This is a genomic window from Sphingobium sp. CECT 9361, from assembly GCF_918741285.1.
Lineage (GTDB): Bacteria > Pseudomonadota > Alphaproteobacteria > Sphingomonadales > Sphingomonadaceae > Sphingobium.
Window position 1 is genome coordinate 1 of sequence record NZ_CAKKNC010000002.1, and the last position, 57,671, is coordinate 57,671.

The window sequence follows — 57,671 nt, forward strand, 5'->3', positions numbered from 1 at the left end:
ACGACAGACCATCGAACATCGGCGCTTGCAACACCGCAAGCTCGCCGCATAAAACCCAACCCCAGACGAGGTCCGCCCTCCGCTAATCTAAGCCGCGATCTGTGCCGAATGTTCTGACGACGGACATTCGTCGAGCACTATAACCACCAGCGCTACCACGAGAGCCTGGACAATGTGACACCCGCCGATGCCTACTTCGGCAGGGCTGCCGCCATCATCAAACGAAGAGAAAGGATCAAGCGAAAGACACTCGAACATCGGCGCTTGCAACACTGCAAGCTCGCCGCCTAAACATCAATCCGAGACGAGGCCCACACTCCGCTGATCTACGCCGCGAGTTGTGCCAAATGTTCTGACGACGGACACCGTGATCGCCGCGCTCGCCATCTTCCCTCTGACCCGCTGCGTGTGAACCCGGCGCCCTTGCACCGTTTGGGCGGGATAAGCGTCCCGCCAGCCGCCAGGGCGGCACGAGCACGAAGTTCTTACCGGCACCGGTGCATCACATGCCGAACCCGCCGCTGTGTCACCGCAACAATCCGGTCCGGTGAGCGCTCGATGATGGTCATGCGGCGTTCAAGCCGGGGCTGGCGCTGCGTTCTCGAAGCCGGAACGGCCAGCGAATAGAAGATGCTTCCGTCCTGCTCACGCCACCCGCCGGTCCCGCGCGGCGTTCTCTCGGGGAGCATCACCTCCGAATACGAACCGTCGGGGCTGAAGACCCAGGCTGGTCCGGACTTGCAGGCTTGGCGGCCGTCGAACGACCAAGTTCCGACAAGGCTCGCCTCCGCCTGGGCGATCGCTGCTTGCGAGACGCTCGTCGTGGAAGCACCGGCGGCAAATGCCATCAGAGCAATCGCGCGGAGCCAATGGGCGCTCCGCAGCGGCATATCACTGCCCACCCTCTGCTTCGCGGCTAACAAGGCGGTTGCCGATTGCCCCCGTTGAACCTCCCGGGTTCTCCGCATGTTTGCTGGTGTGCCGGCGATGACCACCATGCATGAAAAGATGCATCAGCGGACAAGCGAGCAGGAGGAGGTAGGGGAGCGTCGCAAGTGGGGAGGTGCGGTGCTCGTACACCAGATATAGTGCCACAATGACGAGAATGCCGGAGATAACCGAAGTCAGGGGGTGCGCTCGGAGCCGTTGTGCCAAGCTCTGTATGGAATTACTCATATCGACGCTCCATTTCCGTCAAACATCTTGACACCTCGACTGCCGGGCGAGACTGGTTCAGCTCAATCGAGACGCGAGCCATTCTCAGAACCACATCCGGACTCCCGCGACGACGGAGACGAGGCTGGTGTCTTCACCTTCCGCGCGCGCCAGTCGTTTCGTGCTCCCGTAGCTCTGTGTCCACGAGACACCCACATAGGGAGCGAACTCGCGCTTGACTTCGTAACGCAGCCTGAGACCGAGTTCGGTCTTGTTCAGCCCGGAACCGACGCCGAACGACCGATCCTTCTGAACTGCGGCGTCGAACTCGAAGCGCGGTTGCAGGATGAGCCGCTGGGTCAACTGCTGATCATAGGTGGCGGTCGCCCGCATGGAGACCTTACCATCTTGGCTGATGAACAGCGTCGATTCGAGCGAGTAGCGGTAAGGAGCGAGGCCCTGCACGCCGATCGCGGCATAGGTTCGCGATTGATTGGGGCCTGGCCCCGAGCGGTGCGCAAAACGGACGCCGGCCTGAAAGTCGAAGAAGGGCGAGATCAATCGGCCGTAGAGAAGCTGCCCCTCCTGCTCGCCTCCGCCTGGCCCCGATACGTCTTGCAGCCCTTCGGTCTTGACCCAAAGCCGGTTTACGTCGCCGCCGTACCAGCCGTAAATATCCCATCGGATTGCTCCCGCGGCGCGACTTTCGCGATACTCAAGCAATTCTGTCACCAAGTAGCTGTAGTTCGCGCTGTCGGCGGTCGGCTCCGGCCATCCCGAACGCTCCGCAAGGTTGGGCAGCGTTGCTGTCTCCTGGCCTGTCGGGGCAGGTGCAGCAACCGGTTCGGCTTGCGAAGTTTTGCCGGGAGCCGGCATCGGCATAGCCATCGGTTCGCCAGCTCCCTGCACGCCCGTCTCCTGTGCTTGAAGACCGGTCGGCAGCACGAACAGGACGGGCAACAATGAAGGTGTGAAGCGCAACGGCTTTCTCCGGTCAGGCGGGGGAGGAGACTTCGACGACGCGGAACATGCCCATCTCCATGTGGAGCAACAGGTGGCAGTGCATCGCCCATTGCCCAGGTGCGTCGGCGGTCACAGCCACCGTCAGGCGCTCGGCGGGTTTGACGCTGACCGTATGCTTGCGCGGCTGGTTCGCTCCGCCGCCGTTCTCGAGCTCCATCCACATGCCGTGAAGGTGGATCGGATGTTCCATCATGGTGTCGTTGACGAACACCATGCGCAGCCGTTCGCCATATCTGAACGCGATCGGGGTGCGCGCTTCGGAGTATTTCTTGCCGTCGAAGGACCAGCTGTAGCGGTCCATGTTGCCCGTGATGTGCAGTTCGATCTCGCGCTCGGGCGCACGCAGATCGGTTTGCGGGATCACGCTGCGAAGATCGGCGTAGACCAGGACGCGCGAATTCTCGGTGTCGAACCCCGAGCCCGGTTCGCCGAGACGGTTCTTCGCGACCATGGCGATCGAGGAATTGCCGACCCCGTGTGTGTCGGGGCCGTGAGCGAAGCGCTGATCTTTGGCCGCGGCGCCTTCGCCGCTCATGCCCGGCATCGCACCCATGGCGCCCATCGCGCCGCCGGTCGTCGGCATGTCGGCCATGCCCGATTGGTGCGCCGTCTTCAGTTTTTCGGCGGCGTCCGCGCGAACCCGCTCGGCCGCGCCCATGTTCTGCATCTGGTGACCGCTCATGTCCATGACTGGCGGTGACGAGGGAGCGACGGCGCCCGGCATCCCGGACATGCTCCCCATCCCGGCCTTGCCCGCGCCCATGTCCATGCCGCCCATGTCCATGCCGCCCATGTCCATGCCCATGTCGGCCATCGTCCGGATCGGCCGCGGCCGACGCGGCGGGATCGGGGCGGTCATGCCCGCGCGCGGGGCGAGGGTGCCGCGCGCGAACCCGCTCCGGTCCATCGTCTCCGCCATCAGCGTGTAGGCGCGGTCCTCAGGCACGACGATCACGTCGAACGTTTCGCCGGGCGCGATCCGGAACTCATCGACCTCAACCGGCTGGACGTTCAGCCCGTCCGCCTGCACCACGGTCATCTTGAGCCCGGGGATGCGGATGTCGAAATAGGTCATTGCGCCAGCCGCGATGAAGCGCAGGCGCACGCGCTCGCCCGGCCGGAACAGCCCGGTCCAATTGGCGTCACTCGTCAGTCCGTTGATGAGGTAAGTGTAGGTGTATCCGGTGACGTCGGCGAAGTCGGTCGGGTCCATGCGCATCTTGGACCAGCTGAGCCGTTCCGTGAGCGTCGCCGACCAGCCGTTCGCGCCGACATCGCGGACGAGATCGGCCAGCGTGCGCTTCTGATAATTGTAATATCCGGACTGCTTCTTGAGATTGGCGATAATTTTTTCTGGGGCCTCGAAGCTCCAGTCGGACATCAACACGACATAGTCCCGGTCGAAGGCGACGGGATCGGGACCGGCCGGATCGATGACGAAGGGCGCGTAAACGCCGAGCAGCTCCTGCCCGCCCGAATGGCTGTGGCACCAGTAGGTGCCGCTCTGAAGCAGCGGAAAGCGGTAGGTGAACGTCTCGCCGGGCGCGATGCCGGCGAAGCTCACGCCGGGAACCCCGTCCATGCCCGGGGGCAGGAGGATCCCGTGCCAGTGGATCGAGGCGATCTCCTTCAAGCGGTTCGTAACCCGTATGACGGCCTCCTCGCCCTCGCGGAAACGCAGGAGCGGCCCCGGCACGGTTCCGTTGATCGCCATCGCCTTGCCGGGACGTCCGTCGACCATCAGTCGGTAGTCGTCGATCTCCAGATCGTAGCTGCGCACGCCTGCCGCGGCGGGGTTCGAAACCGCCAATGCCTGGCTGTCCTGTGTCCAGGCATAGGCCGGCGCTCCGCGCGCAAGCACCGCGGCGAGACCAAGCAGGCCGCCATTCGTCAGCACTCTTCGCCGGTCGATTACCTCAGAGGGGCTGATCATCCTTGGCCTTTCTCATTTCGGCAGAGCGGCTGCCGCTATGCAGCGCGCGCCGGACATCGAATCGCTTGCAGCAGCGGATGGCTTGGTCCGGAGGCCTACGGCCACTGGAAATTCGCCAATTGTGAAACCGCCCATCACTGACCTCAATCGCTCTATCGCGCTTGGATCATAGTCCAGGGTCAAGGTCGTTCTTTTGACCCTGATCAAAAAGGAGAAGGCTCGTGGCGGCGGCTAGGGCGAGAGCCTTTGAACTCAACCGTCTTGTGGGCCGTTGGTGCACGGGTCCGATCGGCAGTGTTCAGCGACCGTGCTCCGCAAACCGCGACTCGCCATCAGCATTTCCGTCACGAACGCCGCGAGTGCGCCGATGGTGAACACAATTGCCAAACCAAAAAGTATGAACAACGCCGAGACGACCGTGTTATTGCGCAAAGCGCCGAGAAAGAGCACAAGCGTTGCGCTGCTGGTCGCTCCTCCGGCGAGAGCGCCGAGCACGACGGCCGCATCAAGCACCAGCGATCGCCTCCGCTGATAGGCTAGCTGGACCGAAAGGAGTAAGCCGTCCGCTGCATTGGCTCTCTCGAGCGCTAGCGCAAGCTGATCCACCCGGTCGGCCACACGGGCGAGGCGAGTCGAGAACACGTTGAGGAGCGCCGCGATACCTGAGAGCAGGAATATAGGTGTCAACGCGACCTGAATTATATGCGTGACGCTGTCCAGCGATGAAGGATGGCCAATGTCAATGTCTAGCATAATGAGACCGGTTTAACTGCGGATTTGCCAGATAGCCATGGTAACGCCGGGACTTGCTGAGGTCAGTGTTACTTTGACCATGCCAACGCCCTTGATGTTATTGAACGAGTCGGTCCGGTGGCACGCAAAGAACTGATCCACCCGCGGCTCTCTGACCCGTAATCGACTTATCCATCATTTCAAAGTGCACCATATAGTGGCTCGGCGGTGCCTTGTGGTACTGAGAACAAGTGGTTGACCGAGGACTTGGGTGTAAAACCCGACAATCTTTCACGTTGAGCGCGCGAAAACCGCCGACAGGCCAAGCAGGCCGGCGCCCGCCATATCTCGCGCCGGCCGATGCGATCGAGAGCCGTGTCATAACGATCAGCTGCCCGCGAAATCGAGGACGACGCGCGCGGCCACATCGCCACGTTGCAGCCGGCCCAGAACCTCGTTGATCGCCGACAGCGGCTGCAGTTCGATATTCGCCTTGACCTTGCCCTCGGCGGCAAATGCGAGGGCTTCGGCCATGTCCTGGCGTGTGCCGACGAACGATCCGCGAATGGTGATGCAGTCAACGACTACATCGAAGAGCGAGACCGGAAACTCGCCGGGCGGCAGCCCGACCAGCACGCAGGTTCCGCGCTTGCGGGTCATGGCGACTCCCTGCTTGAACGCGGGGAGGGAGGGCGCCGTGATCAGGACGCCGTGAGCACCGCCGCCCGTCGCTTTCTTCAAGGCTTCCGCCGGGTCACTCGCCTTGGCGTTGATCGCGAGATCGGCACCGAGGCGCTTGGCATGTTCGAGCTTTGTGTCGTCGATGTCGATCGCCGCGACGGACAGTCCCATGGCCTTGGCATACTGGATGGCCAGATGGCCGAGGCCTCCGGCGCCCGAAACGGCGATCCATTCGCCGGGCTTGGCTCCGGTTTCCTTGATGCCCTTGTAGGTGGTGATGCCGGCACAGACGAGCGGGGCAGCCTCGGCCGCCGCGAGGCCGTCGGGGATGTGGGCGACGTAATTGGGGTCGGCCAGAACGTATTCGGCGAAACCGCCGTTCTTCGTGTAGCCGCCGAACTGCGCCTGGGCGCAAACCGTTTCCCAGGCCTTCAGGCAATATTCGCAATGACCGCATGCCGAGTGTAGCCAGGGCACCCCGACCCAGTCGCCTTCCTTGACGATCGTAACGCCGGCTCCGACCGCGACGACCGGACCGATGGCCTCGTGACCCGGAATGAACGGGAGCGTTGGCTTCACCGGCCAATCGCCGTTCGCGGCATGAAGATCGGTGTGGCACACGCCGCACGCTTCGGTTTTCACGACGATCTGACCTGGGCCGGGCGTGGGCATGTCCCATTCGCGAAGGACCAACGGCTGGCCGAACGTTTCGACCACTGCGGCCTGCATTGTAGAAGCCATGGCTGTTTTCCTTTTTAAGTCAGTCGAAGGCGCGCTGTTGACGCCGCGCTGGTTCGAAATCCGCGCCTTGCGATCTAGGCTGGCGCGTCGATCGCCTCGACGCGAACCAGTTTCTTGTTGACGAATTCCTGGATGCCCATGTTCGAAAGCTCGCGGCCGTAGCCTGAGTCCTTGACCCCACCGAACGGCAGGTCGGGCGTCGTCCAAGTTGGGTGATTGACGAACATCGTGCCCGTATCGATGCGGCTCGCGACGCGTTTGCCGCGCGCGACGTCGCCGGTGAAGACCGAGCCGCCAAGCCCGAAAGCCGAGTCGTTGGCGAGCGCCACCGCTTCGTCTTCATCCTTGACCCGGAAGAAGAGCGCGACCGGCCCGAAGAACTCCTCCCGGAATGCGGCGCTATCGGGCGCGATATCGGCCAGGATCGTGGGCTGCATGAAGGAGCCCGGACGGTCGATCCTCTTGCCGCCCATCACGACCGTGGCGCAGTCGCCGACCGCCCGATCGACCTGGTCCAGGAGGTTCACCAGGGCGCCTTCGGTGGACAACGGACCGAGCGTTGTCGCCTCGTCCATCGGGTCCCCGGGTTCCAGCTTCGCGAGCGCGGTGCGGAACTTGTCGAGGAACCGATCGGCCAACTCCTCGACGACGATGTAGCGCTTGCCCGCCACGCAGCACTGGCCCGTATTGTTCATCTTGGCCCAGACCGCCCACTCGACGGTCTTTTCCAGATCGGCGTCATCAAGGACGATGAAGGCATCGCTGCCGCCAAGCTCCATCGTCGATTTCTTCAGGTTCTGCCCCGCCCGCGCAGCGACGGATTTTCCGGCTTCGACGCTGCCCGTCAGCGCCACGCCCTTGATCCGCGGGTCGTCGATGACGCGGTTCACCTGGTCGTGGGAGATCAGCAGGTTGGTGTAGGCGCCCTTTGGTGCCCCGGCCTCCAGCCACAGCTCTTCGAACGCGATGGCGCATTGCGGAACGTTCCCGGCGTGCTTCACCATCACGACGTTGCCCGCCATCAGGTTGGGCGCTGCGAAGCGCGCGAGCTGATAATAGGGAAAGTTCCATGGTTGAACTCCGAAGAGTACGCCGAGGGGGGTGCTTTCGATCTCCGCTTCGCCTGAACTCGGATGGAGGCGTTCGGGCGCGAGGAAGCGTTCGGCGTTCTGCGCGTAGTAATCGATGATGTCCGCGCTGAGCGCCACTTCGCCCCGCGCTTCGGCGATGCGCTTGCCCATTTCGAGCGTTACCGGCCGCGCGAACTCGTCGGCGCGGGCCCGCATGATGGCGGCGGCTTTCGCGGCGATGGCCGCCCGCTGCGCGAACGTCGTCTGCCGCCAGCTCTCGAAGCACGCGGCGGCCGTCGCAATCTTTGTCTCAAGGCTCTCCTCGGTAAGATCGTCGAAGCTTTGCAGGAGTTTGCCGTCGTAGGGGTTGATGCTCTGGTAGGTCATCGTCTCGTCTCCATCCGGATCGCGCCTGGGGGGTCTGCTCGCCAACCCCACGCAAAATATCGTTCGATTTCGGCTCTTCTCATTTTGACAGAGCGGCTGTCGCTGCGCAGCGCGTGTCGAACATCGTGACGCTTACAAGAGCGGATGAATCGGTCCGGAGGCTAACGGCCTCTGCAAATACGCCAGTTGTGAAATCACCCATCACTGACCTCCAATCGCTCTATCGCGCCTGGATCATAGTCCAGGGTCAAGGCCGTTCTTTTGACCTTAGTCAAAAGCGACAACGACAAAAAAGGACTGGGTTGCCCGTTTCCCATCCAGCTCGTGCGCGCGTCGGTGCTGTGGACGAATGCGACCAAGCCGCGATGATCACCTTGGGCTTGCGTGCCGGCCGCATGGGCGAAGGTGTCGCATTGCGTCGAGGATCCGGTCCAGCGTCAGCGCTGTGCGGCGGCCACATTGCATTCGGTGAGAAAGTGTCGAGCTTTGGCCTTTCGCGGTGAAACTTCAGTTCCCCGTTACTAGCGTTTCAGTGCATATCGACCCGACCTACCCCTTTGATGTTGTTGAACGAATCGGTCTGGTGACAGGCGAAGCACTGGTTGACGGTTGCGTTTCGTTGGCCGGTGATCGACCTGTCCATCATCTCGAAATGCATCATCAGATGGCTCGGCGGCGGCTTGTGGCACTGCGCGCATTCCTTCGATTTCGGGCTTGGGTGAAGGAAGCCGACGATTTTCCACGTGTCGGTGGCATGGCAAGTCGCACATTTTGGCCCGAAGAATTCCTGGTGCTTGTCCTTGAAGACGTGGCACCCCTTGCAATCGAGCGCGACGGGCTTGCCCGCTTGGCGGATCGCGAGCTTCTCGAGAACGGCGTGGTCCATCTTGATGGGGCGTTTGTCGCGCCCTTGGTGCTCCACATGACAACCACTGCAGGTCGTCACATTGGCGTGGAACACCGTCGAGGGCTTCGACAGCAGTTCCTTGGCCGGCACGTGGCAGGCAACGCACTTGTCGACAGTGACGCCCTCGTTGGGCGTATGACAGCTCGCACATTTATCTCCGAGGAATGCGTGAGCCTTGGACAACGGCCCAGGACGGACGGCCGCACTCCAGCCCGGTATCGCGTCGCTGCCGGAGCGATAGATCGAGATCGGCACGGCGATCGCCGCGAGGATCGCCGCTGCCACCAGGATCAGCAGGGATGCGGCCGAAAATTTCATCCAAGCCACCTCAACCCGTAATAGATCCCGCTCCAGATGTGCAGCACCAGCAACGCATACATCACGATCGAGGCGGCGATGTGCAGGACGACCCAGCGTGCCAGCGTGCGCTTGAGCGTCTCGCGTGCGGTGATCGCGAATTCGAGATCCGACATCGCTCCGAGCAGTTGCCCGAGCGGGACACCGTTAGGGTCGACCACGGCCTGATCCTTGAGCCCCGCCGCGGCCAGCGCGAGACTGTCGTAGCGAGTGCGCAAGACACCGAGCTCCTTCTGCTGGTCGCGCAAGTCCTGGCCGATGTGAGCGAGGTAGTATCGACCAACGAACCCGCTTGCCACGACCGTGAGCATGGACAGGGTCAGTGCAATTCCGAGCGGGCTCTGGAACTTGTGTCCCGAGTGAATGATGCCGAGCAGCGCCCCGACTGCGCCAGCATAGACGTGAAAGGTCAGAACAGCGCCGATCGAGACATGCTCTTTCGTGCGCTCCTTTACCCACGGCAGCCGCTTCACGGCCGAATAGGACAGCAGCAGCAGGAAGAGCACTGCCGCGGCGATGCCGAACAATGAGCCTGTCAGGCTGCCGGGAAAGCGAGGCGCGACGTGCACCAGGAACGCGGGCACGATCAGGACGAGAGCGCTGAGCATGCCGCCAACGGTGACCTTCTCGCTTTCGGTCACGTCAGGCGTCCACGACCAGGTTGCTCGCAGATTTTGCTTGGCATGCGAGGATCATGCCGCCCGCCTTCTCGTCGGCCGAGAGCGCGTCCTCAACCTCCATCGTCACCGTACCTTCGCTAAGCGGCACCTTGCAGCGCCCGCAGATCCCGACCCGGCATTCGAAGTCGATCACAACGCCGATCGCTTCGGCAGCCTCGAGCACGGATTGGTCCGGCGCCAGGTTTCCTGACTTCCCGGACTTGGAAAAGTTGACGGTCGCCTGAGCCGAAGGTGGCGCCGCACCGCCGCCAGCCGCATCCGCCGGCGGAGCCGGGGGCTCGTCGTCGGGCTCCTTATCGGGAACGGGACCGCCTTTGGGCGGCGCGAAGTCCTCGGTCTTGACCTGATCCGACGGGACGTGGAGTTCCTCCAGCGCCGCTTTGACCGCGTCCATCATCGGCGGCGGGCCGCAAAGATGAATGCGGCGTTTCACGATATCGTCGACACAGCCGGCGATGAAGTCCGCCGTGATGAAGCCGACCGGGCCCTTCCAGTCGGTGCCTTCCGCGGACGAGACGATCGACAGGATGGTGACGTTCGGGTGCCGACTGGCGAGATACGCGCATTCCTCGCGGAAAATCAGGTCAGCGGGAGTACGAACACCGTAGATAAGGTGGATTTCATACGGGTACGATCGATCAGTAAGGTAGCGCAAAACACTCATCATCGGCGTGATGCCCACACCCCCGGCGATCAGGACGATGCCGTCGGCTTCCTTGCCGGTGAAGAAGAAATTTCCGGCCGGCGCGGTGATCTCGAGCAGATCGCCAGTCTGTGCATGATCGTGGAGGTGGCGGGACTCTAGGCCATGCTCCTCGCGCTTTACGGTAAGCTCGATATAGTCGTGCTGGGTGGGCGAAGAAGAGATCGTGTAGGAGCGCCGCACTTTTTGACCGTCAATCTCGGAGGTGATCGACGCATATTGTCCCGGCAGGAACGTAAAGGGGATCGACTCTAGATTGGGTTCCATCAGCCGGAAAGTCTTGACCGTCGGCGTCTCGTCGAAGATCGCCTTGATCCGCAGGACGCCCTTCCAGGGCCGTTTGACCGGGGCGGCCGCAGCAACCGGAGCGCCCGCGACGGGCCCCGGCGGCTTCGGTGTGGCCGCCGCCGCAGGCGCGGTGCCGGGCGGCTGACCCCCGGGAGTCAGCCGCTGCGCCAGGGCGCCGATACGCTGTAGCCGCGCCCGGCGTAGCAGGAATGCCGCAACGAGCGCGGCTGCAAGCAGCAGCATGGCGGCGACGTGAAGCCAGGACAGGTCACGAAAGCCGCCGTCCATGATCATGTCGCTTTCCGGTGTCACGCTCATCTCGCGCTTGAACCAGGCGAGCGCGATGCGTGGCGGCGGCTGATTTTGGTTCAGGCCTTGCAACGCACTGTTGCCGCTTTCCGCGAGCGACACCCCATCGCGCACCAGGCCGATGGCTGCCTGCGCAGCCACCGGGTCGTTCGACGATTGGGCGCGATGGAGTTCGACCTGCCCGGCCGTGACGGCCGCCGCGCCCGATCCGAGGCGCGCGATCGCTTCGGTCCTGATGGCTGCGCGCGTCTTGTCCGTCAGCGCTGGGAAGTTCATCATGGCCGGGTAGAACGGCTTGCCGCCTACGATCCCGCAGCAGCCTGCTTCGGCTCCAGCTGCTTCCCCGCCACCTGGGGATGGCGACATCATCCCCTTCATCATGCCCGTCATTCCGCCCGCGGGGGGAGGGGCGGGTGCGCCCTGCGGGGCTGCCACCTTTGTGTCGGCTGCCGGCATTGCGTTCGCCGGTGCGGCAGCGGCGCCCGGATGATGCGAAGCGTGCTCGGAGGGCGACGCCTGCGCCAGCGCCGCTGAGGATCCGAAGAGCGCCATTGGCGCCGCGAATCCCAGCCGAACGATTTTCATCGTCGTCCACGTACGGCGCGAGATGATCTGGGCAGGACCGTACTTCACATCAGGATTCCTTACTTGTCATCCTTCATCGGCATCGGTTGGGCCGCGGCCGGCATCGGCGCCGGCTTGGCAATCGACAGCTTGGACTGCCGGCGGAGCGGCGCTGGTGCCGCTCCCTCAGGCACGAGTTGCGGCCTCTTTGTGCTGAAATTTCCGCAGTTGATGGGTGACTTATCGAGTTATTCGTCATGCGACAAGTGTCGCGAGCAGTGCCGCCGGCGCAGGGCCGGGGGGGGGGGCGCTGCGCCGACGACATCGAGATCAGGGGCGCGAGCACTGGAGCCTGAACCCACGCCACCCGTTCCAGGCAAGCATCGACGATCGTTGTCGCGCCGCTCACCGTCCAAAGAGCCATTGTTGAACCACCATTGCCAAATTCCCCGCGGGCGAGAGTTTCACGCTACATGTCGTCTTTCATCGGCATGGGCTCGTCGTCTTCCATCGGCATGGCCTTATCCTTCGGCATGGCCTTATCCTTGCCGGTATCCGGCTTGGCCGTGGAGTTGCCCATCGGCATCTTATCATCCATCATGCCGCCGGCCCCCATCTGATCGTCCGCCATTCCGCCCTGGCCTGCACCCATCTGGTTGCCTTGCTGAGTGGACATCCGATTGTGCATCTCGGCCGCCACTCCCTGCTCGTGGTGCTCTTCCCTGCTTTCGTCTTCCGGCAGCGCGACGTTCTCGTCACCAGCCGTGATATTGGCCGGTGCGTCTTTTGAACCGTCGCACGCTGTCACGCTCAAGAGCGCTAACATGGCGGCTGTGGAGGCGAAAACCGGTCGGCGGATACTCCTTCTTAGGTTCTTCATAGTCTTACTCCTTTCAACGGTTGAAACTCTGTACTGTCTCCGCAGCGTAATTCCTGGCAGCGGAGAGATGCTGTCACCCTCGTCGCTCGCCAAGTCGCTACAAGTAAAGCAGTCGGTTGCCCGACGCAGAGACTCTATGGCGACTCGACGAGCGACTCAGGTCGCGCGACTATTGTGCGAGGATCTGCTGGCACCGTGCGTGGCTGAGATTCATCGGGTTCATGCCCATGCCCTTCATCTCGTTGTGGTCGTGCGTCGTGTTGGTGCCCATGGTTTGTTCCATGCGCTCGCAACTAGCCCGCTGTTCGGGAGTTGCGTCCCTCATCGTCGCGCACCCCGCAAGCGGAACCAGGGAGAGCGACGCGGTTGCTGCCATAAGAAGTTTCATGATGTTACCTTTCTCTGTTCGGTTGTATGCCCCGCAGTCCCTCTCCCGAGCTCAAATGGCCCGTTCTTCTGTCCGATCGATTTGCGGGTAGAGACCGCCGGCAGTTAGTCGCAGCGCGCGGATCGCCAGCTCCGCTGCCTCCGCGCGGGTCACATTGGGGTAGGGGGCCAAATCTCATGCCGTCGCCCCGCTGGCGCCGAAAGCAGGGGCGCTTGTGTTCGCGAGGTGCGCAAGAATCGGACAGTCAGAAACCGGAGCATCCACCGGGCACTCGGCGGCGAGCCCCTCGAGTGCATCCTTGATGCGATTGAGATCGATGATCCGGGAAGTGGACTCCGCGATCTTCCTCTCCGTAATGTCCAGAACGTCCGCGGCGCGAGCGGTGTCCGAAGCCTGCAACGTGAGAAGCAGACCGATTTCGGCGAGCGTAAAGCCAAGCTGTTGCGCCTTGCGGATGAAGCGCACTCGCTCGAGGTCGCTCTCCGCGTACAAGCGGTAACCCGCCGACGAGCGTGCGGGGTGCGGCAGGAGACCGTTGCGCTCATAATAGCGAATGGTGTCGGGCCGGACGCCAACTGCCTTCGCGAAAGCGCCAATGGTCAAGCCAGCCATGAATTACCTCCGCCACCCCTATCGCGCTTGGATCATAGTCCAGGGTCAAGGCCGTTCTTTTGACCGAGGTCAAAAATCCAAGGTCCGAGATCGGGATAGAAAAAAGGGCCAAGGGGGCGTCGTACCTCGACCATCGAGGCGGTTGGTGGTTCCGACTGCACGTCAAGCTCGTCGTTGATGCCCGGCAGCCCGACGGTGCTAAAGGCGTCGCCGCGAGCGGCGATCACGACGGCGGTAGCTCGGGCCCTGCCTCGCGCGCCGCCCGGTCGATTTTTCTGGTCGTCAGCGGCCATGCTGTGGTTGCTGCCTGCGATTGGTTCACCCGATCATTCGGCTCGATCGCGTCACGTCTTTGACGCAGATCAAAGCCTGCCAGTGCAGGTCGGACGAAAAGCAAGTGGGTCGGGCACAAGCTGTTCACGTCGAGGAGATTGAGCTTGACCGATCATGCAGACAATAGTCCGGCGATAAGCGGTCTCTCGGACACGCAGGCGATGCTGATCGACCGTTATTGGCGCGCGGCGAATTATCTCTCTGTCGGGCAGATTTACCTGCTCGACAACCCGCTCCTTCGAGCGCCGCTGACGCCCGAACACGTCAAGCCGCGGTTGCTCGGCCATTGGGGGACGACGCCGGGGCTGAACTTCATCTACGCCCATCTCAACCGCATCATCCGCGCCCGCGATACCGATCTCCTCTACGTTTGTGGGCCGGGTCATGGCGGGCCGGGAATGGTCGCCAACACCTGGCTCGAAGGTACCTACAGCGAGATCTATCCGGCGATCAGCGACGACGAGGAGGGCATGCGTCAGCTCTTCCGTCAATTCTCCTTCCCCGGCGGCATCCCGAGCCACGCCGCGCCAGAAACCCCGGGCTCCATCCACGAGGGTGGGGAGCTCGGCTATGCGCTCGTCCACGCCTATGGCGCGGCATTCGACAATCCCGGTTTGGTGGTCGCCTGCGTGATCGGCGACGGTGAGGCCGAGACCGGCCCGCTCGCCGCTTCCTGGCACAGCAACAAGTTCCTCGATCCTGTGCATGACGGCGTGGTGCTGCCGATTCTGCACCTTAACGGCTACAAAATCGCAGGTCCCACCATTCTGGGGCGGTCGGACGACACGGTACTGCGCCAGCTCCTCGAGGGCTATGGTCACGAGCCCTTCTTCGTTGAGGGCAGCGATCCGATGGACATGCACCGGCAGATGGCGGCGACGTTGGACCGCGTCTTCGACCGGATCGCGGAAATTCAGCACGCCGCCCGCGCCGGGGAGGCTCCTGGCACGATCGGTTGGCCCATGATCGTGTTGCGCAGTCCGAAGGGCTGGACTGGTCCCAAGGACGTCGACGGCAAGAGGGTCGAAGGCTTCTGGCGGGCGCATCAAGTGCCGATCGCCGAGGCGCGGGAGAATGCCGCCCACCGCCGGCTGCTCGAGGAATGGATGCAAAGCTATCGTCCCGAGGAGCTGTTTGATGCGGCCGGCCGGCTTTTGCCCGAGCTACGCGCGCTGGCTCCCGCCGGTGACAAGCGGATGGGATCCACACCTTATGCCAATGGCGGCCGGCTGCGTCGCGCACTCAGGCGCCCCGACTGGCGCGACCATGCGGTGGCGGTCCCGAGATCCGGCGGCGCGATCGGCGAGGCGACGCGGGAACTGGGCAAGTATCTCGCCGACGTGCTCCGACTGAATGCGGACGCCCGCAACTTCCGTGTCATGGGACCAGACGAGACCGCGTCGAACCGCCTGGACGCGGTGTTCGAGGTGACCGACCGCGCCTGGATGCAGCGGATCGAGCCTTATGACGAGCACCTTGCCCGCGGCGGGCGGGTCATGGAAATACTGTCCGAGCATCTCTGCCAGGGCTGGCTTGAAGGCTATCTGCTGACCGGACGGCACGGACTGTTCAACTGCTACGAGGCGTTCGTCCACATCGTCGACTCGATGTTCAACCAGCATGCCAAATGGCTGAAGGTCTCGCGCGGACTGGACTGGCGTCGGCCGATCGCCTCGTTCAACTATCTGCTGACCAGTCATGTCTGGCGGCAGGACCACAACGGCTTCAGCCATCAGGATCCGGGTTTCATCGATCTGGTTGTCAATAAAAAGGCCGATGTGGTCAGGGTATATCTGCCACCGGATGCCAACTGCCTGCTGCGCGTGGCTGACCACTGCCTGGGCACCCACGACCGGATCAACGTGATCGTGGCCGGCAAGCAACCGGCACCTCAATGGCTGACCGCCGACGAGGCGGAGACGCATTGCGCTGCGGGGGTGGGCATATGGGACTGGGCGGGCACCGATCGCGACGGCAGGGAGCCGGATGTCGTCATGGCTTGCGCCGGCGACGTGCCGACGCTCGAGACGCTTGCGGCCGTCGACCTCCTTCGTCAGCACATTCCCGAACTGAAGATCCGGGTGGTGAACGTCGTCGACTTGATGACGCTTCAGCCAAGAAGCGAACATCCACACGGCCTCAGTGACAACGACTTCGACAGCCTGTTCACTCGAAACAAGCCGATCGTCTTTGCCTTCCATGGCTATCCGTACCTCATTCACCGGCTGACCTACCGGCGAGCCAACCACGCCAATCTTCATGTCCGCGGCTTCAAGGAGGAGGGGACGACCACAACACCGTTCGACATGGTCGTGCGCAACGATCTTGATCGGTTCCATCTGGCAATGGATGTGATCGACCGTGTGCCGGGCCTTGCCGACACCACCGCGCACGCCAAGCAAGCGTTTCGCGACCGGCTGATCGAGCACAAACAATATATAACGGCCTATGGTGAGGACATGCCCGGGATTCGCGAGTGGAGTTGGCCTTACCGGGCTGCGTCCGACGCAGGCGATTGAACCGCCCGTCGAAGTGTGCTGCGTAGCGTCGGCTGCTCAAGGCTCAAGGCGAGACTGCTCGAGCAGCGGACTACCCGAGATGTCGCTCGTGAGGTTGCGGTGATCGTGGGGGCCGCAGGGTTCTTCCTGATTTGCCTGATATGGTTCGACACACCGCCTGCCATACTCAAGAACAATGTCGAGCGCGTGGTAGGCGCTAGCGTTTGGCAGCGCGCCATCCGCTCGCGGGCGCTTCATCCCCACCTAAACCCGAGCTCCGGAACGTCAGCCTTTGACCTGAGTCAACGGCTAAGGGACGGGATTCCTCTACATTCGCAAGGGAAGCACGCGGTGTCCGCCGGAGAACAAAATGGCAAACGACAGAAGAGCGCACTTAGTTGGTGGAGGCATCGGCTCCCTGGCGGCAGCAGCCTTCATGATCCGCGATGGCGGCATGCGGGGCAAGAACATCACTGTCTATGAGACCCTGCCGGTCCTGGGCGGGAGTCTGGATGGCGCCGGCAACCCGGCGGAGGGCTATTCGATGCGGGGAGGGCGGATGCTGACAACGGACAATTATGAATGTACCTGGGGCTTGTTCAAGACGATCCCCTCGCTCGAACAGCCTGGCAGGACTGTGTTTGAGGAGACGGTCGCGTTCAACGAGCGTGTGAAATCGCATTCCAAAGCGCGCCTCGTGGACCGCAACTGCGCCATCCTCGACGTCACCGCGATGGGTTTTTCAATGAAGGATCGCGTCGAGTTGCTGAAGCTCGCCGGGGCAAGCGAGGAAACGCTGGGCTCAAGTCGAATTACCGAGTGGCTGTCGCCAACGTTCTTCGAGACCAAGTTCTGGTATATGTGGGCGACGACTTTTGCTTTTCAGCCTTGGCATAGCGCGGTCGAATTTAAACGCTACCTGCATCGCTTCATGAAAGAATTCTCACGCATCGAAACGCTCGCGGGCGTGAAGCGCACGATCTACAACCAGTACGACTCATTGGTTCGGCCACTGGCGAGCTGGCTGAGGGAGAGGGGTGTTCATTTCGTCAACGACTGTCGGGTAACAGACTTTGGTCTGTCGACAATGAACGGAAAGATAGCAGTCACGAGCATCGAGATAAGCGACGCTGGTGGAAACGGATCCGTCAACGTCGGCGATGACGACCTTGTCTTTTTTCAGAACGGCTCGATGACGGACGCGTCTAGCCTTGGATCGATGACACGAGCACCCGAACGTCTGACGAAGGATGACAGCGCCGGGTGGGCTCTGTGGGAGAAGTTAGCCGAGGGGCGGCCCGAGTTTGGCAATCCTGCCGTGTTTAATTCCTCGATCCCTGAGTCCTACTGGCTGTCGTTCACTGTCACCCAGCAGAATACCGCCTTCTTCGATCATATGCAGGCTTTTACGGGCAACGAGGCAGGCACGGGCGGCCTCGTTACGTTCAAGGACTCCAATTGGTTCATGTCGGTAGTGCTGGCACATCAACCGCATTTCCCCGACCAGCCTGCCGGGACCCGCGTTTTCTGGGGCTATGCGTTGCACCCCGACCGGGTGGGCGACTTTGTAGCGAAGCCAATGTCGGAGTGCACCGGTCAGGAGATATTGATCGAGCTTTCTGGTCACCTCAACCTCGACCTGACGGTATTCGAAACGGCGAACTGCATTCCTTGCCGAATGCCCTATATCACCAGCATGTTCATGCCGCGTGCGAGCGAAGACCGTCCGCTGCCGGTCCCAAAGAACTCGAAGAACCTCGCCTTCGTCAGTCAATTCGTCGAAATACCCGAAGATGTAGTCTTCACCGTCGAATACTCTGTGAGGGTCGCGCAAATGGCGGTTTATCAACTGCTTGGGATCGATGCGGTGATTCCATCAATAATACATCACGATAAGTCGGCGATGGTAAACCTCAACGCGGTGATCAAGGCATTTCGGTAGTACGCCGTCAGCCCGATCAGGCGCCTGTATCCTGAGACTATAGACGAAGTTCGGCACCTGGCTGTGCCGCTCGTTGTTGCTCGGGCGCCAGAGTGGCTCCGTCACCGCGGCTGAACCGCGAGGAGGGTGGATGTCACACGTCGGGCTCCCATAGTCGGTCGATCACGCCCACGCCGGGATAGACGACGAGCAGTTCGGTGCCTGGATCCACGCGGAGCGTGGTTTCACCCTCGGCGAGCCACACCCCGCACGCCTCGAAGCCGTCGTTGTCGATCGCGCCGCCGCCCTGGAGCGGCACTAGCCAGATCGGCCGACCGTCACTGGCAAGCGTCGCCTCGCCCGAGCGCGTCCAACGCTCGAGCACGAAGGCAGCGCGATCGGAGAGGATGGTACGACCTGGCGCGACCTCCTTGGCTACATACGGTGCGACGTACGGGACGGGATTGCTCGCTGCGACGCCTTCGTCGAGATGCAGCTCTCGCGGCCGGCCATAATCGTAGAGGCGGTATGTCAGGTCGACATTCTGCTGCACCTCGACCAGCGTCAGCCCCGGCCCGATCGCATGGACGGTGCGCGCGGGCGAATAATAGACGTCGCCCGCCTTGACCGCCTTCCAGTCGACGAGCTTCTCGATCGTGCCATCAAGCGCGGCGCGGCGAAGTTCGTCCTGGGTCATTGGGGCCACCGTGCCAATCGCGATTGTTGCACGCGGCTCCGCGGCGAGTACCACCCACGCCTCGTCCTTTCCGCGCGGATAGCCGTGCGCCTGCGCCACCGTGTCGTCGGGGTGAACCTGGATCGACAGCTTCTCGCTGGTGAATAGATATTTTATGAGCAGCTCGGGATCGCCGGGTGCCTCGAACCAAATCTCTCCGACGGGCTCACCGCCTGGCGCCACGCTGCCGAAGCCCGGCCACAGGTTGGTCCGCCCCCAGGGTTTCTCGACTCGCTTGGTGGTCAGGCGGATGGCGGCCATGAAGCGGGTTCCTTCGTCACGCGACGCCCAGTAGTCGCGAACCTATGACCACGCGATCCATTCGTGCATCACTGGGGAGTCGTAGGGTTCCCGACGCTCTCTCCGTGCAGGATGCGGAGGCGTCGCCTGTCGGGTTCGTCTGCCGCCTGGTTCACGTTCGGCTCGATCAGGTCATGGCGAGGCGCGGGCTGGAAAAATGCACTCGAGGCTGCCTCACGGCGCCACGTTTGTGCCAGGGCGCGCCCGGCGATTCCGGCGACTCGATCAAGCGCCTCCCGGTGCGGAATATCGCACGGAAATCGCTCCCACCATTCTGTACGCTCACCCATGCTAGGGCCGGTCCAGATTTGCACGTGATACCCGGAAGCTCCTGGAGGATAGACGCACATGCCCACGATCAGCTTCTTGTCGGCGGCGAGCTGCAGAAGCTCGGTAAACATCATCGTCTCCTGTGTCTAACGGCATATCGGCTGATCGGAAACCAGCATCATCTACCTCCGAGGCCCCTGTCGCGCTTCGACTATAGTCCCGAGCCAAGGCCGGTGTTTTGATTCGGGTCAAAAGCTGAGGTGAGGGAAATGGGAGGGGCGCTCCGAACCAATGACCCCGCGCGAGATGATGCAGCCGTCATCGTCCGTTCCGCTCGAGAGCTCTCAGCCGGGAAGATCTGCCACGCCGCACAGAGATGCGGCGCATTCTTCGGGCCCGCCGCTACCAAAAAAAGTCCGCGTCAGATGGCCATCCCGACCATATCGCGACAGCTTTGGGCACATGTCCGACAGGTTAAAGCACACTGTCGCATCTGAGCGTCTGCGGCAAAGCTGTCGCAGTCGCGCGCGCAGGCTTCGCAAACCCGAGCGCAGGCCTCGCAAATCACTGCATGCTGCGAAGAGCGCCGCAATAAAGAGTTAGCTGTCGTCTGGCATATCTCCGCGCAGTCAAGCAGGAGTGAAAGATGCTTGGTGCTAACGTGTTTTCCGCCTTTGTCCATGCAGTAACGGGCAGTTTCCAGGCACATCTTATGTGATTCGAGACAATCCTGTACACAGTCCGATAACGTCATTCCCCGTTTCATACTCGCCATCCCCCTGCTTTGCTGCGCCTCGGCGGCGGAAATGACCGTCCCCGCCGCCGCAAGCGCAACACTACCAGAAATGAATGACCGCCGATTATGGTGAGTAGGTTTCATCATCACTTTCGTTCCTTTGTTTTCAGCCGACTTGCCGGTCATTGGGCTCGGTCGCACAAGATATCCTAACGCCCACTACGAGGCCGATCACAGCGAACATCATCGCCAACGCAGGAAATCCCCGGACGGTACGCGCTTCACTTGCACCAAACGACTTTAATCGGTGCGCTGCACTCGGCCAGCACGCGCCCAATCGCGGTTGCTGACCGCGGGCCGTCTTCGATTGCCTGCCTCGCAACCGCGCGGTTCTTGTCACCGCTGATCGTCAACATCAGCGTCCGTGTCGCCACAAGCGCCGCTCGAGTGAGGGTAACGCGCGCGACCGGTGCCTCCTTTGGTGGTGGGTCGGGAACGACGCCGCAGGCGCGGCGTGATAACGGAGCGCTCAACGCCGCCTCAAAATCCGGCCCCGGCAGGATCGAGGCGGTATGGCCATCCTCACCCATCCCGAGCCAGACAAGGTCGAATGGCCATTGCAGCACCCGCAGGCGCCGATCCGCGGCGCGGCCCGCCGCCCCTGGGTCGATATCCACGCGCTCGCACAGCGGCATTATGGTAGCGCCCGTGGTGCCGAAATGAGCGCGAATCAAGCCGGCATTGCTGAGCGGATCATCCTCCGCGACCAACCTTTCATCAGTCGGCAGCAGCATGACCTTCGGCCAGTTCAGTGAGCGAGCGGCCAACGCGCGGAATATCGGCACTGGCGTCTTGCCGCCCGGCACTGCAAGCAACGCGCACCCGCGCGCGTCGACCGCGCATTCTACCGCGATCTCAACATCGTTGACGACCTGCCACACCATTGCGGCTCGGTCGTCGAATTCCAGCCACTCGACCTCGTGCATCACCAAAGCCTCATTGGAAAGCGAGGGCGGCTACCTGCGAGCTAAGCATGCGCCGGGAGGAAGCAGCATGTTTGCCACATTTATTCCCGGTCACCCTACTCCGTCACTCCGTCAGGCTCCCAAGATGTTTCCTACGCCATCGCCGCCAGAAGCTGGTCGAGTGGCACCGTCGCGAAGGTGGTGAAGCTGTCGGCAACGGCATAGGGCAGCACCAGCACGCGATTGTGGACCATCGCGCCGCAACTGTAAGCCACGTTCGGAACATAGCCTTCGCGTTCTTCGGCATCTGATCGGAGCAGCGGTTGAGTCACGCGCGCCAGCAGTTTCGACGGATCGTTGCGGTCCAGGAGGCATGCCCCGATGCAATAGTTTCGCACTGAACCGACGCCATGCGTGATCAGCAGCCAGCCCTCATCGATCTCGATGGGCGACCCGCAATTGCCGATCTGAACGAATTCCCAAGGCCAGCGCGGCGAGACCGTTTTCACGCCGCCGTTCCAGTCGTATAGATCGTCCGACGTCAGGAACAAGATGTTCTCGTTGTCCTGCCGACCGAGTATTGCGTATTGCCCGTCGATACGACGCGGGAACAGCGCCATCCCCTTGCTGCTCGTGGCGTCTCCGTGGAGGGCTTTGAGTTCGAAGGTTCTAAAATCAGTGGTGCGGAGCAACTCCTGTCGGATCGCTTGACCATTGAAAGCGGTGTAAGTGCCGAGGTAAGTTGCGCTCCCGTCATCATCGACAAAACGAACGAGACGGAGGTCTTCGATGCCGTTGCGCTGGCTGGGCGTCATTGGAAACAATACGATTTCCGACAGATCATGACTCCCATCGCAGATGATACGCACGCCCGGCTCGCTCGTCCCGTCGCCGGGCATGTTTTCCATCTGCAGCACGACCGGCCTTGGACTGGAGGGATCGATCGCGACGACACCGTTCGCTCCGCACACGCCCGTGCGGAAGGCGACCGATGAAACATGTCCTTCGCCGACCGCTCGCAGCGAAAGAACGAAGCGGATGGCATCGGCTGCGACGCCGGACTGGTCGGGGTGAGGGACAATGCTCGGGTTGAACAAAGCCGCGGCCTCGTAGGAATATTCATTGCTGAAGTAAGCCCCAATCAAGATTGCGCGGTCGCGGCTGACTTCGCATTTGCATATAATCAATCCGTTCACCTCTTGAAACCGCCGAAGGAAGACTGACTCCACGTCCCGGTGACGACCTGAGAAGTCGGTCAGGAGGCGTCGCAATTCTTCGCGCAACTCGGCTTCATCGAGCGCAAGCACCCGATCTGCGATGCGTTGTGCGCGCGGACGATCTCCCTGGTCGAACCCCTTCGGATCCGCCGCTGGGGTGTAAGGCCGAATGACCACGCGCGCTGGATCGGACCGAAGCAACACAGGCAGGCGGGTCACAAAATCAGCCTTCGACATGATGAGCTCCATTGCTGTTGTCTCGCGGCTTCGTCCGCCGGTCGGATAGAATCTCGGTGCGCTTGTTCGGGAAGCCTTTGTTCAGGGCACTGGATCCCCTCGACCATTTGCCTGTGAAGGCCTCAGGCAAGCGATGATCGCCGAGATCGCGGTCCTGGTCTCGGCGACGTCCCGGACTGCGATCGTATCAATCCCCGCCTCACGAACAGGGTTGTCGTTGCCCCCCGGGTAGATCGCGTCGCCGAGGAAGAGCATTTCGGCGAAGGGAACGCCGGCATGCTTGGCTAGCTTGCGCATTCCGTAAGCTTTGTCGATGCCATGACGAGTGATGTCGATCGAGGTTGATCCGCCAATGTTGACCGAGAGATCGTGGAGCGTCGTTCGGAGGGCCGCCTGGAGGCGTTTGCGCTTGGCGAAGTCTGGATCCCACGCGGTCTTTGCGTCGAGGGGAGCGAGCTGCCCGAGCCCGGAAAACGTGATCTGGCTGCCGCGATCCTCCACTCGTTCGCCCCATATCTGGGTCTCGCGGAGCCCACTCTCGTCGGCTGCCCTGGTTAACGCATCGAGGATGCGGCTGCGCTCTTCTTGCGAGAAGACGTCGGCGTACACGACCTGCCAGCCCTCATCGAAACGGTAGAGCTTGGTACCCGTGGTCGGCATGATGAACAGCTGACGGAGGTTGGCTTTCCTGGGCAGCCGCGACACGACTTGTGTCTCGAACTGTGGCCAGTCGCCCCCGGAGATCACCGCAACGCGGAGGAGATCGAGAAGCTCGGCAAGCAACTCGGCCGTCGCTTGGTCGATCGGCTGTTTGCTCTCGGCCAGGGTGCCGTCCAAGTCGAAAGCGATAAGTCGCTTCATCGGCAAGCTCCACTCATGATGCCGTCGTCCGGCGGATCGTTGAAATCGCCTCGCTCATGGAGCCGCTTCCGGCAGGATGATCTCGTCTATCGCATGGGCAACGCCGTCCTCCTCGTTCGACCGAGTTACCCGGTCAGCGGCGGCCCGGACGGCATCGGGACCCTGTCCCATTGCAATCGAGAGACCTGCGCGCGCGAACATTGGCAGGTCATTGCGCTCATCGCCGAGCACGGCGACGTTGGCGAGCGGCACGCCGATCGCGGCAGCTAGTGCGGCGACGCCATCGCCCTTGTTGGCGCGGGGGGCGGTGATGTCGAGATAGTAGGGCTGGGAACGTCCGACGGTCGCGTCCCGCCCGAGTGCCGCCGCGATCTCTCCGTCAAGTCGGGCGAGCAGTGCATGATCGTCGCTGACGCCGACGATCTTGTCGGGTTGGGCGAGCAGTCCAGCGAAGTCGCCCCTGATGATTGGCTCGATGTTGGCCGCGCGTCGCTCGCGCGGAACATACTCGTTGTCGGTTGCGCGGGCATACCAGAGGCCGCCTGCGAACAACCACGGCGTGACGGCCGGGTGATCCAGCAGCGCAAGCGCCCGCGCGGCGCATTCGGGCTCGAGCCGGTCGGCCGAGACGACAGTCCCGTCGGGCTGGACGATCGTGCCTCCATTGAATGCGCCGATGACGCCAGCGAGCTCCAGCCGTTCCGCGATCCACAGCATGCCGCTGGGCGGGCGGGCGCTGATAAGGCTCACCTCTATGCCGGCCGCCTTGACTCGCCTGAACGCTGAGATCACGCCTTCGGAGAGGCTCTTGTCGCGGCGGACGAGCGTGCCGTCGATATCGGACACGAGTAGCCGGATGCGCCCGCTCATCCGAGGCGATGCCAGCGTCGGTGCGAGCGGTGCATCAGCGCGTCCGCACTTTCGGGGCCGGCGCTGCCCGCAGCATATTCCTCCGGAGTGCCCTGAGCCCACACATCGAGGAGCGGCTGCACCGCGCGCCAGCCACCTTCGATCTCGCCGGCCCGCTGGAACAGCGTCTGGTCGCCGGTTAGCACGTCGTAGAGCAAGGTCTCATAACCAGTCTGGTGGCCGACCTCGAAATGGTCCTTGTAGCGGAAGTCCATGGTGACGGGCGCGGTGTTCACGACGGGCCCCGGCCGCTTGACCACAAACTCAAGGCTGATGCCCTCATCCGGTTGGATTTGCATGACGAGGCGGTTGGGGGGCAGTCGATCCACCACCGTCTCTCGGAACAGCGCCAGTGGCACGTCACGGAACTGGACCACGATCTCGGTATCGCGTGTCGGCATCGCCTTACCGGTGCGTAGATAAAAAGGCACGCCCGACCATCGCCAGGTCTCCACGTGCACCTTGAGCGCGGCGAAGGTCTCGGTGCGGCTGGCGGGATCGACGTCCGGTTCGGCGAGGTAAGCGGGTACTGCCACGCCGGCTACGCTGCCGGCTGCATAGCGGCCGCGAATTGCCTCTGCCGGATCGATCGGACGGATCGCGGCGATGACCTTCCCCTTCTCGATACGGATTGCCTCGGCATCGAAGCTGATCGGCGGCTCCATCCCGATCATCGCCAGCAGCTGAAAGAGGTGATTGGGCACCATGTCGCGCAATGCGCCGGTGCCGTCGTAGAATTTGCCGCGCGTACCGACAGTCACTGCCTCGGCGGCGGTGATCTGGACATGATCGACGTAGCGGTTGTTCCAGACGGCTTCGATCATGGTGTTGCCGAAGCGTGCGACCATGATGTTCTGCACGGTCTCCTTTCCCAGGAAATGATCGATCCGGTAGATCTGATCCTCGCTCGCTCGGGCCAGGATCCGGCTGTTGAGCGCATGCGCCGAGGCAAGGTCGGTGCCGAACGGCTTTTCGATCACGATGCGGCGGAAGCCATTAGTCTCGTTGAGCAGCCCCGCTTCGCCGAGCTGATCGACGACGGTCCCGAAGAAGTTCGGTGCGGTGGCGAGGTAGAAGACCGCGTTGCCGGTGAGTTGGGTGCCGAGCGCCTGGTACGTGGCGGTGTCGGCGAAATCGCCTTTCAGATAGCGGATACGGTCGCGGAGCTTCCGCCAAGCGGCATCGTCCTCCACGAAATCGTCGAGCGCCTGGCGCAGATGTTCGTCGTCGCCGTCGTGATGGCTGATGCCGAGAAGCGTCATGTCATCGGCGAGCAACCCGGCCCGGACGAGGTTGACGAGCGCGGGTACCAGCAACCGGCGGGTGAGGTCCCCTCGTGCCCCGAAGATGACGAAGGTTGCAGGGGGTGCAGCCGGAGCATTGCTCATTGTGGCACCTCGACATGTCCGCCGAAGCCGAACCGCATCGCCGAGAGGAGCTTGTCGCCGAAGGTCGTGTCGACCCGGCTGCGGTAGCGCGCGAACAGCGCCGCGGAGAGGACGTAGGCGGGGACCGCTTCCTCCATTGCCGCCTCAATCGTCCAGTGACCCTCGCCCGAATCCGCGACTTGGCCGGAGAATTGCTCAAGCATCTGGTCTTTCGCGAGCGCCGCGGCCGACAAGTCGAGCAGCCAGGATGAAATGACGCTACCGCGGCGCCAGACTTCGGCGATGTCGGTGAGGTTGAGATCGAAGCGCTCGTCTTCCGGTAGTTTGTAGGAGGATTTGCCCTTCAGGATGTCGAACCCCTCAGCATAGGCCTGCATCAGGCCATATTCGATGCCGTTGTGGACCATCTTGACGAAGTGGCCCGAACCCGCGGGACCGGTGTGTATATAGCCTTTTTCGGCGCGTGGGTCCTCGTTGGGGTCGCCGCGCTCCGGCGTGCGTGGGATCGTGCCCTGGCCTGGTGCCAGTGCCTCGAAGAGGGGATCAAGGCTGTCGAGAGTCGCGACATCGCCGCCGATCATCATGCAATAGCCGCGCTCGAGGCCCCACACACCGCCTGAGGTGCCCACATCGACATAGTGGAGTCCTTTCATCGCGCACAGCTTCGCCCGGCGGATGTCGTCCTTGTAAAAGCTGTTGCCGCCGTCGATGATGATGTCGCCTGGAGCGGCCAAGCCCATCAGTGTCGCGATCGTGCTCTCCGTAGGCGGCCCCGCCGGCAGCATAACCCAGAAGATTCGCGGGCTCTCGAGCTTGTCGGCGACCTCCTCAAGCGAGGCGGCGGCGGTTGCGCCTTCGCTCGCCAGCTTTTCCACCGCCGGAGCGTTCCGATCGAAGGCGACGATCTCGTGACCGCCGCGCATCAGCCGGCGCGCTATATTGGCTCCCATCCTGCCCAGGCCGATCATCGCGAGACGCATGCGCTGTATCCTTAATTCTGGGCTGCCGCGACGACCGCCGCGCGCAAGGCTTCCATTCCGCCGCCGCCCTTCTTCAGGTGGACGCGCAGAACGCGCCGGCCGCGCGCGGCCAGAACGTCCATGTCGCCGCGCGCCTGCGCGATCTGGACGGTGCCGAAGCTGGCCTTCCTGCCAGGAATCGCGAGATCGGGATCGGGATCGCGCGTAATCGTCAGAAACGCGCCGCTCGCCGGGCCGCCTTTATAGGCCTGCCCCGTCGAATGGAGGAAGCGCGGCCCGAAGCCCGCGACCGTCGCCACCGCCTTGGCATCGCGTACCGCTACCCGCATCGCCGCGATTGCCGCCGCGTTCGTCTCGTCGCGCTCCACATAGCCAAGGAACCCGGCATAATCGCCAGGCGCCAGGCCTGCGAAGTGCATCCGCAGCAGCGCTGCCGGTTGGGCTGAACCAAAGCCGCTGTCGTCTGCGGTAAAGATGGCGAAGTCATTATCCTCCGCCGCGGCGGTCTCGGGCTCCAGCGCGCCCGACGCCTCATAGGCATCCACCAGCTTGCGCGTGGCGATCTTGGCATCCTCCACGTCCGGCTGGTCGAACGGATCGACGCCGATCACCGCCCCCGCGATCGCGGTGGCTATCTCCCAGCGGAAGAATTCCTGCCCGATCAGTTCCCGGCTAGCCACATAAATGGTCACCAGCGGCTGTCCGGCATCGCTTAGCGCCTTCAACTGCGCTTCCAGGCCTGCGTCGCTGTCGCCTTCCAGGTGGAAATGGACGAACAGCCGGTCGCTCCCGTAGCTTGCCGGAGCGCCGACCGGTTCCAGGTCCACCGGCACGACGCCCTTGCCCCGCTTACCGGTCGATTCTGCCAGCAACTGCTCCAGCCACGCGCCGAACGGCTCCAGGCCCTTGGACGGCAGAATAGTGAGCTTGTCGCGCCCCGCCACCGCCGCCTCGCCGATGATCGCGCCCAGCCGGAAGCCCGGGTTGAGGGCGGGCGGCACATCGGCCCCGCAGGCAAACACCATCGCCGCGGTCGACTCGAAGAAAGCGTGGGTGTCAATTCCCATCACCGCCGCCGGCACCATCCCGAACGCCGACAGCACCGAATAGCGCCCACCGATCGCCGGATCGCCGGGCACGATCATCGCGAAACGGTCCGCCTTGGCCGAAGTCTCCAACTTCGAGCCCGGATCGGTGACCGCGACGAAGCGATCGCCATCCTCGCCCGACAGATCCCAGAAAAAGGCGCGCAGCAGCTCGGGCTCCATCGTCGAGCCCGACTTCGACGAGACGATGAACAAGGTATTCGTGGGATCGATCGCCGCGGTGACGGTCGCGATCTGTCCTGGGTCGGTCGTGTCGAGCACGTGCAGCTTCGAACTACCGGGTTTGCAACCCAGGATCAGCGACAGCACCTCGGGCCCGAGGCTCGATCCGCCCATGCCCAGCAGCACCGCGTCCTTGTACGATTTCGCCTTGTCGGTCAGCTGCATCAGCTGATCCGGATCGACCTGCTGCCCGTGCGCCGCGGAGAGCCAGCCGAGCCACTTAGCCTCGTCCTTGCCGGTCCACAGCGTCGCGTCGCCCTGCCAGAAGCGCCGGCCCCAGCCAGCCGCGCGCGCCGTCTCCAGCCGCGCCTCGACCGCCTTTTCCAATCCCTCGGGGAGGGCAGCCGTCATGCGGTTCTGCTGATTGCCCAGGAACGCCTCGCGCTTGCCGGCCACGGCGCCAAGCAGCGAGTCCGCCGCGTCCGCGAACAGGCGCACGCCATTCGTCACCAGTCCCGCCGTCACGTCGCCCAGCTTAAGCCCCAGCCGCTCGGCCTCCACCAGCAGGTGGCGCGCAGCCTCGACATCTTCGGTCAGCGTCTGATGCGGAGTGCCGCGGTCGCGAAACGCGTCCATCGTCTTGGGCGGCATAGTGTTGACCGTATCCGGCCCGATCAGCGTGTCGATGTAGAGCGTGTCGGGATAGGCGGGATCCTTCGTGCCGGTCGACGCCCACAGCAGGCGCTGCGGCATCGCGCCCTTGGCGGCGAGCGCGTGCCAGCGGTCGGACGCGATCATCTCCTGATACCAGGCGTAGGCGACCTTGGCGTTCGCGATCGCCACCTTGCCGCGGAGCTCTTTCAGCGCCTCTGCCTCGGCATCGCCCGCCTTCACCCGCTCGTCGATCGCCTTGTCAATCTGCGCGTCGATGCGGCTGACGAAGAAGCTGGCGACGCTGGCGATCCGGTCGATCGGCTTGCCCGCCTTCGCCCGCGCCTCGAGCCCCGCCAGATACGCCTCGGCCACCGCCTGATAGGCCCCGAGCGAGAACAGCAGCGTGACGTTGATGTTGATGCCCTCCGCGATCAGTCGGCAGATCGCGGGGATGCCGGCCTTTGTGGCAGGCACCTTCACCATCAGGTTCGGCTCACCGACGGCCGCCCACAGGCGCTCCGCCTCCTCGATCGTCGCATCGGTGCTGTTGGCGAGATAAGGCGAGACCTCGAGGCTGACATAGCCGTCCTTGCCCTCGAGGCGATCATAGACCGTCCGCAGATCGGCCGCCGCCGCCTTGATGTCGGCGATCGCCTGGCTTTCATAGGTGTCCGCCACGCTCGCATCGGCCTTGCCGAGGAATTCGGTGAAGCCGGCGTCATAGGCGTCGCCATGGCCCATCGCCTTCTCGAAGATCGAAGGGTTGGAGGTGACGCCGGTGAGCCCATCCTCCTCGATGAGCTTGCGCAGCCCGCCTTGGCTCAAAAACTTGCGATCGACAAAATCGAGCCAGACGGCCTGACCCGCTTCGCTGAGTTGCTTCAACCGGCTGGTCATCTGTTCTTCTCGATCAGGTCGCGCGCCACGGCGCAGATATTGTCGACGTTGAAGCCGTATTTCTCCTGCAGCTTGGCAAGCGGGGCGGAGGCGCCAAACGTCTTCATCGTGATCGTGCCGCCATCATGGCCGACATAGCGATCCCACCCCATGGAACCGGCCTGCTCCACCGCGAGGCGCGCGCGCACCGCATTGGGTAACACCGTCTCACGATAGGCATGGTCCTGCTTCTCGAACAGGTACCAGCTCGGCAGCGATACCACGCGGGACTTAAGCCCCTCGGCGACCAGCTTCTCGTGCGCGGCGACCACCATCGGCAGCTCGCTGCCGGTGCCGATCAAAATCACGTCGGGATCGCCGTCCTCCACATCCGCGAGGATATAGCCGCCCCGCTCCAGCCCGTTGGCGGACGCATATTTCTCGCGGTCGAGCGTCTGGATCGCCTGGCGGGAGAAAATCAGCGCGGTCGGTTCGCGGGTATGTGATAGCGCGACTTTCCACGCCATCGCCACCTCGTTGGCATCGCCCGGCCGGATTGTGTCGAGCCCCGGGATCGCCCGCAGCGTTGCCAGATGCTCGATCGGCTGGTGGGTCGGCCCATCCTCGCCCACGCCGATGCTGTCGTGGGTGAAAACGAACACCACCGGCAATTCCATGATCGCCGCCAGCCGGATCGGCGCGCGCATATAATCGGCGAAGACCAGGAAGGTGCCGGTGTACGAACGCAGGTAACGCAGCGCCATGCCGTTCGCGATCGATCCCATCGCATGTTCGCGCACGCCGAAATGCATGTTGCGGCCGGAATAATCGTCTCGCTCAAAGGTGCCCGCACCCTGGAAGGTGAGGTTCGTCTTGGTCGAGGGGGCGAGATCGGCCGAGCCGCCGATCAGCAGCGGTATACGCGGGGCGATGGCGTTGAGGACCGTGCCACCGCTGTCGCGCGAGGCAAGGCCCTTGGGATCGGCCGGGAAGCTCGGGATGTCGGAATCCCAGCCATCCGGCAGCTTGCCCTGGAGCAGTAGGGCCAATTCGGCGGCTTCGGCGGGGAAGCTCTCGCGGTAGCGGGCGAACATCGCCTCCCACGCCTCGCGCGCCGGCTTGCCCCGGCTGGACACGGCGGCGTTGAAGTCCTCCGCCACGCCATCCGGCACGAAGAACTGCGCATCCTCCGGCCAGCCATAGGCTCGCTTGGTCGCGCGGACATTCTCCACGCCCAGCGGCTCGCCGTGCGCCTTCTCGCTGCCGGCCCTGGGGCTGCCCCAGCCGATGACCGAATTGACGACGATGAAGGTCGGCCGGTCCTCCGTCGCGCGGAATGTCTTCAGTGCCTCCGCGAAGACGGCGGTGTCGTTCGCGTCGTCGACGTGGATGACGTTCCAGCCATAGCCCTCGAACCGCTGGCCGACATCTTCGGTGAAGGCGAGCTTGGTCGATCCCTCGATCGAGATGTGGTTGTTGTCGTAGATCCAGCACAGGTTGGAGAGCGCGAGGTGGCCGGCGACTGACGCTGCCTCGCCCGAAACGCCTTCCATCATGTCGCCATCGCCGCACAGCACATAGATGTCGTGATCGAATAGGTCGAAGCCGTCGCGATTGAAGCGGGAGGCGAGCACACGCTCGGCAATCGCCATGCCGACCGAATTGCCACAACCCTGACCGAGCGGGCCGGTAGTCGTTTCGACCCCGCTGGTCATGCGATACTCGGGATGGCCAGGGGTCTTCGATCCCAATTGCCGGAACTGCTTGATGTCGTCGAGACTGACCGCGGGCTTACCCGTCAGCTTTCCGTCAGCATCGATCTCCTTCACCCCCGCCAGATGCAGTACGGCATAGAGCAGCATCGAGGCGTGGCCGACCGAAAGAAGGAAGCAATCGCGGTTCGGCCAATTTGGGGTGTCCGGATCATAGCGCATGAAGTCTCGCCACAGCGTATAGACCACCGGCGCGAGCCCCATCGGCGTGCCTGGATGGCCCGAATTGGCCTTCTGCACGGCATCCATCGCCAGCGTGCGGATGGTGTCGATCGCGAGTCTTTCCCTCGATCCGTCCTCATGCGATGGCTGTGCCGACGCCGTTGTACCGGGCATATACCTCCTCGCGATCCCTTTGTTCGACGCACGTGCACAGCACGACTCCATCCGAAGGACGCTCGCTGCGCCTGCCGAAGATTGGCGTGGCGACAGGTCGCGTCATTGACGCAGATCAAAGCGTGACATTGCGGGCGAGGCAACGGGTGAACAAGCTGCCGCACACCATCGGATGGCCGACCGACAATGCAGCTGCTACACCGCGCACGATACCAGGCGCTTCGTCCGCGACATCTTGCTCACACGGACCACGCCCGTCGAAAGCCCGCAGAGAAACGGCCATTGCTGGGGCTTTCGTCCGCACGCTCAAGCGTGGCTACGCCCAGGTCATCCTGCGTCCCGGCGTCGCCGGCGTCATCGGGCGGCTGCCCGCCTGGCTCGATCACTGCAATCGCGGGCATTCGCATCGCGCACTCGCCTACCGGGCGCTTCGCGAGTTTATCGAACGCTCGATCGGAGAGAACCTGTCCGGCCTTTAGGGGAGAACAACAGTGAGCTGTCACGAATGATTTGATGCGGTGGAAGGCTCCGCGCATCAACGTAGCCGTGCAATGGATCGAGATCAGGTGAAGCCGCCTACTCCATGACACTTAACAGGTTGTCGATTGAGGCCGTAGCAAAGGCTGTAAAGCTATCAGCTACCGCATATGGCAGGAGCATCGTCCGACCCTGGACGATCGAACCACAGCTATAGACGACGTTGGGCACGTACCCGTCCCGTTCATGCGGACTGGGGGCTAGGACCGGCCGCGGCGTCCGCGCAAGCAGTTTTGATGGGTCATCCTTGTCGAGCAGGCATGCGCCAATGCAATAGTTGCGCACCGTCCCGACGCCGTGCACCATGACTAGCCAGCCTTCGGCGATCTCGATCGGCGACCCGCAGTTGCCCATCTGGACGAACTCCCAAGGGAATTGCGGCGCGATGATTTTCGCGCCGCCTTCCCAGTGGAGTATGTCGTCAGAATAGTGCAGCCAGATGTTTTTGTTATCCTGGCGTCCGAGCATTGCGTAATTGCCCGCGATACGCCGGGGGAACAGTGCCATTCCCTTCCCTCTGGCCGCTTCGCCGGTCAGAACGCGCATATCAAACGACTTGAAATCGGTGCTGCTCAGCAATTCCGAGAGCACCTCGGCACCGCTGAACGCAGTGTAAGTTCCGTGATAGATTATGCTGCCATCATCGTCGCAGAAGCGGACGAGGCGCATATCCTCGATACCTTGGCGCTGGCTCGGGAGCACCGGAAAAAGCACGATCTCCGATATCGTTCGACTGCCCGCGCAACACAGGCGCACTGCCACGTCCCCCCCCTTCGCACAGGTCTCGATGAGTGGCGGCACCGATGTGGGGCTGGGATCGTCGACTACGAGTTCGCCGCCCGGTGTCCAAGTGCCCGTGCGGAATGTCACCGACGACACATGTCCCTCGCCGATGCCTCGCAGCGACATCACGAAACGGATGGTGCCCTCAGGGAGACCAGACTGGTCGGGATGGAGCACCACGCTCGGGTTGAACAAGGCCGCAGCCTCATAGGCATATTCTTCGCTGCAGTAGGCCCCGATCAACCGCCGCTGCTCGGCGTTGATACGATCGACGCCCTCAATCCGGCCGGCGATCTCGTCGAACCGGCGAAGCAGCATCGCATCGACGTCGCGGTGATTCTCGTCCAGTGACAGGGTGACGCCTTCCAGCTGGCGCGCCAACTCAGCCTCGTCGAGCGCCACGATCAGGTCGACAGTCTCCTGGGTGCGGGACGTGCCGGCGTCGAAACCTTTGGGATAGCCCGGCTCGAACGGCCGGACGACGGTGCGCGATGGATCGGGGCGAAGCACGCGATCGTAGAAGTTGAGCTTTGCACGTTCGGTCATACTAGGTCCTTGTTGTCAAAACAGAAATGCCAATCGAGACAGCCGCTTGCGGATGACCTTGTGGATGACGTCTGATTGACTAACGCTGCGGTCCGGACGCGTTGACCGCGCAAGGGATCGGCCACTTCCAGCGCCAATATGTCAACGCCTGAACCAAAGCGCGTCGCGACCAGATTGCGCGGCGAAACGGTTTGCGTCGGGCGGATGAACGCAGGCGCGGTGGTGATCCCCACGAGCATCTCATGCATGAGTTTGAACATGCCATCATCGTCGGCGTACGGTAGACTTTTTCGATGAAGGTGGGCCGCTACGAAACCGGCAGACGCACGGATGAGCCACAAATCTCCGCTACGGCGGCTTTCACGGCGACTTGCGCGACCTCTGAATTGTGCTCGCGCCTGCTTGGCTTGGTATTGAAGGCCGGCTTGCCTAACCCGGCCTGACGGCACCCCCAAACCGCTCAGACCTGCAATGGATGCAGGAGGTCGAGAATTCATATCGCCTTTGCGTCCATGGTGCCCGGCAGTAGGCTCGCGCCGGTGTCTTGGCGCGCAGGAATGGCATGGCCCGCATCGACAGCCGCAGGTTTTAGCGGCGTAACAAACTGATGATCGTTTGCGAGTAGCATGTCGGTGAGCGCTGCGAGGTAGGCAAGCGTCGACTCCGCGCCTTGGTTGGCGTTGCGCCGATCGGGGTGAAGGCCGTCAAAGCACGCTCCCGCAGCGGCATCGGCGACGGGGATGCGCAGGTCATTGTCTCCGAGAAACCAGCTGAACGCCCGCCGAGCTTCTTGCCTCCACCGATGATCCCCACTGACATTCGCCGCAATAAGGCAAGCGCTGACGGCCGAACACGCTTCTAACGGCTGCTGATCGAACGGCTCTGGATGGCGGCGATCGGTACCGAAGGTGTCGGTGCCAATGGGCCGGAAGTGGCCCGCCTCGGCGGTCTGCAACTTCATCAACCAACGCAGTGTGTCGAGACCGACCTGGATATGGCGAGAATTGGATCGCGCATGGCCAGTCACGAGGAGGGCTTCGCATAGCTTGGCGTTGTCGTAGCCTAGCCGATCCTCGAACCAGTTCCAGTCCGCAGCAGCAGCGTCCGACCAACGCTGAAACAAGCGATCGGCGAGGTCGTCCCTCAGCCGCTCGAAGCCGCGGTGGCCTGGAAAACGTCCCAGAAAACTTTCGATGCCAAGGAGGCCGTATGCCCATGCGCGCGGTGAGGAGGTCTCGTTCAAGGGCGGTGCGAAATCGAGCAATCGCGCAGCGGCCCAGCTATCGAGACGGCGCGGATCTTGGTGCCGCGCAACGGCACCGAGTGCCCAGACTGCCCGGCCATGGGCATCGTCGGCGCCGGGTTCATCGAGCCATTCGCGATCGAAACCCATGAAATTATGGACTCCACTTTCGGCGGGACACCAAGCATGTTCGACGAACGCGGCGTAGGTGAGAGCGAGCCGTTCCTCCTCTGGAGAAAGGGGTCGCAGTCGGGCGATTTCGGCCATGAGCAGCAGCGCGCGTGCGTTGTCGTCGAGGCAGTATCCGTGTCTGCGGTCGGGAACTGCAAACTGAGTATGCTGGATCAATCCGACGTTATCGGTCAATGCAGCAAGGTGCACCGTCGCGAGCGGAGGCAATTCATTCCTTCGTGCTCCCCCTGGAGCGAAGGGAATGACCTCAGCTTTGGGGGACCGTCTTTCAAGCCTTACGTCGGAAAAGACCTCCAAATACTGTCGCGCGACATTCGACCATGTCATCGTCCTACCCAGCGCGTAAGCCTGCGTCCGGATTGCGCTGCGCGATCTATCGTCGTCTATCAACTGGCTGACTGCGCCAGCCAGCGCATTCGGTGCGCCGAACGGGACCAGGACGCCGCAATTGTCGGCGAGAAGTTCCTGCGCATACCAGAAGGGCGTCGAGACCACAGCCTTACCCAACGCTACAGCATAGGCCAGCGTACCCGAGACGATCTGCGCCTCATTCGGATATGGGGACAAATAGATGTCGCAGGCCGCAAGATGGTCCAGAAGCTCGTCCAGTGATAGGTATCGGTCGACAAAGTGGATGTGGTCAGTCACCCCCAGTTCGCCTGCGAGAGCGACGAGGCTTGCACGATAGCGCTCGCCCTCGTGACGGAGGAGACCCGGATGCGTCGCACCGACGATCATGTAGAGGATCTTGGGGTGGTCGCGAACCAGCGCGGGCATTGCGCCGATCGCTGTTTCGATTCCTTTGCCGGGCCCGAGCAGACCGAAAGTCATCAGCAATGTTCGATCCGCAAGCCCCAGATCGTGTTGCGCCATCGCCGGGTCGAGAAATGGGCGATCAGGAACGCCGTGCGGAATCACGCTGATCCGCTCGGACGGAACGCCATAGACGTCCTGCAGTATCTGTTGGCCCTTGTCCGCCATGGCGACCAATCGCGCGGAGCGGGCAATAATTTCATCCATGACCCGGCGTTGAGCGGGATTGGGCGCCGCCAGGACAGTGTGCAGTGTCGTGACCACGGGCGCGTGTAGCCTTCGCAGCAGTTCGAGCACATACTCACCAGCTTCACCGCCGAAGATCCCGAACTCGTGCTGTAGGGAGACGACGTCGATGTCGGCGACGTTCAGGAAATCAGCAGCGACGGCGTAGGATGCAGGATCGCCGTGATCGATCTCAAGCGGCACAAAATCAGGATAGGCATAGTTCCCGCCAGTATCGGTGACGGCGACCGTCATGCAGGACAGGTTCGGATCGTGGCTGGTGAGCGCGCGTTGCATGTCATCGGTGAAAGTCGCGATGCCGCAATGCCGCGGGACGCAGGTTCCAATTAAAGCAACACGCTTTAAAGAAGGGATCTTGCGTGCGTCTTTCATTGGAACACCTCAGACATCTAAAATGATCTTGGAAGGGCGTGCATCTGAGCTTACGCGCGCTCGCATCCGGGGGGACGCTCGTCGCACGACAGCTCATCACTTGATGGCAGACGGTCAAACGACCGACCAAGCGCCAGGCAGGCCTCGCCGACAACCATGAGCCCTTGTCGCGGCTGGACCATAGTCCAGAGTCAAGGCTGTTTTTCAGCTCATCTGGGTGGACCCCAGCAGGCGTGGTGGAAAAGAGTTCATGAACGCATCCGACTGTGCCCGCGCACGAACTGGCAGCGCCCGCCCCAGATGAGAAGCGAACCAAACGGCTGGCCAACAAGCCTCCGGTGCCTGACGCCATCAGCCGGCATCTTCTGGTTTTACCCGCCGGGTCGTCGTCTCGGCGCGGCGCCAAATTCGGGGAATGAAGGGAGGTACCTGCGTCGCGTATCGACGGTAGTCTTCTCCGAACTCGCGAAGCGCATCCCGCTCCTCATGGCGTGCGAGACGGACATACATCAGGACCAGCACGGGAAACATGGCGAGCGTGAGCAGGGTCGGCCACTGCAGCAGGAAACCGAACATCACCAGGATGAACCCGACATATTGCGGATGCCGAATTCGCGAATAGATGCCGCCTGTAGCTAGTTTGTGCTCTTGTTGGGCGGTGTGCAACGCTTTCCATGCCACCGAGATGAGCATGAAACCACCGCTGATTAGCACGAAGCTCGCAATGTGGAATGGGCCGAAATGAGGATTGGTCCTCCAGCCGAACATCATCTCAAGCAAATGTCCGGCATCGTGCGAGAGCCAATTGACCCCCGGAAACCGGGATTGGAGCCAGCCTGAGAGAAGGTAGATCGTCAGCGGAAAACCGTACATTTCCGCGAACAAGGCTACGAGGAAGCCGCTGAACACGCCGAAACTTCGCCAGTCACGCGGTGTATGTGGTTTGAAAAAGCTGAAGGCGAAGAGGATGAAGACGGCGGCATTCACGGCCGCGACTCCCCATAAGCCATAGGCGGGCACATCGCTCTGGGTCATGGCCAGGCAGCTCCCGGCCCTCTAAGTGACTGGGGAGCGCGAACGCGCGCCCGTCCAGGGAATGTATGTCCGAGCAGGGTGCGTCGCGATTGGTCAAGCGACGCACTGTGGCGAAAGCCTGTTGCAGACGAACGCGCGCCGCTACATCCCCTCTGCGCTCTGTCGTCCTGCTCGTCGACGATCATTTTCTCATCCTGCTTTATGATCTGGCGGATCATTGAGTGCCACCCGCGGCGCGTCATTGACGCAGATCAAAGCTGCACGCCGCGCTCAAGGCGACAAGTGAGGCGAGTGACGGCGGGCTCACTGCCAGGCCGCTCAGGACTGCACTGCATGCAAGCGCTCGAGAATCGCACCTATGATGAGCTGACGATCGGCGAGACAGCCGCGCTTATGCGCGAGCTGGAGCGTCTTGGGACCTCTGGCCTCAAGAACGACATCCTCGAGCTGCAGCCCGGCGCGAGCGCCTGGGCCGGCCTGCTCCTCTCGCACCTCATCGAAACGCAGCTGCCGGGGCTCGGCACGATCATCCTCACTCAGACGCTGACCTATGGGCGCCCGGATACGCCAAGCGGCGCGATCACGGCCACCCTCGCGGTCCGCGAAAAGCGCACTGACGGTCATGTCGTGCTCGATTTTCAATGCTCGGATCCATCGGGAGCAATCCTGGTGCATGGCTGGGCCGAGGTCGTCGCCCCGCGCGAAAAGCTGCGGCGCGCGGCGAGCGTGTCCTCTTCCGTAAAGCTCCACACCCCGGGTGCCCGCTATCGGGCGGCGCTGGAGAAGGCGCAAGGCCTGCCCCCGATCAGAACCGCGGTCGTGCATTCAGTTGACGAAGCTTCGCTTCGCGGGGCGGTCGAAGCGGCTGATGCTGGGCTGATCGTGCCAATCCTGGTCGGCCCCGCCGCCCGGATCGCGCAAGCGGCAGAGGCGGCTGGGCTTCCCCTGGGCGCATTCGAGCTGATCGACGTTCCCCATAGTCATGCTGCTGCGGAAAAGTCCGTGGCACTGGTCCGCGAAGGGCAGGTGGAGGCCCTCATGAAGGGGGCGCTCCATACCGACGAGCTCATGGGCGCGGTCGTGGCCAGTGGCAGCGGTCTCAAGACCGAGCGGCGGATAAGCCACATCTTCGCGCTGGATGTCCCGAGCTACCACAAGCCGCTGTTCATCACCGATGCTGCGATCAACATCTACCCGACGCTCGACGACAAGCGGGACATTGTCCAAAACGCGATCGACCTGTGTGTCGCGCTCGGGATCGACGCACCGAAGGTCGCCATCCTCTCAGCGACAGAGATGGTCCATGCCAAGATCAGCTCTACTGTGGAGGCGGCCGCGCTGTGCAAGATGGCCGAGCGCGGGCAGATTACCGGCGGCTTGCTGGACGGGCCGCTCGCGTTCGACAACGCCATCTCAAAGGAGGCAGCGGCAGCAAAGCACATCGCATCGTCCGTGGCCGGCGATGCCGATATTCTTCTCGCGCCAGACTTGGAGTCGGGCAATATGATCGCCAAGCAGCTGATCTATCTCGCCGGGGCCGATGCCGCGGGCCTGGTCCTCGGCGCCCGCGTGCCGATCATGCTGACCAGCCGTGCCGATGGCGCGTTGGCACGGGTCGCGTCCTGCGCGCTGGCGCAGATCTTCATTCGCAGCCGCTTGTCGCGTGCCGTATGACATCCACCATCCTCGTGCTCAATGTCGGCTCATCTACGCTGAAGTTCGCGCTCTTCGACAGTGCCGGACTTGATCTCTTGTGTCGGGGTGTGATCGAAGATCGGGGCGCTGGATTCCAGGTAAGAACGAGCGGCCCCAATGCACCCGCCTTCGCTGCTCTGCCGGTAGCCGCAGGGGCAACCTTGCCGGCCCAAATCGAATGGTTGCTGAGGACCGCCGCAACGACGTTTGTCAACGGGCCGCTGGTGGCGGTGGGACACCGAGTGGTCCACGGCGGCGCAACGTTTGCAGAACCGGCCATCGTGGACGCAGCCATGCTCGACGAACTGGCGGGGTTCATTCCGCTCGCGCCGGCTCACCAGCCGCACAATATCGCGGCGATCGCCGCCGTAACGGCGATCGCGCCGAAGTTGCCCCAGATTGCCTGCTTCGACACGGCGTTTCATCGCACCCAACCGCGGGTGGCGCAGCTCTATCCGCTGCCGCGGGCGCTCAGCGACGAGGGATTGCTGCGGTTCGGCTTTCACGGACTCTCCTACGAGCATGTCGCACAGGCACTTGTCGAAGTGGCCCCTGATCACGCCAATAGCCGCGTGATCGCGGCGCATCTCGGGCACGGTGCGAGCCTTTGCGCGATGCGGAATCGACAGAGCGTCGCCACGACGATGGGGTTCACCTCTCTCGAGGGGCTGATGATGGGAACCCGCTCGGGGTCGATTGATCCCGGGCTAATCCTCTATCTGATGCGCGACCGCGGCATGACGGTAGAAGCCGTTGGCGACCTTTTGAACAGCCGCTCCGGTCTTCTCGGCGTGTCAGGACTAAGCGATGACGTTCGCATCTTGGCGCAGAGCCCGGATCCCTCCGCCGCCGAGGCGCTCGACCTCTTCGCGTATCGAGCAGCGCGCGAGATTGGCTCGTTGATGGCGGCGGTCGGCGGCTTGGACCTCCTCGTATTTACCGGGGGCATCGGCGAAAACTCTGGGGCCCTTCGTGCCGCCATCTGCGAACGGCTTCGTTGGGCTGACGTTATCCTTGATCCAGCCCGGAATGAGCAGGGCCTGCCGCGCATCAGCGCGGAGACAGCACGCGTGAAGGTCTTCGTCATACCGGCCAATGAGGAGCTTGTGATAGCGACCGCGACGCGAGAGTTGACGGCGGGCCTGGCAGGGGGCAGCGGCGGTAAGCGGCGCTCGCCGCCTTCGGTCCGATGAGCTTCGCATCAGCGTTCTTCGGCATCCTCCTCCTCGAAAAGCCTGATCCGGTTGATGACGGAGACGAAGAACGCGGTCGACCATCCAAGCAGGATGATTCCGTTGGCGCCTTCGATGGCGCCCACCAACCGCCAGGCTCTCGGGAGAACGACGTCGCCATATCCGAGAGTGGAGTAGGTCGTGGTCGAGAAATAGAGCGCGTCGTCAAAGGTCGGGAGCGCCCCGACCGCCGCGTACAGAATCGCATAGGTCCAGATCTCGATGGTGTGGAGGGCGAACAGCCCGAACGCGGCGCCAAAGATGACAATGAGCTGGTGAAGCCGAGTGCGACGGACCTGAAGCCGGCGCTGGTGTCGGCGCATGAGCGCGACAAGCAATCCAAGTCCAACCAGGTGCATGACGACGGTCAGCGCGACCATGATGCTGGCGATGACAAGCTGCGGCACAATATCTCCGTGTCTCAGGGGATCGCCGGACGTTCGATCCTCGACGACCTGCTAGAACCTTGGCAGGAACTAAGAATCAATCATCGCTCGTGGGCTCTAGGTCGCCGGCGTGTCATTCAGCTCGCATTGATCATTCCTCGCGCATGCACTTTGACGTGCGTCAATGTGTCTCTAGCGCCGGCGGCTCTACCGTCGCGGCAGGTAGGAGCCCAGTGTGTCTGATCAATCGCTCAAGGAAAGCAGCATCGACGGCACATCGTTCGCGGACGATGCTGCGAATCGTCCCCATCCCGACGCTCAGTTGGCCGGCATGCTCAAGGATCATGTCGAGCTCGCTTGCCTCTACGATGCGCTGGAGGAGCTCGCCGACTGCCTCCCGGCGATGCCGAGTGCTTCCATTCACTCCGCCGTCCTGCAACGGCTTGAGACATTTCTGCCGGAGCAACACCGGTGGGCACGGGAGTTGCTCAGGTGCGTCCTCCCACCTTGCCCCCGGACGGGTGGGGATTCGCCCCTGCTGAAGCGGGTGATCGAGCAGCAACATGAAGACGAGGGACTACTCGGTGACATTGTTGATGCGCTTCATCCTGACGGCAGATGCGCCTGCCTCACGCCCAACACTCTGGGGTATATGTTGCGTTGCTTTTTCATCAACGGGCGGCGTGCGATGTTGTTTAACGAGTATATTGTCTTTTCCAGGGGCCGCGGGCATTTCACCGTGGGTGCGCTCTCCCGCGTCGGCGAGAGATTAGGCGACGTGGAAGAAACGGGCAGGTGACGCTCCGTCACGCATGCTCAGCGCGCGCCGATAGCGCAGGCCTATCCAAGACGCGGATCGACCGCGTTGTAGGAAGATCGATGACACCGGCGCTTTTGAGGCGTGTCATCTGGCGGCTCACCGTCTCGATCGTCAGCCCGAGCACGTCGGCGACCTGGGTGCGGCTCAGCGGGAGGAGGAACTCTTCCCCGGTCGACGCTCCACAGCGCCCCTTGGCCAGTCGCCGGCTCGTCTGGACGATGAAGCTTGCCACCTTCTCCTCAGCGGTCTTGCGTCCCAGCAGCAGCATCCATTCACGCGTGTTGTCCAGCTCGTCCAGCGTACGCTGCAGCAGGAGCCGCTCCAGTTCCTCATAGTCATGAAGAGCCTGCTCAAAGTGCTTGCGAGGAAACACGCAGAGCTCGGCGTCGGTGAGAGCGTCTACGGTATAGTTCGATGACGGCGCATAGGGCCGACCAAGAAAGTCGGCCGGGTAGAGGAGGCCGACGATCTGCTCGCGTCCGTCGGCGGTCGAGGTGCTCAGCTTGAATACACCTGCGACGACATTGGCGCAGATCATGTTCTCGTCACCAGCCCATATCACCGACTCTCCCTTGGCCACGTACCTACGACGCCCCGACCGGCTCAACACCGCCAGTTGATCGTCAGTCAGACTCGCGCATAGCGCTTGATCGCGCACGCCACACTCCGAACAGGCTCGTCTCATGACTTCTTTCGCCTTCCATACAGTGTCGGCTCTTCAGGCTCCTCATCGGCATCTCAGAGCCTGTCCTCAAAAGAAGTTGGGAGATATCAGCCGGTTGCGCTTGACGCGCTTGCTGATCGCTGATTCCGGGGTTTCGCCAGAAACGACCGAGTATTCAGCGATGTGGACCGATACCTCCCGGCGGCAGCATAGCCGTTCGGAACTGCGTTGTCCAAGCGATTTGCGGACAAGCGAGTGGGCACTGATCGAGCCTCTGCTGCCGCCCGCGAAGCCTGGCGGCAGGCCGCGCTGCACCGACCTGCGCGAGGTTATGAACGCGATCCTCTACATGGCAACAAGTGGTTGCCAATGGCGGATGCTGCCCAAGGATTTCCCTCCGCTCTCGACGGTTCAGCGCTATTTCTACGCCTGGCGCGACAGTGGCCTGTGGCAGACGATCAATCACCTGCTGGTGATGGCTGCGCGCCAGATCGAAGGGCGCGAGGCCAGCCCAAGTGCCGGGGTGATCGATAGTCAGAGCGCCAAGACGACCGAGAGCGGCGGCCCACGGGGCTACGATGCCGGTAAGAAGATCATGGGCCGCAAACGCCACATCATCACCGATACGCTCGGTCTGATGCTGTTTGTCACCATCCACGCTGCCAGCATTCAGGATCGTGACGGGGCTGTCGATCTCATCAAGGCGGTCCGCTACCGCTTCCCATGGCTGCGCCACCTGTTCGCCGACGGGGGCTATGCGGGCGACAAGCTCATCGGCGCGCTGCAGGGGCACGGGCAATGGACGCTTGAGATTGTCCGCCGCTGCGACACCGCCAAGGGCTTCGTTCTGCTCCCCCGCCGCTGGGTGGTCGAGCGCACCTTCGCTTGGCTCGGAAGATGCCGGCGCCTCGCAAAGGACTGGGAAAGAACCATCGAGAGTTCCACCGCGTGGACCACCATAGCCCATATCCGTCGTCTCACCCGCCTCATCGCAAGCCATTGCCAAATAACATGAACTTCTGAGTCAGCCTCTCAGCGGTTTGATCCAGCATCCGCTTGACTTTGCACACCCATGCTTCGCGTGACGCACTCAGCCGTGTCGTGAAAAGATCCTCCGTCCACCTGTCCCGAATGCCATCACCGAATAGGGCTGCGCCTTCTTGCCCGACCGCCCTCACACTCGATTACGCACGGGCCCGCCAAAGCCCTCAGATTATTTCCAGTATTTCGCCCAAGCGGGCCCGGGCCCGGTAGAGGCGGGTCTCGACCGCCTTCTCACTGATCGCCAGCGCTGCCGCCGTTTCGGACTGAGACAATCCCTCCACCGTGCGGAGCAGAAGAGTTTCCTTGAGCGCGGCAGGTAACCGTGCCACCGCTTGCCACAAGCGCGCGAGTTCCGCCCGGTCCCCGGTCGCCACATCCACGGCTGGCGTCTGATCCTGCACGTTCTCGATCGTATCAAACGGTAGCGCCGATGCGAACGTCAGGATTTGCCGCACCCGCCTACGCCGCATCCAGTCGCGGCTCTTGTTGATTGCGACGCTGGTTAGCCAAGCGCGCAACGGGCGGTTCCCGTCATAACCGCCGAGATGCTGGAAAGCGGCCAAAAAGCAGTCCTGGGTCAGATCGAGCGCCTCTTCGGGGTCCCCGATATGACCGCGGATCATCCGATAGATCGGCTCTCGATGACGACGCATGATCTCCGCAAAGGCGGCTCCCTCTGCTCCTCTCACCTGGAATATGCGTCATAATCGATCATCCAAAATCGGGATGCGACGCGATGAACCTGGCAGGGCGACCAGCCAATGAGGGCTGGCGCCGTCTTCGGCGAAGGAACGCAAGTCCGCGTCGTGGCACTTGCCTTTGGTTCGCCATCCTCGCGGCGGGTTCAAGCGTGCCACCGTATTCAGATGGGCGGCGATGCCGGTTGACCGGAACGAGTAGGTGCCACTCGCCGTCTGATCCCGCCCGCGCCCGCACGTCGGTGACCATCTGGAACGCATTGGCCTGGGGCAGGGGGTGTCGCCTCGTCCCTAAGTCCCGCGCGCGATCGTGCGGAACAGCGGCCCCATACGATCGTCGCGCAAGCCGACTGGGGTCGTCAGTCGATCGCGTCGAGCAGCAGCCGCGCCCCGTCGAGTGCCAGCACGGGGTCTTGCCGCGCCTGACGTTATGCGCCCGCCCGCACCGACGCTGCCGGGTTCGCCGGCACCACCTGGCCGGTCACCAATCAATCGAACAGGTGCCGCACGCCGGCGAGCGCTGCTTGACCGTGGGCGCGCTCACCTTTCGCGCTAGCGCCTCGATCCAGGCACCGCCGCGCAGCGGCTGGACGTCCGCGCTCGACGCCACCGCCCGCCTCGCGCCAAGCCAGAAACTCGCCCGCCGCGCGCGCATCAGCGCGGCGCAGACACTGCTCATCGCTCAGGTTTAGCCGTCCCCGCCGACTTTCTCACATATCGTGTTCCATAGGCATCGGCTTCATCGCGTCGGGTTTGGGCTTGGCGTCGACGGCCCCGGTACCGCGCTTCTTCTCCGCGCGACACTTGGCACCCATTTCGGCCATCTTTTTCTGGCTCATGCCCATTTTCTGCATGCCAGCTTTCGACATACACGACGAGGCAGGCATGTTGCCCTTCATCTTGCCGTCCTTCATCCCCGGCATCATGTTGTCATGGCCCATCATGCCGCCGCCCATCGGCTTCGCCGGTGGTGCCGCGCGGTCTTGAGCAAGTGCGATGCCCGAACTTAGCAGCAGTGCTGAGAAGATTAGGCCCATCTGGGCGCGTGATATCGAAACGTTCATGTAAAATCCTTTTCATCGAAGTCAAAGCGTGGGCTCAATTAATCGGTAAGTTTTCTCCGCTCGCCCAGGAAATCAGGTTAAGCGTACTGCTGCTAGCCCTGCGCGCGGTCGCAGTTCGCGTCATTGACGCAGATCAAAGCGGTACATTGCAGGCGAAGCGACAAGGCGGGCGCTCGCGGCAGGTATCAAGCCACATGAATGCGTACGAATCGGGCGAACGGAAAAGGCGAAAACGCCCCGGTCCTGACCGTGCGGCGGGTCGGTACCTAGAGCAAAATAGGTCGGCCTACGGCGCTACCGCCGTTCGTCACGGTGATGGCGTCACCTGACCCCGGCCGCCAGCGGTGGCGGCCGGGTACCTTTTTCCTTAAGGATCGCGAAAGTTCGGGCGCGGCGTCGATGGCCTGGCCGCTGGCAGCCAAACTCGGATGGCTGCCGTGTACAATGGGCTTCTATAGGAGCCAAAGAGATCGTGAAATCCCGCCTCTCAGCGTCACCCCGCGCTGTGGTCTACAGCGTTTACTGCGGAATTTCTCCGGAATTTCTGGGTTGACCTTGGACTATGGTCCAAGGGCTATCGGTCTCGCGTGGACCATGATCAGTCAATCATCGGCAACTTCGCCCCAGGCTTGGATGCCCTGGCAGACCAGAGCAGTGATTCGGGCGTGGGTAACGAGGTGTGAGAGTAGCTTGTCCCGGCTGCGAAATACGTGATCGGGCGCTATGCGCCGGCCTCAGCGATGCGGAACTGGCGCCGCTCAGCGCCCTGAAGCGTCGACGACGTTTTGCAAAGGGGGAGCCCGTTATCTGGGCGGGCGACGAAAACATGATCTTCGCGAACGTCGTCTCGGGCGTTCTCAAGCTTAATGCCTCCACGGCGGATGGGCGTGAGCAGATTGTGGGCCTGATGTACCCAGCCGATTTCATCGGCAGACCTTACGCGTCCTCAACACGCTACAACGTGGTGGCGCTGACGGACGCTGAGCTGTGCGTGTTTTCACGAAAGCACTTCGAGCAGGCGCTCAGGACCTACGACAAGTTGAAGCGGTTGCTGCTCCAGCGCACGCTGGATGAGCTAGACCATAGCCGCGAGTGGATGCTCCTGCTCGGCCGCAAGACGGCGGAAGAGAAGGTGGCGAGCTTTCTCGTCCAGATGGCGCGCCGGATCGGCCGTGGCGGTTGCGCCCGGTCGCCGCTGGATGAGTTCGTCCTACCGCTCAGCCGGGCTCAGATCGCCGACGTGCTCGGACTTACGATCGAGACGGTCAGCCGACAGATGACAAGATTGAGAAGCGCCGGCGTCATTGATCTGCCAACGACGCGCTCGATCAGGGTTTTGAACGAAATCGCGCTCTCGGCACGTGCGGAACAGGGCTAGGCCGCCGGTGACATTCGCCCGGAAGTCCACTCGTGCGGCGCTGCCATCAACTGCCGCCCGGCCACATGGGCAGGTCGAGCGTCCGCGCCGCCACCAGCGGCATGGGAGCGTCGGCAGCGTCAAGGCTAGGACAAGCTGTGGGCGATTGCCTTGATTTGCCTTCAAGCCTGAGCCGAATCTTGCAGTTGCGTCCCGGTGGCGCTCCAGCCAACAAAAGGAAAGGGGACCGCAGCGACTTATCTGCTTTCAGCCCTGATCCTCCTCCCTACGCTCCCATGAGCTGAGCCATCGCCATCGTCTCGGCGAACGTGCGCCCAGCGTTGCCGCCGGGCGTCTAACGGACAGCTACGCTATACTATGCTTGAGCGCGCTTGCGCGGTCGTGACCAGCCTGGACCGAGGCGAAGCCATCACGAATTATCGCTGCGGTGGATGTCTGCAATTCGGTATCCTTCAACGCTTCTTGGAACTTGGCTTTGATGTAGTCCTCGCCGCGTTCGGCCTCCTGGATGATCGCCTTGTCGATCTTGCCGGTAAGCGCCTGCTTGAGATCCATGAAACGACGATGCGCTGCGGCGAGCAAGCTGGAGTCATCTTCGGGGGTTCCACCGAGCCGGCGGACCTCGGCTTGCAACGAACTCGCTACCTGGCTGCGATCACGCGCGAAGTCAGCGAACATGGTCGCGAATTGGGTGCGATCGTCGCAGCGTTCCTGGGCTGGTTCGCAGGCGGCTTCTACCTAACCGACCGCAATCCGATTCTAATGACGCACCGCTGGCTTGGAACCGCCATTGCCGGTGTCGGGCTGGTGCTGGTCTACTTGGCGGCAGGTCATCGCCGCGCGCCGGAGCGATCACGCAAGCTCTACCTGGTCCTGCTCGGCTTGATGACGCTAGCGATCTCGGTTCAAGGCTTTCTTGGAGGAACGTTCATGCACGGCGGCTTGAACCATCTGGCATTCTGAAATCGTGGGTGAAGATATGGCTTTCCGTTTGCAGAAGATATTGGTGGCGTCGCTGCTACTGCCTACCGCAGCAACCGCGCAGCCTTCGAACCATGCCACCGACACGCTCGCCGTGCAGGCAGTTCTGTCGCAATATAAAGCGGCGATCGAGAAACTTGACGGGGCGGGGACCGAGCGGCTGTTCACGCCGGATTCGCGGATATTCGAAACTGGCGGCTCGGAAGGAACCTACGCCAACTACCTCAGCCATCACCTCCGGCCGGAGCTCGCTGCCTTCAAGTCTTTCAAATTCTCAGACTACAAGGTCGACGTGCGGTTCGAAGGGCCGATTGCGCTCGCCACCGAAACCTATCGCTACCGGATCGAGCCCAAGACTGGAGATGTCGCGGAGCGGATCGGTGTCGCGACGAGCGTGCTCAAGAAGGTCGGCGGCACGTGGAAAATCGTCAGCATGCACAATAGCGGCCGCCGCCCCAAGGGATCCTGACCGCCACATCTGTCATATACCAAGATCCTCTGGGCTGCTCATTGCGGGTCAGCGTTCGACGCGGCATCCGCTGAGCAGCAACAGCGCGAACGCGCGTCACGGCTGTCTACCAAGTCTAGACTAGCGAACGCGCTCGAGCGGCGGCGCCCGCACAACATTCAATGTCGATCCAGCGGCCACGCCTGTATCGGCGGTGTGTGGCGCCAACCGAAGCGCCTGAGGCAAACCAATCCTTTTGCCCTCTTCAAGGGCTCGCCCTCACCTCAGTCGATCGCACCGCAAAAGGGCTGATAACGTTGGCGCGGGCGAATTGCGGCATAGTGAATGGTTCGACGGCGAGCCCTCCCGCTGGATCTGCCTGCACTGAGCGTCGGAGGTGGTTAGGCCGTCCCGATCGCAAGATCGTCCAGGATCGGGCAGTCCGGCCGATTTCCACCAGCGCAACGACGAGCCAGATCTTCGAGCGACTTGCGCATCGTGCGGAGCTCCCGCTCCTTGCGCTCCATTTCCCGTGCCCGTGCGAGCGCGAGTGCCTTGACCTCGCCGCTCGACCGGTCACCGTCCTGCCAGAGCGCGACGAGCTGCGCGATCTCGGGAATGGGAAAGCCGAGATCGCGCGCGCGTCGGATGAAGCGCAGCATGTGAACCTCGCGGTCGCCATAGTCACGGTAGCCGGAATCACGCCGTGCGGCCTTCGGAATGAGGCCGATCGCCTCATAGTGGCGGATCATTCGCTGGCTGACCCCTGAGGCTTTCGCGGCCTGTCCTATGTTCACTTGTCCTCTCCTCAAGCCGCGGTTGGGCGCCAACGGCGAAGCGTCAGAGCGTTGGCGACGACGCTGACGCTCGACAGCGCCATGGCCGCGCCGGCGATCACCGGGCTCAGATAACCTAAGGCCGCCAACGGAATGCCGACAAGATTGTAGATGAACGCCCAGAACAGCCCTTGGCGGATTTTGGCATAGGTCCGCTTCGAGATGTCGATCGCATCCGCGACCAGGCGCGGGTCGCCGCGCATCAGCGTGATGCCGGCCGCGTGCATGGCGACGTCCGTTCCCGTCGACATGGCGATGCCGACATCGGCTGCCGCGAGGGCAGGGGCGTCGTTGACCCCGTCGCCGACCATGGCGACCGTGCGGTCCTCTCCTCGCAAGGCTGCCACCGCATCCGACTTTCCTTCCGGCAGGACATTGGCAACGAAATCGTCGATGCCGAGCTTGGCCGCCGCTGCGCGGGCGCTTCCCGCATTGTCTCCGGTCAGCATCACGCTGCGTATGCCACGGCCATGCAGCGCCGCCACGGCAGCAGCGGCGGAAGCCTTGACCTCGTCACCGAACGCGAGGAGGCCGAGAAGGCGGCGTTCGGGCGCGCGTTCCGCGACCCAGGAGACCGTCCGTCCCTCGACTTCCAGCCTGGCCGCCTCACTCGCCAGCGGTGTCATCACGATAGCTTCGTCGTCCATCAAGCGCGTGCTGCCGAGGATCAGGTTGCGGCCGTTGACGTCTGCAGCAACCCCGCGGCCGGGCAGGCCGCGCATCCCGTTGGCGCGGGCGGGTTCGACGCCTTCCGAGCTGGCCCACGCCAAGACGGCCCGGGCGAGCGGATGCTCGCTTCCAGCCTGAAGCGCCGCGGCGAGCGCGATCAGCTCGGCGCGTTCGGCCCCCTCGGCCGGCAGTGCGGCCAGCAGCGAGGGCTTGCCCTCGGTCAGCGTGCCGGTCTTGTCGAACGCGACGATGTTGATGCGGTGCGCGGTCTCCAGCGCCTCCGCGTCCTTGATGAGGACACCGGCCCGCGCGGCAACGCCCGTGCCGGCCATGATCGCGGTCGGCGTGGCCAGGCCGAGCGCGCACGGACAGGCGATGACGAGCACCGCGACCGCGTTCAGGATCGCGACTTCCACTCCGGCGCCGGCGATCAGCCAGCCGGCGAGGGTCAGCGCGGCTATGACGAGGACGATTGGCACGAACACGGCGCTGACCCGGTCGACGAGCCGCTGGATCGGAGCCTTGGCGCCCTGCGCGCTTTCGACAAGGCGCACGATGCGAGCGAGGGTGGTCTCGGCGCCCACGGCTGTCGTCTCGACCAGGATGAGCCCGTCCGCATTGATCGACCCGCCGGTCACCTTGTCTCCGGCGGCTTTGGGCACCGGCAGGCTTTCTCCCGTGAGCATCGACTCGTCGACATGGGTAGCCCCGTCGATCAACAGCCCGTCGACCGGGATGCGCTCGCCGGGCCGGACGCGCACCCGGTCGCCGTTACGCACCTCGGAGAGGGCGACCTCTCGTTCGGCACCGTCGGCGCCGACGACGCGCGCCTGGTCGGGTCGCAGCGCCATCAGCGCGCGGATCGCCTCGCCGGTCTGGCGCTTGGCGCGGCCTTCGAGCCACTTGCCAAGCAGGATGAGCGTGATGACGACGGCCGAAGCCTCGAAGTAGTAATGCGCGTCCATGCCGTGCATCGGCGCGAACAGCAGCTGGTAGAGGCTGAGTCCATAGGCGGCCGATGTGCCGATCGCGACCAGGAGGTCCATACTGCCGGTGCGGGCACGCGCGGCCTTCCAACCCGCGCGGTAGAAGCGCGCGCCCAGCCAGAACTGCACGGGTGTCGCGAGCAGTAGCTGGATCCAGCCTGGCACCGCCACCTCGATACCGAACGGGGCCAGCAGCATCGGCACGACCAGCGGCAGCGACAGCGCCGCGGCGATCAGCACATGGCGGAGTTCTCTTGTCGCGGCGGCGTTGCGGCGGGCGTCCTCGATGCCCCGCTCCGTCTCCGCCGAGCCGGTGCGCGCGGATGCGGTGTAACCGGCGCTTTCGACGGCCTCGATCAGGACATACGCGGGGACGTCCCCTACCGCTTCGATCCTCGCCGTTTCGGCCGCCAAGTTGACACTCGCGGAGCGGACGCCGGGCACTTTCAGCAGCGCCTTTTCTACCCGACCGACGCACGTCGCGCAGGTCATGCCGGTGATCGTCAGCTCGGTCGTTTGCGTCACCGGCGTGTAGCCCGCCGCGAGCACCGCATCGGCTACGGCAGCGACATCGGATCGTCCATCGACGAACTCGACGTTCGCGCGCTCCGTCGCGAGATTGACCGAGGCGACGACGACGCCGGGCACCCCGGCGATAGCACGCTCGACCCGACCAACGCACGTCGCGCAGGTCATGCCTTCGATGGGCAGCGACAGCATCTCTTCTCTTCCCGCGTGCGCTGTCGCCTGCAGTCGTGCCGGTGCGTTCATGGTCGTCTCCAATATCGAGTCGACGAGCTTATCGTCCCTGACATCGTGTCAAGGTCAACAACGAAAACTTACCCCTTGACCCTGACACAGTGTCAAACCCCACATTTGCTTCATTCACCTCATGGGAGAACGAAGATGATCGATTTCAAGGTACAGGGAATGACCTGCGGCGGTTGCGTGCGGGGTGTGACGAACGCGCTTCAACGCGTCGATGCGGATGCCGTCGTCAACGTCGACCTGGCGAGCAAGACGGTGTCGGTAAGCTCGGCAGCCGATGTACAGCAACTCAAGCAGGCCATCGAGAAGGCCGGCTTTGTGGTGACGCAATAAACCCGATTTTATCTGAGGGCTTTGCGGGGCGGGCGCGTAAAGGGATTGTGCGGTGATCCGCACGTGCCCGCCTCGCGATCATAAGTGCAGCGGGCCTGTCCACGTTCCGCAGCACAAATGAATGAGGGTGGCAGCGTCATGACCGACATCGAACGCAGCGGGTCCGTGAGCGACAAGGACGCGCGCGAACTGGTCCTCATCACCGGTGCGAGCGGTTTTATAGCCGCCGCGCTGATCGCTAGGCTTGGCGAACGCTACACGGTTGTCGGCCTCGATCGCGCCGGTCCGCCGGACCCGCCGCCGCCCGCGGCGGCGATCGACATAGACCTCGGATCGGACGAAGCGGTCCGCGCCGCGCTGAATGAGGTCCGTGCCCGCTATGGCAACCGTATCGCCTCGGTGATCCACCTCGCCGCCTATTATGACATCACGGGCGAGCCCAACCCGCTTTACGACAAAATCACCGTGCAAGGGACCCGACGGCTGATCGACGGCTTGCAATCGTTCGAGGTCGAGCAGTTCGTCTTCGCAAGCACAATGCTGGTCCATAAGCCGACCGCCACTCCCGAGGAGCGCATCAGCGAGAAGTCGCCCATCGGCGCGCCTTGGGCGTATCCGCAGTCCAAAGTCGATACGGAAGCACTGCTGCACGCGCGGCGCGGGAAGATCCCCGTTGTCTTCCTCCGCGCCGCCGGAGTTTATGACGACGACGGGCGCTCGGCGTTTCTCGCGCAGCAGATATCGCAGATCTACGAGCACCGCCTGATCTCGCATTTCTATCCCGGCATGCTGTGCGCGGCACAGTCATCGGTGCACCGCGAGGACTTGGCCGACGCCGTGTTGCGCCTGGTCGATCGGCGGCACGAATTGCCGTCAGAACTGCCGCTGCTCGTCGGCGAACCCGACCCGCCCGGCTATGCCGAGATCCAGGACATCATCGGGGAGGCGCTCCACGGCGAGGGCTGGAAGACGATCCGCATCCCGCAGCCGCTCGCGAAGGCCGGGATCATCCTGCAGAACGAAGCGCTCGGCGGCGACGACTTTATCCAGCCCTGGATGATCGACAGCAGCAACGACCACTATATCCTCGACATCTCGCGCGCACGGTCGCTGCTCGGGTGGGAACCGAAGCACAGCCTTCGCGACACGCTCCCGGCGATCGTCGCTGCGCTCAAGCGGCATCCGCGGGCCTGGTACCGGAACAACAAGCTCAACGAGAACCTGGTCGCGTGGGATGAAGAGCCAGAGGCCGAGCTTGCGGGGTCTGGCCACCACCAGCCCGCAGCGGCCGCCGGAACGGGCGGCATAGATCACGGCGGGATGGATCACAGCAAAATGGACCACGCGGCGATGGGGCACGGGCCCGGCGCCGCGGTCGCGGCCATGTCGGACCACGGCGGGCACGGCGATCACATGGCCTTGATGGACCGCGATGAGCGCCGCGCACGCTGGGCGCTTTACGCCAACATTGGTCTCGGTCTGTGGCTCGCCTCCAGCCCGCTCATCTATGACTCCATGACCACGCAGAGCGTCGGCGAAGCCGCGCGTTTCGTAACCGTCGATCGCGGGCTGCCTTCGATCGAATGGCGGGCCAGCGCACTGGCTATCAGCGATGTCGTCAGCGGGCTCGCCATCGCGCTGTTCGGCGCGCTGTCGCTCGCCCCGCGCACCAAGACATGGGCGCAGTGGGCTGTCGCGTTCATCGGCATCTGGCTGTTCTTCGCGCCGCTGATCTTCTGGAGCCCGAGCGCCGCGCAGTACAACAACAACCTGCTCATCGGCTCGGCCGTGATCGCCCTGTCGGTGCTCGTGCCAATGATGCCGGGCATGAGCATGGCGGGCATGATGGACCCCAAGAACATCCCGCCTGGCTGGACCTATTCGCCATCGACGGACGCGCAGCGGCTGCCGATCGTCGCCATGGCGCTGATTGGGCTTCTGACCTCGCGTATCCTGACGGCCTACCAGTTAGGCCACATCGATACTGTGTGGGAGCCGTTCTTTGCTGGATCGCTGGCCGACCCGCGTAATGGGACCGAGGAGATCATTACATCCGACATGTCGAAGGCTTGGCCGATCCCCGACGGCGGTCTTGGTACAGTCAGCTACGTGCTCGAAATTCTTATGGCGGTGATGGGCACCCGCGACCGCTGGCGGACCATGCCGTGGATGGTGACCTTCTTCGGCATTCTCGTCATTCCGCTCGGCGTCGTCAGCATCTATTTCATCATCAGCCAGCCGATCGTCATCGGCACGTGGAGCACGCTGGCGCTGATCGCCGCGCTCGCCATGCTGATCATGATCCCGTTCGCATTGGACGAGGTCATTGCCATGGGCCAGTTCCTCGCCTGGGCGAAGCGCCGCGGCAAGCCGCTGATCCGCACCTTCTTCCAGGGCGACGCGGTCGAGGCGGGGGCCGAGGACGCATCCGACGTGATGGCCTCGCCTTCTACCTTCTGGGCGGATGCGAAGCGCGGGCTGACGCTGCCGTGGACGCTGGCGGCCAGTATCGTGCTCGGCGCCTTCCTGATGCTGACGCGGGTGATCCTGGGGAACGAAGGCGAGATGGCGAACAGCGACCATGTCGTCGGCGCCCTCGTGATCACAGTCGCGATCATTGCCACCGCAGAGGTGGCCCGCGCTCTCCGCTTCATCAATGTCGCGTTCGGGGCATGGCTCGTCGCTGCCCCGTTCCTGCTGACAGGGGCCGGCCCCCTTGGGGCGATCGTGTCGGTGGTCGTGGGAATCGCGCTCATCGGGCTCAGCCTGCCGCGCGGCAAGCGCAGCCCCGAACATTATGCGAGCTGGGACAAATACGTAATTTGAGGCCTTACTCGCCTCCAGAGAGGAGGGGCACAGCATGGCGCAGTCCAGGTACCGAGTTCTATCCGGGCGGTCATTCAGGCGGTTATATGGCCGTCGATTATGGCGGTGCGGTTGCCGATGGCCGGGTCAAGAGCGGCCGAGTATGCCGAGATGAACGAGTTCGCGTGAAGCTGCTCCAGGCCGCAGGCGTCGGCGTGAAGTTCGCGATCCATCCGGTTGCGGGGCGCATGCCCGGTCACATGAACGTGCTGCTCGCCGAAGCCGGCGTGCCCTATGACATCATCTTCGATATGGAAGATATCAACGCCGAGTTTGCCAACACCGATGTCGCGCTGGTCATCGGGGCCAACGATGTCGTCAACCCGGCGGCACGCACCGACAAATCCTCGCCGATCTACGGCATGCCCGACGAGTGCTGCGTCAGTTTGGCAAGACGCGCCGACAGCTGTTCGAAGAGATCGACGTCCCCAATCTCAAGCCATTGCCGTCAGAGCCTTGGATCCACGCTGAATGGCGGCGTTGCCGCGTCGGGCTCGATTACCACGTTGCGATCGAGCGGCATCATTACTCGGTGCCACATCGCTTCGCCCGCCGCGAAGTTGAAGCCAGGTTCACCGCCCGTACGGTCGAGATCTTCCTGAATGGCGAGCGCATTGCTGTGCACATGCGCGGCAGCGGCAATGGCCGGCACACCACTGTGCCGGAGCATATGCCTTCCAGCCATCGTCGCTATGGCGAGTGGACACCGGCAAAGATCCGCCAAGAGGCACAGCGGATCGGGCCGATGCTGTCCCTGCTGGTCGAGAAGGTCATCGAGGCAAAGCCCCATCCCGAGCAGGGCTACCGCTCGTGCCTGGGCATCATTGGGCTCGAGAAGCGCTTTGGCGCCGAGCGCCTGGAGGCCGCAGCGCTACGTGCCCTGGAGATCCAGGCCCGCAATTATCCTTCGATCAAGTCGATCCTCGAGAAGGGCCTGGACCAGGTGCCTGTCCCCCAATCCCCCGAGCAAGAGCCGATCATCCACTCCAACATCCGCGGCTCGAGCTACTACAACTGAAGGAGCATCAATGCTGAAGCACCCCACACTCGACCTGCTGAGCCAGCTTGGCCTGGACGGCATGGCCAAGGCCTTTACCGACCTGGCAGCCAACGACGAGGCCACCAACCTAAGCCACGCCGAATGGTTGGCGTTGCTCCTCGATCATGAGGCGACATACCGGAACGATCGGCGCCTGCTCCTGCGTCTGCGGCACGCCAAGCTGCGCCACCGCGCCGTCCCTGAGGACATCGACCACCGGGCTCCTCGTGGTCTTGACCGCCGGCTGCTCGACATGCTGCTCAAAGGCGACTGGATCGCCCGTCACGAAAACTGCGCCATCATTGGTCCAACCGGCATCGGCAAAAGCTGGCTTGCATGCGCGATCGGTCACAAGGCATGCCGCGACAACCGTTCGGTCCTCTACACGCGCCTGCCGCGGCTCATCGACGAACTGACGGTGGCCAAAGGTGATGACCGTATTGCCGCCCGCATGAAGAGCCTCGCGAGGGTCGAGCTACTCATCTTGGACGACTGGGGCCTTCAGCCGCTCGACGGGAACGCCCGACACCATCTGCTTGAGATCCTGGAAGACCGCTACGGCCAACGCTCCACGCTCGTCACCAGTCAGCTCCCGGTGGCCCGCTGGCATCAGACGATTAATGATCCAACCTATGCCGACGCGATCCTGGATCGCCTCGTGCACAACGCTCACCGCCTCGAGCTCGAAGGCGAGTCCATGCGCCGGCCAGCAACACCATCCGCCGCTTGACCAAGCCAACAACATAGGTGACATCGACAACCAACGATCAGCCGCTTCAACTGCGCGCGATCAAATCGGAACGCTGCGCGGCATCAGATTGGAATGCCTGCGCGCGATCGTCGGAATCAGCACGCAGTCTGACGATAGCGGTCCTAGTCGTCATTGCGGCTGGTTTTTCGTACTTGGCTGGCGCGTCTTTTGGACTGTGGTGACCGTTGCAGGTCACCACTCCTTCACATCATCCGCTGCTTCTGCACTGGCACCTTGAGCTCCCTTGGTGATCGCGTCCAGACGTCCTCTAGAGCCGGTAATCTTCTGGCGACCGGCCGCCTGAGCCCTTTGCACCTCTTCACGGAGATCGCCGCCCCCCACCCGTGGCACTGAACCGGAACCTCCGCCGCCGGTTTGTGCCCGGCCGCGCACTGAGCCTGCGCTTGAGATATCCGGTCGGGATACGGGCAGTCCGGGGGCGAGTACGAGACGATCGTCGATCCCGTCGCGAAGCTGCTCGGCATAGCTTTCGATGAACTTTGCCTGCAATGCTTGGCCTTCCGGGCTGAGCTGGAAAGTGACATCGTCGAACCGCGCATTGCCATAGAAATCGCGGTTGCTTTCGATCTCGGCGAGACCCCATTCGCGGTAGGCTTGGGACAAATTGAGGCTGCCTGCAGCGCTGTTTCCTTCGAAGAAAGACGCCTGGCTCTCGAGACGATTGGCAAGCTCCTCGGCCCGACGAGCCTCGATTGTGAAGCTCTGGGCTTCTGTCAGAGATGCGTTCATGCCGCTCGCGGTGCTCGAGATCGACGAGCTTGATGAGGTACTGACTGAGCGAACGAACCCATCGCGGGTGCTCGACCAATTGCGGCTGTCAGACATCTGGGACAGGCTCCCAAAGATCCGGGAACGGTCTTCGGACGCGATGCCGATGTCGCTGTCTGTCCATGTGCGTGTCCCACCGCCCTTCAGGCCGACGTTGGCCGAAGCTACTCCATTTGAAATGCCCGCTTTGGCGCCCGCTTCGCCACCCAGGAACCAGGCGGTAGAGATGTCATCGGCGGCCCTGCGCGACAGCCCGAACTGCCGCTGCAGATTGGTCGATGCCTGATCGACCTCGCTGAAGGCGGTCTGGATACTGTCGGAGTTCGAGGTGCCGGTTGCGCTCTCAAAGGACGCGCCGCGGCTGAACTGGTTTCTCAGCTCGCGGAACTTCGTGACAGCGCTGGCGGTCGATTCCGTTGCGACATTAGCATAAGTCTCGCTGTTGGCGCGGGCCTGCGATGCCATCGTCGAAAGGCGCGCCGCGAACTCCTGGCCCAGCGTCGGCGTGAAGGGATAGCTCGAGGTCGGGATCTGGTCGTAGCTGCCGTCAGGAAAGCTCGTGGTCATTGAGCCCGTGTCGCTAAAGGTCCGCGTCTGCGGCGCGCCGTAAGTGAAGCTCGGCGCAATCGTGCCTTGTGCAAACTGACGAGTGAGAACGCTCGAGTTTTCGAAGCTCGTGTTGCCGAGCGAGACGTTGCCGGTACTCGCCTCGCGGGCCGCTTCCTCGGCCGCGTTCTGGCTCGGGTTGAGGTAGCTCGTGGCGTGGTGTGAAATCGCCATGGCGCCCTTGG

Annotated in this window: 51 protein-coding genes and 2 pseudogenes (1 of these 53 running past the window's edge); 18 read left to right on the forward strand and 35 right to left on the reverse strand. The window is 63.0% G+C overall.

Annotated features, from left to right (window positions below; genetic code table 11):
- Positions 1-126 precede the first annotated feature (126 nt).
- Positions 127-291, forward strand: a pseudogene (locus LQ220_RS05225) (IS3 family transposase); the annotation flags it as partial.
- Between the two features lie 194 nt (positions 292-485).
- Here LQ220_RS05225 and LQ220_RS05230 read toward each other — a convergent pair.
- The 13 genes from LQ220_RS05230 to LQ220_RS05285 form a co-directional block, all read right to left on the reverse strand.
- The gene (locus LQ220_RS05230) at positions 486-848 is read right to left on the reverse strand and encodes a hypothetical protein (RefSeq protein WP_230187271.1); all 363 of its coding nucleotides are present in this window, start codon (positions 846-848) and stop codon (positions 486-488) included.
- A gap of 43 nt (positions 849-891) precedes the next feature.
- Positions 892-1,176: a DUF2933 domain-containing protein gene (locus tag LQ220_RS24990; RefSeq protein ID WP_354957098.1), complete on the reverse strand. Its 285-nt coding sequence runs from the start codon at positions 1,174-1,176 to the stop codon at positions 892-894.
- An 84-nt stretch (positions 1,177-1,260) separates the two neighbouring features.
- Positions 1,261-2,136, reverse strand: coding sequence for a copper resistance protein B (locus LQ220_RS05235; protein ID WP_230187272.1), 876 nt, complete (start codon positions 2,134-2,136; stop codon positions 1,261-1,263).
- A 13-nt stretch (positions 2,137-2,149) separates the two neighbouring features.
- Positions 2,150-4,111, reverse strand: coding sequence for a copper resistance system multicopper oxidase (locus tag LQ220_RS05240; RefSeq protein WP_230187273.1), 1,962 nt, complete (start codon positions 4,109-4,111; stop codon positions 2,150-2,152).
- A gap of 252 nt (positions 4,112-4,363) precedes the next feature.
- A complete protein-coding gene (locus tag LQ220_RS05245) occupies positions 4,364-4,864 on the reverse strand; it encodes a DUF2721 domain-containing protein (RefSeq protein WP_230187274.1) in 501 nt (166 codons plus the stop codon).
- Between the two features lie 366 nt (positions 4,865-5,230).
- Entirely contained in the window at positions 5,231-6,265 is a 1,035-nt protein-coding gene (locus LQ220_RS05250) for a zinc-dependent alcohol dehydrogenase (protein WP_230187275.1), read from the reverse strand.
- Positions 6,266-6,339: 74 nt separating this feature from the next.
- The gene (locus LQ220_RS05255; protein ID WP_230187276.1) at positions 6,340-7,722 is read right to left on the reverse strand and encodes an NAD-dependent succinate-semialdehyde dehydrogenase; all 1,383 of its coding nucleotides are present in this window, start codon (positions 7,720-7,722) and stop codon (positions 6,340-6,342) included.
- Between the two features lie 529 nt (positions 7,723-8,251).
- Positions 8,252-8,947 (reverse strand): cytochrome c3 family protein, encoded by a 696-nt coding sequence (locus LQ220_RS05260; protein WP_047100368.1) that lies wholly within the window; start codon positions 8,945-8,947, stop codon positions 8,252-8,254.
- A complete protein-coding gene (locus LQ220_RS05265; RefSeq protein ID WP_230187277.1) occupies positions 8,944-9,627 on the reverse strand; it encodes an iron reductase in 684 nt (227 codons plus the stop codon). Before LQ220_RS05265 ends, LQ220_RS05260 begins: the two co-directional genes overlap by 4 nt.
- Position 9,628: 1 nt before the next feature.
- Complete coding sequence (locus LQ220_RS05270) at positions 9,629-11,599, reverse strand: FAD-binding oxidoreductase (RefSeq protein WP_230187278.1); 1,971 nt, start codon at positions 11,597-11,599, stop codon at positions 9,629-9,631.
- A 400-nt stretch (positions 11,600-11,999) separates the two neighbouring features.
- Positions 12,000-12,410 carry a hypothetical protein gene (locus tag LQ220_RS05275; RefSeq protein WP_158014297.1) on the reverse strand — a complete coding sequence of 137 codons (411 nt, stop codon included), beginning with the start codon at positions 12,408-12,410 and terminating at the stop codon, positions 12,000-12,002.
- Between the two features lie 169 nt (positions 12,411-12,579).
- Positions 12,580-12,798 (reverse strand): hypothetical protein, encoded by a 219-nt coding sequence (locus LQ220_RS05280; protein WP_230187279.1) that lies wholly within the window; start codon positions 12,796-12,798, stop codon positions 12,580-12,582.
- 174 nt (positions 12,799-12,972) lie between these two features.
- Positions 12,973-13,410, reverse strand: a complete 438-nt coding sequence (locus tag LQ220_RS05285) for a heavy metal-responsive transcriptional regulator (RefSeq protein WP_047100364.1) — start codon at positions 13,408-13,410, stop codon at positions 12,973-12,975.
- Positions 13,411-13,469: 59 nt separating this feature from the next.
- On the opposite strand from LQ220_RS05285, the gene LQ220_RS05290 reads away from it, so the two are divergent.
- The 3 genes from LQ220_RS05290 (at position 13,470) to LQ220_RS05300 (ending at position 18,183) form a co-directional block, all read left to right on the forward strand.
- Positions 13,470-13,766 (forward strand): hypothetical protein, encoded by a 297-nt coding sequence (locus LQ220_RS05290; protein ID WP_158014296.1) that lies wholly within the window; start codon positions 13,470-13,472, stop codon positions 13,764-13,766.
- An 81-nt stretch (positions 13,767-13,847) separates the two neighbouring features.
- Positions 13,848-16,262, forward strand: coding sequence for a phosphoketolase family protein (locus tag LQ220_RS05295; protein WP_354957104.1), 2,415 nt, complete (start codon positions 13,848-13,850; stop codon positions 16,260-16,262).
- A 349-nt stretch (positions 16,263-16,611) separates the two neighbouring features.
- Entirely contained in the window at positions 16,612-18,183 is a 1,572-nt protein-coding gene (locus LQ220_RS05300; RefSeq protein ID WP_230187280.1) for an oleate hydratase, read from the forward strand.
- 133 nt (positions 18,184-18,316) lie between these two features.
- Here LQ220_RS05300 and LQ220_RS05305 read toward each other — a convergent pair whose 3' ends face one another.
- The 10 genes from LQ220_RS05305 to tkt all read right to left on the reverse strand — a co-directional run bounded on the left by LQ220_RS05305 (position 18,317) and on the right by tkt (position 31,667).
- Positions 18,317-19,159, reverse strand: coding sequence for a class I mannose-6-phosphate isomerase (locus tag LQ220_RS05305; protein ID WP_230187281.1), 843 nt, complete (start codon positions 19,157-19,159; stop codon positions 18,317-18,319).
- A gap of 68 nt (positions 19,160-19,227) precedes the next feature.
- Positions 19,228-19,602 (reverse strand): hypothetical protein, encoded by a 375-nt coding sequence (locus tag LQ220_RS05310; protein ID WP_230187282.1) that lies wholly within the window; start codon positions 19,600-19,602, stop codon positions 19,228-19,230.
- Positions 19,603-20,485: 883 nt separating this feature from the next.
- Positions 20,486-21,190, reverse strand: coding sequence for a 6-phosphogluconolactonase (gene pgl, locus LQ220_RS05315; RefSeq protein WP_230187283.1), 705 nt, complete (start codon positions 21,188-21,190; stop codon positions 20,486-20,488).
- Positions 21,191-21,321: 131 nt separating this feature from the next.
- Positions 21,322-22,623: a glycoside hydrolase family 130 protein gene (locus LQ220_RS05320; RefSeq protein WP_084718454.1), complete on the reverse strand. Its 1,302-nt coding sequence runs from the start codon at positions 22,621-22,623 to the stop codon at positions 21,322-21,324.
- An 81-nt stretch (positions 22,624-22,704) separates the two neighbouring features.
- Positions 22,705-23,484, reverse strand: coding sequence for an HAD-IIB family hydrolase (locus tag LQ220_RS05325; RefSeq protein WP_230187284.1), 780 nt, complete (start codon positions 23,482-23,484; stop codon positions 22,705-22,707).
- 54 nt (positions 23,485-23,538) lie between these two features.
- On the reverse strand, positions 23,539-24,354 hold the full coding sequence (locus LQ220_RS05330; RefSeq protein WP_230187285.1) for a Cof-type HAD-IIB family hydrolase: 816 nt from the start codon (positions 24,352-24,354) through the stop codon (positions 23,539-23,541).
- Positions 24,351-25,781: a glucose-6-phosphate dehydrogenase gene (gene zwf / locus LQ220_RS05335; RefSeq protein ID WP_230187286.1), complete on the reverse strand. Its 1,431-nt coding sequence runs from the start codon at positions 25,779-25,781 to the stop codon at positions 24,351-24,353. The genes LQ220_RS05330 and zwf overlap by 4 nt, the downstream gene beginning before the upstream one ends.
- The gene (gene gnd / locus LQ220_RS05340; RefSeq protein WP_230187287.1) at positions 25,778-26,761 is read right to left on the reverse strand and encodes a phosphogluconate dehydrogenase (NAD(+)-dependent, decarboxylating); all 984 of its coding nucleotides are present in this window, start codon (positions 26,759-26,761) and stop codon (positions 25,778-25,780) included. Before gnd ends, zwf begins: the two co-directional genes overlap by 4 nt.
- 11 nt (positions 26,762-26,772) lie before the next feature.
- The gene (locus LQ220_RS05345) at positions 26,773-29,580 is read right to left on the reverse strand and encodes a bifunctional transaldolase/phosoglucose isomerase (RefSeq protein WP_230187288.1); all 2,808 of its coding nucleotides are present in this window, start codon (positions 29,578-29,580) and stop codon (positions 26,773-26,775) included.
- On the reverse strand, positions 29,577-31,667 hold the full coding sequence (gene tkt / locus LQ220_RS05350; RefSeq protein WP_230187289.1) for a transketolase: 2,091 nt from the start codon (positions 31,665-31,667) through the stop codon (positions 29,577-29,579). The genes LQ220_RS05345 and tkt overlap by 4 nt, the downstream gene beginning before the upstream one ends.
- Positions 31,668-31,699: 32 nt before the next feature.
- Between tkt and LQ220_RS05355 the strand changes: the two genes are divergently transcribed.
- Positions 31,700-32,146 (forward strand): hypothetical protein, encoded by a 447-nt coding sequence (locus LQ220_RS05355; RefSeq protein ID WP_230187290.1) that lies wholly within the window; start codon positions 31,700-31,702, stop codon positions 32,144-32,146.
- 97 nt (positions 32,147-32,243) lie between these two features.
- On the opposite strand, the gene LQ220_RS05360 is transcribed toward LQ220_RS05355, so the two are convergent.
- From LQ220_RS05360 to LQ220_RS05375, 4 genes are all read right to left on the reverse strand, one after another.
- On the reverse strand, positions 32,244-33,533 hold the full coding sequence (locus tag LQ220_RS05360; protein ID WP_230187291.1) for a glycoside hydrolase family 130 protein: 1,290 nt from the start codon (positions 33,531-33,533) through the stop codon (positions 32,244-32,246).
- Positions 33,530-33,793 (reverse strand): hypothetical protein, encoded by a 264-nt coding sequence (locus tag LQ220_RS05365; protein ID WP_230187292.1) that lies wholly within the window; start codon positions 33,791-33,793, stop codon positions 33,530-33,532. The genes LQ220_RS05360 and LQ220_RS05365 overlap by 4 nt, the downstream gene beginning before the upstream one ends.
- 233 nt (positions 33,794-34,026) lie before the next feature.
- Positions 34,027-36,399, reverse strand: a complete 2,373-nt coding sequence (locus tag LQ220_RS05370) for a glycosyltransferase family 4 protein (protein ID WP_230187293.1) — start codon at positions 36,397-36,399, stop codon at positions 34,027-34,029.
- 351 nt (positions 36,400-36,750) lie between these two features.
- Positions 36,751-37,434 (reverse strand): isoprenylcysteine carboxylmethyltransferase family protein, encoded by a 684-nt coding sequence (locus LQ220_RS05375; RefSeq protein WP_230187294.1) that lies wholly within the window; start codon positions 37,432-37,434, stop codon positions 36,751-36,753.
- A gap of 333 nt (positions 37,435-37,767) precedes the next feature.
- Here LQ220_RS05375 and LQ220_RS05380 point away from each other — a divergent pair, with 333 nt between their 5' ends.
- Positions 37,768-39,108 carry a bifunctional enoyl-CoA hydratase/phosphate acetyltransferase gene (locus LQ220_RS05380; protein ID WP_230187295.1) on the forward strand — a complete coding sequence of 447 codons (1,341 nt, stop codon included), beginning with the start codon at positions 37,768-37,770 and terminating at the stop codon, positions 39,106-39,108.
- A complete protein-coding gene (locus tag LQ220_RS05385) occupies positions 39,105-40,322 on the forward strand; it encodes an acetate/propionate family kinase (protein ID WP_230187296.1) in 1,218 nt (405 codons plus the stop codon). The genes LQ220_RS05380 and LQ220_RS05385 overlap by 4 nt, the downstream gene beginning before the upstream one ends.
- A gap of 8 nt (positions 40,323-40,330) precedes the next feature.
- Here the strand turns inward: LQ220_RS05385 and LQ220_RS05390 are convergent, their stop codons facing one another.
- Positions 40,331-40,768, reverse strand: a complete 438-nt coding sequence (locus LQ220_RS05390) for a potassium channel family protein (protein ID WP_230187297.1) — start codon at positions 40,766-40,768, stop codon at positions 40,331-40,333.
- Positions 40,769-40,982: 214 nt separating this feature from the next.
- Here LQ220_RS05390 and LQ220_RS05395 point away from each other — a divergent pair, with 214 nt between their 5' ends.
- Positions 40,983-41,546 (forward strand): hypothetical protein, encoded by a 564-nt coding sequence (locus tag LQ220_RS05395; RefSeq protein WP_230187298.1) that lies wholly within the window; start codon positions 40,983-40,985, stop codon positions 41,544-41,546.
- A 7-nt stretch (positions 41,547-41,553) separates the two neighbouring features.
- Here the strand turns inward: LQ220_RS05395 and LQ220_RS05400 are convergent, their stop codons facing one another.
- Positions 41,554-42,225, reverse strand: coding sequence for a Crp/Fnr family transcriptional regulator (locus tag LQ220_RS05400; protein WP_230187299.1), 672 nt, complete (start codon positions 42,223-42,225; stop codon positions 41,554-41,556).
- Between the two features lie 187 nt (positions 42,226-42,412).
- Between LQ220_RS05400 and LQ220_RS05405 the strand changes: the two genes are divergently transcribed.
- Positions 42,413-43,246, forward strand: coding sequence for an IS5 family transposase (locus LQ220_RS05405; RefSeq protein WP_230187510.1), 834 nt, complete (start codon positions 42,413-42,415; stop codon positions 43,244-43,246).
- 193 nt (positions 43,247-43,439) lie between these two features.
- Here the strand turns inward: LQ220_RS05405 and LQ220_RS05410 are convergent, their stop codons facing one another.
- A complete protein-coding gene (locus LQ220_RS05410; protein ID WP_354957114.1) occupies positions 43,440-43,964 on the reverse strand; it encodes an RNA polymerase sigma factor in 525 nt (174 codons plus the stop codon).
- Positions 43,965-44,497: 533 nt separating this feature from the next.
- Here LQ220_RS05410 and LQ220_RS05415 point away from each other — a divergent pair.
- Positions 44,498-44,665, forward strand: a complete 168-nt coding sequence (locus LQ220_RS05415) for a hypothetical protein (RefSeq protein WP_230187300.1) — start codon at positions 44,498-44,500, stop codon at positions 44,663-44,665.
- Positions 44,666-44,683: 18 nt separating this feature from the next.
- Here LQ220_RS05415 and LQ220_RS05420 read toward each other — a convergent pair whose 3' ends face one another.
- Positions 44,684-45,037, reverse strand: a complete 354-nt coding sequence (locus tag LQ220_RS05420; RefSeq protein WP_230187301.1) for a hypothetical protein — start codon at positions 45,035-45,037, stop codon at positions 44,684-44,686.
- A 679-nt stretch (positions 45,038-45,716) separates the two neighbouring features.
- Between LQ220_RS05420 and LQ220_RS05425 the strand changes: the two genes are divergently transcribed.
- Complete coding sequence (locus LQ220_RS05425) at positions 45,717-46,415, forward strand: Crp/Fnr family transcriptional regulator (protein WP_230187302.1); 699 nt, start codon at positions 45,717-45,719, stop codon at positions 46,413-46,415.
- Positions 46,416-46,760: 345 nt separating this feature from the next.
- Here the strand turns inward: LQ220_RS05425 and LQ220_RS24995 are convergent, their stop codons facing one another.
- Positions 46,761-47,093, reverse strand: a complete 333-nt coding sequence (locus LQ220_RS24995) for a PA2169 family four-helix-bundle protein (RefSeq protein WP_354957117.1) — start codon at positions 47,091-47,093, stop codon at positions 46,761-46,763.
- Between the two features lie 9 nt (positions 47,094-47,102).
- On the opposite strand from LQ220_RS24995, the gene LQ220_RS25000 reads away from it, so the two are divergent.
- The gene (locus tag LQ220_RS25000; protein WP_354957119.1) at positions 47,103-47,378 is read left to right on the forward strand and encodes a hypothetical protein; all 276 of its coding nucleotides are present in this window, start codon (positions 47,103-47,105) and stop codon (positions 47,376-47,378) included.
- A gap of 16 nt (positions 47,379-47,394) precedes the next feature.
- Positions 47,395-47,865: a nuclear transport factor 2 family protein gene (locus tag LQ220_RS05435; protein ID WP_230187304.1), complete on the forward strand. Its 471-nt coding sequence runs from the start codon at positions 47,395-47,397 to the stop codon at positions 47,863-47,865.
- 380 nt (positions 47,866-48,245) lie between these two features.
- Here LQ220_RS05435 and cueR read toward each other — a convergent pair whose 3' ends face one another.
- Complete coding sequence (gene cueR / locus LQ220_RS05440) at positions 48,246-48,641, reverse strand: Cu(I)-responsive transcriptional regulator (RefSeq protein ID WP_281822879.1); 396 nt, start codon at positions 48,639-48,641, stop codon at positions 48,246-48,248.
- Positions 48,642-48,652: 11 nt separating this feature from the next.
- The gene (locus LQ220_RS05445) at positions 48,653-51,106 is read right to left on the reverse strand and encodes a heavy metal translocating P-type ATPase (protein ID WP_290369015.1); all 2,454 of its coding nucleotides are present in this window, start codon (positions 51,104-51,106) and stop codon (positions 48,653-48,655) included.
- Positions 51,107-51,241: 135 nt separating this feature from the next.
- Here LQ220_RS05445 and LQ220_RS05450 point away from each other — a divergent pair, with 135 nt between their 5' ends.
- The 5 genes and pseudogenes from LQ220_RS05450 to istB all read left to right on the forward strand — a co-directional run bounded on the left by LQ220_RS05450 (position 51,242) and on the right by istB (position 56,070).
- Positions 51,242-51,436: a heavy-metal-associated domain-containing protein gene (locus LQ220_RS05450; RefSeq protein WP_230187306.1), complete on the forward strand. Its 195-nt coding sequence runs from the start codon at positions 51,242-51,244 to the stop codon at positions 51,434-51,436.
- Positions 51,437-51,574: 138 nt separating this feature from the next.
- Positions 51,575-54,262, forward strand: coding sequence for a vitamin K epoxide reductase family protein (locus LQ220_RS05455; RefSeq protein ID WP_230187307.1), 2,688 nt, complete (start codon positions 51,575-51,577; stop codon positions 54,260-54,262).
- Between the two features lie 170 nt (positions 54,263-54,432).
- Positions 54,433-54,669: pseudogene (locus LQ220_RS05460) on the forward strand (NAD(P)(+) transhydrogenase (Re/Si-specific) subunit beta); the annotation flags it as partial.
- Between the two features lie 257 nt (positions 54,670-54,926).
- Positions 54,927-55,319 (forward strand): hypothetical protein, encoded by a 393-nt coding sequence (locus tag LQ220_RS05465; protein ID WP_230187308.1) that lies wholly within the window; start codon positions 54,927-54,929, stop codon positions 55,317-55,319.
- Positions 55,320-55,329: 10 nt separating this feature from the next.
- On the forward strand, positions 55,330-56,070 hold the full coding sequence (istB, locus tag LQ220_RS05470; protein WP_230187309.1) for an IS21-like element helper ATPase IstB: 741 nt from the start codon (positions 55,330-55,332) through the stop codon (positions 56,068-56,070).
- Positions 56,071-56,283: 213 nt separating this feature from the next.
- Here istB and LQ220_RS05475 read toward each other — a convergent pair whose 3' ends face one another.
- Positions 56,284-57,671, reverse strand: the 3' portion of a protein-coding gene (locus tag LQ220_RS05475; RefSeq protein WP_230187310.1) for a conjugal transfer protein TraG N-terminal domain-containing protein. Its footprint extends 1,315 nt past the window's final position; only the last 1,388 of its 2,703 coding nucleotides appear in the window; its start codon lies off the right edge, out of view; the stop codon is at positions 56,284-56,286.

What these genes read in the sequence shown, in the direction of transcription:
- LQ220_RS05250 (WP_230187275.1), bottom strand. Translation starts at nt 6,265, where the DNA reads ATGGCTTCTACAATGCAGGCCGCAGTGGTCGAAACGTTCGGCCAGCCG.
- LQ220_RS05325 (WP_230187284.1), bottom strand. Translation starts at nt 23,484, where the DNA reads ATGAAGCGACTTATCGCTTTCGACTTGGACGGCACCCTGGCCGAGAGC.
- LQ220_RS05255 (WP_230187276.1), bottom strand. Translation starts at nt 7,722, where the DNA reads ATGACCTACCAGAGCATCAACCCCTACGACGGCAAACTCCTGCAAAGC.
- LQ220_RS05380 (WP_230187295.1), top strand. Translation starts at nt 37,768, where the DNA reads ATGCAAGCGCTCGAGAATCGCACCTATGATGAGCTGACGATCGGCGAG.
- LQ220_RS24990 (WP_354957098.1), bottom strand. Translation starts at nt 1,176, where the DNA reads ATGAGTAATTCCATACAGAGCTTGGCACAACGGCTCCGAGCGCACCCC.
- LQ220_RS05320 (WP_084718454.1), bottom strand. Translation starts at nt 22,623, where the DNA reads ATGTCGAAGGCTGATTTTGTGACCCGCCTGCCTGTGTTGCTTCGGTCC.
- LQ220_RS05240 (WP_230187273.1), bottom strand. Translation starts at nt 4,111, where the DNA reads ATGATCAGCCCCTCTGAGGTAATCGACCGGCGAAGAGTGCTGACGAAT.
- LQ220_RS05305 (WP_230187281.1), bottom strand. Translation starts at nt 19,159, where the DNA reads ATGGCCGCCATCCGCCTGACCACCAAGCGAGTCGAGAAACCCTGGGGG.
- LQ220_RS05445 (WP_290369015.1), bottom strand. Translation starts at nt 51,106, where the DNA reads ATGAACGCACCGGCACGACTGCAGGCGACAGCGCACGCGGGAAGAGAA.
- LQ220_RS05450 (WP_230187306.1), top strand. Translation starts at nt 51,242, where the DNA reads ATGATCGATTTCAAGGTACAGGGAATGACCTGCGGCGGTTGCGTGCGG.
- LQ220_RS05465 (WP_230187308.1), top strand. Translation starts at nt 54,927, where the DNA reads ATGCGCGGCAGCGGCAATGGCCGGCACACCACTGTGCCGGAGCATATG.
- istB (WP_230187309.1), top strand. Translation starts at nt 55,330, where the DNA reads ATGCTGAAGCACCCCACACTCGACCTGCTGAGCCAGCTTGGCCTGGAC.
- LQ220_RS24995 (WP_354957117.1), bottom strand. Translation starts at nt 47,093, where the DNA reads ATGTTCGCTGACTTCGCGCGTGATCGCAGCCAGGTAGCGAGTTCGTTG.
- zwf (WP_230187286.1), bottom strand. Translation starts at nt 25,781, where the DNA reads ATGAGCAATGCTCCGGCTGCACCCCCTGCAACCTTCGTCATCTTCGGG.
- LQ220_RS05275 (WP_158014297.1), bottom strand. Translation starts at nt 12,410, where the DNA reads ATGAAGAACCTAAGAAGGAGTATCCGCCGACCGGTTTTCGCCTCCACA.
- LQ220_RS05230 (WP_230187271.1), bottom strand. Translation starts at nt 848, where the DNA reads ATGGCATTTGCCGCCGGTGCTTCCACGACGAGCGTCTCGCAAGCAGCG.
- LQ220_RS05260 (WP_047100368.1), bottom strand. Translation starts at nt 8,947, where the DNA reads ATGAAATTTTCGGCCGCATCCCTGCTGATCCTGGTGGCAGCGGCGATC.
- LQ220_RS05300 (WP_230187280.1), top strand. Translation starts at nt 16,612, where the DNA reads ATGGCAAACGACAGAAGAGCGCACTTAGTTGGTGGAGGCATCGGCTCC.
- LQ220_RS05345 (WP_230187288.1), bottom strand. Translation starts at nt 29,580, where the DNA reads ATGACCAGCCGGTTGAAGCAACTCAGCGAAGCGGGTCAGGCCGTCTGG.
- LQ220_RS05385 (WP_230187296.1), top strand. Translation starts at nt 39,105, where the DNA reads ATGACATCCACCATCCTCGTGCTCAATGTCGGCTCATCTACGCTGAAG.
- tkt (WP_230187289.1), bottom strand. Translation starts at nt 31,667, where the DNA reads ATGCCCGGTACAACGGCGTCGGCACAGCCATCGCATGAGGACGGATCG.
- LQ220_RS05330 (WP_230187285.1), bottom strand. Translation starts at nt 24,354, where the DNA reads ATGAGCGGGCGCATCCGGCTACTCGTGTCCGATATCGACGGCACGCTC.
- LQ220_RS05370 (WP_230187293.1), bottom strand. Translation starts at nt 36,399, where the DNA reads ATGAAAGACGCACGCAAGATCCCTTCTTTAAAGCGTGTTGCTTTAATT.
- LQ220_RS05435 (WP_230187304.1), top strand. Translation starts at nt 47,395, where the DNA reads ATGGCTTTCCGTTTGCAGAAGATATTGGTGGCGTCGCTGCTACTGCCT.
- LQ220_RS05285 (WP_047100364.1), bottom strand. Translation starts at nt 13,410, where the DNA reads ATGGCTGGCTTGACCATTGGCGCTTTCGCGAAGGCAGTTGGCGTCCGG.
- LQ220_RS05365 (WP_230187292.1), bottom strand. Translation starts at nt 33,793, where the DNA reads ATGTTCAAACTCATGCATGAGATGCTCGTGGGGATCACCACCGCGCCT.
- pgl (WP_230187283.1), bottom strand. Translation starts at nt 21,190, where the DNA reads ATGCACGAGGTCGAGTGGCTGGAATTCGACGACCGAGCCGCAATGGTG.
- LQ220_RS05280 (WP_230187279.1), bottom strand. Translation starts at nt 12,798, where the DNA reads ATGAAACTTCTTATGGCAGCAACCGCGTCGCTCTCCCTGGTTCCGCTT.
- LQ220_RS05245 (WP_230187274.1), bottom strand. Translation starts at nt 4,864, where the DNA reads ATGCTAGACATTGACATTGGCCATCCTTCATCGCTGGACAGCGTCACG.
- LQ220_RS05455 (WP_230187307.1), top strand. Translation starts at nt 51,575, where the DNA reads ATGACCGACATCGAACGCAGCGGGTCCGTGAGCGACAAGGACGCGCGC.
- LQ220_RS05375 (WP_230187294.1), bottom strand. Translation starts at nt 37,434, where the DNA reads ATGACCCAGAGCGATGTGCCCGCCTATGGCTTATGGGGAGTCGCGGCC.
- LQ220_RS05360 (WP_230187291.1), bottom strand. Translation starts at nt 33,533, where the DNA reads ATGACCGAACGTGCAAAGCTCAACTTCTACGATCGCGTGCTTCGCCCC.
- gnd (WP_230187287.1), bottom strand. Translation starts at nt 26,761, where the DNA reads ATGCGTCTCGCGATGATCGGCCTGGGCAGGATGGGAGCCAATATAGCG.
- LQ220_RS05420 (WP_230187301.1), bottom strand. Translation starts at nt 45,037, where the DNA reads ATGAACGTTTCGATATCACGCGCCCAGATGGGCCTAATCTTCTCAGCA.
- LQ220_RS05310 (WP_230187282.1), bottom strand. Translation starts at nt 19,602, where the DNA reads ATGATGTTTACCGAGCTTCTGCAGCTCGCCGCCGACAAGAAGCTGATC.
- LQ220_RS05405 (WP_230187510.1), top strand. Translation starts at nt 42,413, where the DNA reads ATGTGGACCGATACCTCCCGGCGGCAGCATAGCCGTTCGGAACTGCGT.